Annotated in this window: 53 protein-coding genes (1 of these 53 running past the window's edge); 20 read left to right on the top strand and 33 right to left on the bottom strand. The window is 70.4% G+C overall.

Translation table 11 applies throughout. From position 1 onward, the window contains the following. A protein-coding gene (locus tag OG917_RS02425; RefSeq protein ID WP_328315823.1) for a hypothetical protein crosses the window boundary here: on the bottom strand, positions 1 to 895 show its 5' portion. Its footprint begins 293 nt before the window's first position; the window shows 895 of its 1,188 coding nt (coding positions 1–895); its start codon is at positions 893 to 895; its stop codon lies off the left edge, out of view. 233 nt (positions 896 to 1,128) lie between these two features. Continuing rightward, the gene (locus OG917_RS02420) at positions 1,129 to 1,827 is read right to left on the bottom strand and encodes an esterase/lipase family protein (protein ID WP_328315822.1); all 699 of its coding nucleotides are present in this window, start codon (positions 1,825 to 1,827) and stop codon (positions 1,129 to 1,131) included. A 290-nt stretch (positions 1,828 to 2,117) separates the two neighbouring features. Between OG917_RS02420 and OG917_RS02415 the strand changes: the two genes are divergently transcribed. Further along, positions 2,118 to 4,157, top strand: coding sequence for a phosphocholine-specific phospholipase C (locus OG917_RS02415; RefSeq protein WP_328315821.1), 2,040 nt, complete (start codon positions 2,118 to 2,120; stop codon positions 4,155 to 4,157). A 77-nt stretch (positions 4,158 to 4,234) separates the two neighbouring features. Here OG917_RS02415 and OG917_RS02410 read toward each other — a convergent pair whose 3' ends face one another. Then, positions 4,235 to 4,804: a TetR/AcrR family transcriptional regulator gene (locus tag OG917_RS02410; RefSeq protein WP_328315820.1), complete on the bottom strand. Its 570-nt coding sequence runs from the start codon at positions 4,802 to 4,804 to the stop codon at positions 4,235 to 4,237. Between the two features lie 68 nt (positions 4,805 to 4,872). On the opposite strand from OG917_RS02410, the gene OG917_RS02405 reads away from it, so the two are divergent. Then, complete coding sequence (locus OG917_RS02405; protein WP_328315819.1) at positions 4,873 to 5,370, top strand: FBP domain-containing protein; 498 nt, start codon at positions 4,873 to 4,875, stop codon at positions 5,368 to 5,370. Positions 5,371 to 5,997: 627 nt separating this feature from the next. After that, positions 5,998 to 7,287: an amidohydrolase family protein gene (locus tag OG917_RS02400; RefSeq protein ID WP_328321605.1), complete on the top strand. Its 1,290-nt coding sequence runs from the start codon at positions 5,998 to 6,000 to the stop codon at positions 7,285 to 7,287. 377 nt (positions 7,288 to 7,664) lie between these two features. Here OG917_RS02400 and OG917_RS02395 read toward each other — a convergent pair whose 3' ends face one another. Continuing rightward, positions 7,665 to 8,978, bottom strand: a complete 1,314-nt coding sequence (locus OG917_RS02395; protein WP_328315818.1) for an MFS transporter — start codon at positions 8,976 to 8,978, stop codon at positions 7,665 to 7,667. Next, positions 8,975 to 9,511 (bottom strand): ArsR/SmtB family transcription factor, encoded by a 537-nt coding sequence (locus OG917_RS02390; protein ID WP_328315817.1) that lies wholly within the window; start codon positions 9,509 to 9,511, stop codon positions 8,975 to 8,977. Before OG917_RS02390 ends, OG917_RS02395 begins: the two co-directional genes overlap by 4 nt. 217 nt (positions 9,512 to 9,728) lie before the next feature. Between OG917_RS02390 and OG917_RS02385 the strand changes: the two genes are divergently transcribed. Beyond that, positions 9,729 to 11,126 (top strand): pyridoxal phosphate-dependent decarboxylase family protein, encoded by a 1,398-nt coding sequence (locus OG917_RS02385; RefSeq protein WP_328315816.1) that lies wholly within the window; start codon positions 9,729 to 9,731, stop codon positions 11,124 to 11,126. On the opposite strand, the gene OG917_RS02380 is transcribed toward OG917_RS02385, so the two are convergent. Genes OG917_RS02380 through OG917_RS02360 form a run of 5 tightly spaced genes read right to left on the bottom strand, consistent with a single transcriptional unit; the run spans position 11,107 to position 15,768 of the window. Then, positions 11,107 to 12,147: a LacI family DNA-binding transcriptional regulator gene (locus OG917_RS02380; protein ID WP_328315815.1), complete on the bottom strand. Its 1,041-nt coding sequence runs from the start codon at positions 12,145 to 12,147 to the stop codon at positions 11,107 to 11,109. The two genes, OG917_RS02385 and OG917_RS02380, sit on opposite strands and share 20 nt — an antisense overlap. Before the next feature lie 9 nt (positions 12,148 to 12,156). Further along, the gene (locus tag OG917_RS02375) at positions 12,157 to 12,846 is read right to left on the bottom strand and encodes a nucleoside/nucleotide kinase family protein (RefSeq protein WP_328315814.1); all 690 of its coding nucleotides are present in this window, start codon (positions 12,844 to 12,846) and stop codon (positions 12,157 to 12,159) included. After that, positions 12,843 to 13,739: an ATP-binding cassette domain-containing protein gene (locus OG917_RS02370; RefSeq protein WP_328315813.1), complete on the bottom strand. Its 897-nt coding sequence runs from the start codon at positions 13,737 to 13,739 to the stop codon at positions 12,843 to 12,845. The genes OG917_RS02375 and OG917_RS02370 overlap by 4 nt, the downstream gene beginning before the upstream one ends. Further along, positions 13,736 to 14,752 (bottom strand): ABC transporter permease, encoded by a 1,017-nt coding sequence (locus tag OG917_RS02365; protein ID WP_328315812.1) that lies wholly within the window; start codon positions 14,750 to 14,752, stop codon positions 13,736 to 13,738. The genes OG917_RS02370 and OG917_RS02365 overlap by 4 nt, the downstream gene beginning before the upstream one ends. Next, complete coding sequence (locus tag OG917_RS02360) at positions 14,749 to 15,768, bottom strand: substrate-binding domain-containing protein (RefSeq protein ID WP_328315811.1); 1,020 nt, start codon at positions 15,766 to 15,768, stop codon at positions 14,749 to 14,751. The genes OG917_RS02365 and OG917_RS02360 overlap by 4 nt, the downstream gene beginning before the upstream one ends. 255 nt (positions 15,769 to 16,023) lie before the next feature. On the opposite strand from OG917_RS02360, the gene OG917_RS02355 reads away from it, so the two are divergent. Continuing rightward, the gene (locus OG917_RS02355) at positions 16,024 to 18,024 is read left to right on the top strand and encodes a glycoside hydrolase family 32 protein (protein WP_328315810.1); all 2,001 of its coding nucleotides are present in this window, start codon (positions 16,024 to 16,026) and stop codon (positions 18,022 to 18,024) included. 55 nt (positions 18,025 to 18,079) lie between these two features. Here the strand turns inward: OG917_RS02355 and OG917_RS02350 are convergent, their stop codons facing one another. Continuing rightward, the gene (locus OG917_RS02350; RefSeq protein ID WP_328315809.1) at positions 18,080 to 18,865 is read right to left on the bottom strand and encodes an AraC family transcriptional regulator; all 786 of its coding nucleotides are present in this window, start codon (positions 18,863 to 18,865) and stop codon (positions 18,080 to 18,082) included. 67 nt (positions 18,866 to 18,932) lie between these two features. Continuing rightward, positions 18,933 to 19,946, bottom strand: a complete 1,014-nt coding sequence (locus OG917_RS02345; protein WP_328315808.1) for a helix-turn-helix transcriptional regulator — start codon at positions 19,944 to 19,946, stop codon at positions 18,933 to 18,935. Positions 19,947 to 20,047: 101 nt separating this feature from the next. Here OG917_RS02345 and OG917_RS02340 point away from each other — a divergent pair, with 101 nt between their 5' ends. After that, complete coding sequence (locus OG917_RS02340) at positions 20,048 to 20,449, top strand: VOC family protein (RefSeq protein ID WP_328315807.1); 402 nt, start codon at positions 20,048 to 20,050, stop codon at positions 20,447 to 20,449. A gap of 67 nt (positions 20,450 to 20,516) precedes the next feature. On the opposite strand, the gene OG917_RS02335 is transcribed toward OG917_RS02340, so the two are convergent. Further along, positions 20,517 to 22,016: a SulP family inorganic anion transporter gene (locus OG917_RS02335; protein ID WP_443058898.1), complete on the bottom strand. Its 1,500-nt coding sequence runs from the start codon at positions 22,014 to 22,016 to the stop codon at positions 20,517 to 20,519. A gap of 315 nt (positions 22,017 to 22,331) precedes the next feature. On the opposite strand from OG917_RS02335, the gene OG917_RS02330 reads away from it, so the two are divergent. Together OG917_RS02330 and OG917_RS02325 are read left to right on the top strand one after the other, a co-directional pair. Beyond that, positions 22,332 to 22,754, top strand: coding sequence for a MerR family transcriptional regulator (locus OG917_RS02330; protein WP_328321603.1), 423 nt, complete (start codon positions 22,332 to 22,334; stop codon positions 22,752 to 22,754). Positions 22,755 to 22,966: 212 nt separating this feature from the next. Beyond that, complete coding sequence (locus tag OG917_RS02325) at positions 22,967 to 23,785, top strand: DUF4389 domain-containing protein (RefSeq protein ID WP_328315805.1); 819 nt, start codon at positions 22,967 to 22,969, stop codon at positions 23,783 to 23,785. 8 nt (positions 23,786 to 23,793) lie between these two features. Here OG917_RS02325 and OG917_RS02320 read toward each other — a convergent pair whose 3' ends face one another. From OG917_RS02320 to OG917_RS02310, 3 genes are all read right to left on the bottom strand, one after another. Further along, entirely contained in the window at positions 23,794 to 24,552 is a 759-nt protein-coding gene (locus tag OG917_RS02320) for a hypothetical protein (protein WP_328315804.1), read from the bottom strand. Further along, positions 24,549 to 25,457 (bottom strand): hypothetical protein, encoded by a 909-nt coding sequence (locus OG917_RS02315; protein ID WP_328315803.1) that lies wholly within the window; start codon positions 25,455 to 25,457, stop codon positions 24,549 to 24,551. Before OG917_RS02315 ends, OG917_RS02320 begins: the two co-directional genes overlap by 4 nt. Positions 25,458 to 25,687: 230 nt before the next feature. After that, a complete protein-coding gene (locus OG917_RS02310; RefSeq protein WP_328315802.1) occupies positions 25,688 to 27,220 on the bottom strand; it encodes an FAD-dependent monooxygenase in 1,533 nt (510 codons plus the stop codon). 210 nt (positions 27,221 to 27,430) lie between these two features. Here OG917_RS02310 and OG917_RS02305 point away from each other — a divergent pair, with 210 nt between their 5' ends. The 6 genes from OG917_RS02305 (at position 27,431) to OG917_RS02280 (ending at position 32,725) form a co-directional block, all read left to right on the top strand. Then, on the top strand, positions 27,431 to 27,892 hold the full coding sequence (locus tag OG917_RS02305; protein WP_328315801.1) for a MarR family winged helix-turn-helix transcriptional regulator: 462 nt from the start codon (positions 27,431 to 27,433) through the stop codon (positions 27,890 to 27,892). Between the two features lie 264 nt (positions 27,893 to 28,156). Continuing rightward, the gene (locus OG917_RS02300; RefSeq protein ID WP_328315800.1) at positions 28,157 to 28,696 is read left to right on the top strand and encodes a ferritin-like fold-containing protein; all 540 of its coding nucleotides are present in this window, start codon (positions 28,157 to 28,159) and stop codon (positions 28,694 to 28,696) included. Between the two features lie 145 nt (positions 28,697 to 28,841). After that, a complete protein-coding gene (locus OG917_RS02295) occupies positions 28,842 to 29,921 on the top strand; it encodes a serine/threonine-protein kinase (RefSeq protein ID WP_328315799.1) in 1,080 nt (359 codons plus the stop codon). Between the two features lie 149 nt (positions 29,922 to 30,070). Next, positions 30,071 to 30,853, top strand: coding sequence for a sensor histidine kinase (locus OG917_RS02290; protein ID WP_328315798.1), 783 nt, complete (start codon positions 30,071 to 30,073; stop codon positions 30,851 to 30,853). 119 nt (positions 30,854 to 30,972) lie between these two features. Beyond that, positions 30,973 to 32,352: a ferredoxin reductase family protein gene (locus OG917_RS02285; RefSeq protein WP_328315797.1), complete on the top strand. Its 1,380-nt coding sequence runs from the start codon at positions 30,973 to 30,975 to the stop codon at positions 32,350 to 32,352. Between the two features lie 76 nt (positions 32,353 to 32,428). Then, a complete protein-coding gene (locus tag OG917_RS02280; RefSeq protein ID WP_328315796.1) occupies positions 32,429 to 32,725 on the top strand; it encodes a hypothetical protein in 297 nt (98 codons plus the stop codon). Positions 32,726 to 32,756: 31 nt separating this feature from the next. Here the strand turns inward: OG917_RS02280 and OG917_RS02275 are convergent, their stop codons facing one another. Further along, on the bottom strand, positions 32,757 to 33,407 hold the full coding sequence (locus OG917_RS02275; protein ID WP_328315795.1) for a TetR/AcrR family transcriptional regulator: 651 nt from the start codon (positions 33,405 to 33,407) through the stop codon (positions 32,757 to 32,759). Positions 33,408 to 33,497: 90 nt separating this feature from the next. On the opposite strand from OG917_RS02275, the gene OG917_RS02270 reads away from it, so the two are divergent. Continuing rightward, complete coding sequence (locus tag OG917_RS02270; RefSeq protein WP_328315794.1) at positions 33,498 to 35,018, top strand: FAD-dependent monooxygenase; 1,521 nt, start codon at positions 33,498 to 33,500, stop codon at positions 35,016 to 35,018. Between the two features lie 183 nt (positions 35,019 to 35,201). On the opposite strand, the gene OG917_RS02265 is transcribed toward OG917_RS02270, so the two are convergent. Further along, a complete protein-coding gene (locus OG917_RS02265; RefSeq protein ID WP_328315793.1) occupies positions 35,202 to 36,350 on the bottom strand; it encodes an FAD-dependent oxidoreductase in 1,149 nt (382 codons plus the stop codon). 170 nt (positions 36,351 to 36,520) lie between these two features. Here OG917_RS02265 and OG917_RS02260 point away from each other — a divergent pair, with 170 nt between their 5' ends. Continuing rightward, positions 36,521 to 37,138 carry a TetR/AcrR family transcriptional regulator gene (locus OG917_RS02260; protein WP_328315792.1) on the top strand — a complete coding sequence of 206 codons (618 nt, stop codon included), beginning with the start codon at positions 36,521 to 36,523 and terminating at the stop codon, positions 37,136 to 37,138. Between the two features lie 105 nt (positions 37,139 to 37,243). Here the strand turns inward: OG917_RS02260 and OG917_RS02255 are convergent, their stop codons facing one another. The 4 genes from OG917_RS02255 to OG917_RS02240 form a co-directional block, all read right to left on the bottom strand. Continuing rightward, on the bottom strand, positions 37,244 to 38,623 hold the full coding sequence (locus OG917_RS02255; RefSeq protein ID WP_328315791.1) for an MFS transporter: 1,380 nt from the start codon (positions 38,621 to 38,623) through the stop codon (positions 37,244 to 37,246). After that, positions 38,620 to 39,627, bottom strand: coding sequence for a hypothetical protein (locus tag OG917_RS02250; protein WP_328315790.1), 1,008 nt, complete (start codon positions 39,625 to 39,627; stop codon positions 38,620 to 38,622). Before OG917_RS02250 ends, OG917_RS02255 begins: the two co-directional genes overlap by 4 nt. A 169-nt stretch (positions 39,628 to 39,796) precedes the next feature. After that, on the bottom strand, positions 39,797 to 40,411 hold the full coding sequence (locus OG917_RS02245; RefSeq protein ID WP_328315789.1) for a GNAT family N-acetyltransferase: 615 nt from the start codon (positions 40,409 to 40,411) through the stop codon (positions 39,797 to 39,799). 743 nt (positions 40,412 to 41,154) lie between these two features. Next, positions 41,155 to 42,000, bottom strand: a complete 846-nt coding sequence (locus OG917_RS02240; RefSeq protein WP_328315788.1) for an alpha/beta fold hydrolase — start codon at positions 41,998 to 42,000, stop codon at positions 41,155 to 41,157. 92 nt (positions 42,001 to 42,092) lie between these two features. Here OG917_RS02240 and OG917_RS02235 point away from each other — a divergent pair, with 92 nt between their 5' ends. The 3 genes from OG917_RS02235 to OG917_RS02225 all read left to right on the top strand — a co-directional run bounded on the left by OG917_RS02235 (position 42,093) and on the right by OG917_RS02225 (position 44,127). Continuing rightward, complete coding sequence (locus OG917_RS02235) at positions 42,093 to 43,052, top strand: LysR family transcriptional regulator (protein WP_328315787.1); 960 nt, start codon at positions 42,093 to 42,095, stop codon at positions 43,050 to 43,052. A gap of 57 nt (positions 43,053 to 43,109) precedes the next feature. Then, positions 43,110 to 43,670 (top strand): isochorismatase family protein, encoded by a 561-nt coding sequence (locus tag OG917_RS02230; protein ID WP_328315786.1) that lies wholly within the window; start codon positions 43,110 to 43,112, stop codon positions 43,668 to 43,670. An 82-nt stretch (positions 43,671 to 43,752) separates the two neighbouring features. Further along, complete coding sequence (locus OG917_RS02225; protein ID WP_328315785.1) at positions 43,753 to 44,127, top strand: VOC family protein; 375 nt, start codon at positions 43,753 to 43,755, stop codon at positions 44,125 to 44,127. Positions 44,128 to 44,297: 170 nt separating this feature from the next. Here the strand turns inward: OG917_RS02225 and OG917_RS02220 are convergent, their stop codons facing one another. From OG917_RS02220 to OG917_RS02185, 8 genes are all read right to left on the bottom strand, one after another. Continuing rightward, positions 44,298 to 44,855, bottom strand: a complete 558-nt coding sequence (locus OG917_RS02220) for a cysteine hydrolase family protein (protein WP_328315784.1) — start codon at positions 44,853 to 44,855, stop codon at positions 44,298 to 44,300. A gap of 131 nt (positions 44,856 to 44,986) precedes the next feature. After that, on the bottom strand, positions 44,987 to 45,433 hold the full coding sequence (locus OG917_RS02215; protein ID WP_328315783.1) for a MarR family winged helix-turn-helix transcriptional regulator: 447 nt from the start codon (positions 45,431 to 45,433) through the stop codon (positions 44,987 to 44,989). Positions 45,434 to 45,609: 176 nt separating this feature from the next. Beyond that, entirely contained in the window at positions 45,610 to 46,182 is a 573-nt protein-coding gene (locus OG917_RS02210) for a dihydrofolate reductase family protein (protein ID WP_328315782.1), read from the bottom strand. A 204-nt stretch (positions 46,183 to 46,386) separates the two neighbouring features. Further along, entirely contained in the window at positions 46,387 to 47,121 is a 735-nt protein-coding gene (locus tag OG917_RS02205; RefSeq protein ID WP_328315781.1) for a S1 family peptidase, read from the bottom strand. A 147-nt stretch (positions 47,122 to 47,268) separates the two neighbouring features. After that, entirely contained in the window at positions 47,269 to 48,696 is a 1,428-nt protein-coding gene (locus OG917_RS02200; RefSeq protein ID WP_328315780.1) for a lipase maturation factor family protein, read from the bottom strand. 359 nt (positions 48,697 to 49,055) lie between these two features. Next, on the bottom strand, positions 49,056 to 50,222 hold the full coding sequence (locus OG917_RS02195) for an alanine--tRNA ligase-related protein (RefSeq protein ID WP_328315779.1): 1,167 nt from the start codon (positions 50,220 to 50,222) through the stop codon (positions 49,056 to 49,058). A 318-nt stretch (positions 50,223 to 50,540) separates the two neighbouring features. After that, positions 50,541 to 51,188 carry an FMN-binding negative transcriptional regulator gene (locus tag OG917_RS02190; protein ID WP_328315778.1) on the bottom strand — a complete coding sequence of 216 codons (648 nt, stop codon included), beginning with the start codon at positions 51,186 to 51,188 and terminating at the stop codon, positions 50,541 to 50,543. A 54-nt stretch (positions 51,189 to 51,242) separates the two neighbouring features. Beyond that, positions 51,243 to 52,079 carry an EamA family transporter gene (locus OG917_RS02185; RefSeq protein WP_328315777.1) on the bottom strand — a complete coding sequence of 279 codons (837 nt, stop codon included), beginning with the start codon at positions 52,077 to 52,079 and terminating at the stop codon, positions 51,243 to 51,245. A gap of 130 nt (positions 52,080 to 52,209) precedes the next feature. Between OG917_RS02185 and OG917_RS02180 the strand changes: the two genes are divergently transcribed. Next, positions 52,210 to 52,794: a helix-turn-helix domain-containing protein gene (locus OG917_RS02180; RefSeq protein WP_328315776.1), complete on the top strand. Its 585-nt coding sequence runs from the start codon at positions 52,210 to 52,212 to the stop codon at positions 52,792 to 52,794. A gap of 227 nt (positions 52,795 to 53,021) precedes the next feature. Here the strand turns inward: OG917_RS02180 and OG917_RS02175 are convergent, their stop codons facing one another. The 3 genes from OG917_RS02175 to OG917_RS02165 are packed head-to-tail and all read right to left on the bottom strand — an operon-like array spanning position 53,022 to position 56,332. Then, positions 53,022 to 55,289 carry a glycoside hydrolase family 65 protein gene (locus tag OG917_RS02175; protein ID WP_328315775.1) on the bottom strand — a complete coding sequence of 756 codons (2,268 nt, stop codon included), beginning with the start codon at positions 55,287 to 55,289 and terminating at the stop codon, positions 53,022 to 53,024. A gap of 13 nt (positions 55,290 to 55,302) precedes the next feature. Further along, on the bottom strand, positions 55,303 to 56,025 hold the full coding sequence (locus OG917_RS02170) for an HAD family hydrolase (protein ID WP_328315774.1): 723 nt from the start codon (positions 56,023 to 56,025) through the stop codon (positions 55,303 to 55,305). Between the two features lie 16 nt (positions 56,026 to 56,041). Continuing rightward, on the bottom strand, positions 56,042 to 56,332 hold the full coding sequence (locus OG917_RS02165; protein ID WP_328315773.1) for a putative quinol monooxygenase: 291 nt from the start codon (positions 56,330 to 56,332) through the stop codon (positions 56,042 to 56,044). Positions 56,333 to 56,502 lie beyond the last annotated feature (170 nt).

The following is a 56,502-nucleotide window of genomic DNA, read 5'->3' as shown; positions in this document are numbered from 1 at the left end:
CGGTGGCGGTCAGCGGTCCGGTGCTCGGCGTTCCGGTGAGCACACCCATCTCGTACGCGTTCTGTGCCACCCAGTTGCAGGCCGTGGCGTCGTTGGCGGACGCCTCCCACACGACCGCGCCGTCGGTCTTCGCCTTGAGCTGCTCGATGGTGTAGCCCCAGGTGCTGCCCGACATGGTGGCACCGCCGGGGCTGCCGTCCCAGCTCGGTGAAACATACGGGTAGACGGGCTGACCCGGCGCGAGGGCGTGGTCGTTGGCCACGGACGCGTCGAGGGTGCTTGTCCAGGCGGCATCCGTCTGGGAGCTGCCGCGGTAGGCGCGGGGCGCGAAGAAGTCGAACAGGCCGTTCTGGTGCAACTGCTGGGTAAGGCTGTTGTTGGTGGTCGACGAGTCGTAACCGTACATACCGACCGGGGCGGACGGCGCAGCCTTGTGCGTCCAGGTGACGAGCTGCTTCCAGAGGCCGAAGGCGTTGGTCGCCGCCTTCCCCGAGAGGGCCGTGAGCACGATGTTCTCGAAGTCGAGCACGACCGGTGCGGATGCGCCGCCACCGAACTGGCTCGCGCTCATGTAGTCCTTGACCTTGCTCTCGTAGGCGGCTTCGGACGGCAGCGCCCCGCCGTTCGAATAGCAGCCCTCGGCGTCGCAGGTGAGGGCGAAGTAGTCGTACACGACGGTGGACTTGACTGCGCCGTACTGCTGGAGGCCGGGTGTGCCGGTGCCCCGTTCATTGGTGAAGACGGTGAAGCCGGAGCTCGCGGAAGCCGTCGGTGCGAGCGCCGTCAGTGCGGCGACGGCGGTCGCGAGGGTGACGGCGGCCCAGCCCCGCACTCGTCCGCGGGGGGCGTACCTGACGGTGCGTGGGGCCGAGCGGTTCATTCGTCCGGGGTGCATCCCAAGTCCTCTCGCTGCTGCGGGAATCCGGTGCGGTCCACCTGGACGCCGCTCCCCGCCGGAGGGAGAAAGCGCTTTCCCGAGGGGAAGGTAGGATCGGCCACCGCTCCGGGTCAAGAGGTCCCGGTGTGAGGGGAGTGTGCAGCACTCCCGGGCGGTTGCCGGCCCCCACCCGCACCCGCCCGCCGGCGTCCCCGCTGAAGGGCGGCGGCCGGCCCTCCCGTGACCGGCTGTCAGCCGGCGAGGAAGTCCCGTACTCCCCGGGACACCCCGTCGTCCCCCAGCAGGTCGTTGTGGCTCAGGCATCCCGCATCCGTGTTGGCCGCGCCCTCCAGGGCGACGCTGCTGTCCGGATCGATGACCTCGTCGCACTCCGACCAGAAGGTCGCGTACTTCACGGTGCCCGGTGTCTCGTCTCCCGAGGCCAGCCGGTCCTGTACGTAGGAGCCGGGCGACATGTCCCGGCAGGCCTGGTCCCAGATCACGCACGCCCAGGTGAGGTAGGTGCCGTGGTTGGGTCCGCCCAGCGAGACCCAGTGGTCCACCGTGCCGGTGCCGCCGAGGAACTTGACGTACCAGCGGGTGGTCAGGCTGCCGAAGGAGTGCGCGACCAGATCGACCTTCGACGCCCCCGTGGTGCGGAGCACGTCGCTGACGTAGGCGGCGAACTCCCCTGCCAGCACCTCGTTGACGGACTGGTGGGTGTCGTAACCCCAGCTGAACAACTGGCCGTCCGTGTAGCCGTCGGCCTTGAAGTCACTGATCATTCCGCCCCACACACCCGGATCGGCGTTGTAGCCATGGACGAAGATCACGGGGTTGTGCGCCTTCCGCGGTGTGGCGTGCTGTGCGGCCAGGGATGCGGGGGCTGTGCCCCATATCAGTGCCAGTGCGCCGAGCAGGGAGAGCAGCACGGTGGATCCGCGTCGCATGAGGGTCTCCTGTGTGGTGAGGGGAGCGGGGGTGTGCACGGGAGGCGTCCGGCCGGTGCTGATGCCCTGTCAGGCCGGTGGGGCATCGTAGACCGCCTGCCCGCACATCACCACCGCCCGGGCAGGTTCATCCGCACGACCCCGGACCGGAGGGTGGCGTTCGGCGGATCTTCACAGAGTGCTGGTGGCATGGGTCTAGCTGAGACCCCGGGGAATCCTGCACTCTTGTGCGCGATATAGCGCAGTCGCAATCATGAATGCGCAACTTACTCCTAGGCGAGGGCAGGCGGATGACACCGATCAGTCGAAGAGGCTTTGTGGCGCTCGGTGCGGGGGCGGTCGCGGGGGCCGTCGTTCCGATGGGCGCGGGACACCGCGCCGAGGCGGCGAGCCGTACGGCCGCAGCGACCGGAACAGTCAAGGACGTCAAGCATGTGGTGATCCTGATGCAGGAGAACCGCAGCTTCGACCACTACTTCGGCCGGCTCAAGGGGGTCAGGGGCTTCGACGACCGCAGCGGTATATCGCTCTCCGGCGGCCAGTCCGTCTTCAACCAGGCGAACGGCGCCGGGCGGCAGTACCCGTGGAAGCTCAGCTCCACCCCGGCGGCCGGCGGGGTGGACGGCGAGACGCTCGCCCAGTGCAACGGCGACCTGCCGCACAGCTGGTCGTCGCAGCACTCGGCCTGGAACAAGGGCCGTATGGACAACTGGGTCTCGGGGGTCGGGAACGTCCGTACGCTCGGCTACCTCGACCGCGGCGACATGCCGTTCCACTACGCGCTGGCCGACAACTACACCATCTGCGACGGGTACTTCTCGTCCACCCTCAGCGCCACAGGACCCAACCGCACCTATCTCTGGAGCGGCAAGGTCGACTCGTCCAGCAGCGACGGTGGCGACGAGTCCGGACTCACCTGGGAGACGTATGCGGAGGCGCTGCAGCGCGCCGGGGTGAGCTGGAAGCTCTACCAGAACGCCGATGACAACTTCGGCGACAACGGCCTCGCGTACTTCACGAAGTTCACCGGCGCCAAGCCGGGCGACCCTCTCCACGACCGGGGGATGGGTTCCGTACCCGCCACCACCGGCTCCACCCCGGACGACATCGCCGCGGCCATCAAGGCCGACGTCCTGGCGGGCACACTCCCGCAGGTGTCCTGGGTGGTGCCCAACCAGGCGTTCTCCGAGCACCCCTTCGCCCCGCCCGGCGACGGGGCCCACTTCGTCGACCTGGTCTACCGTGCGCTCGCGGCCGACCCCGACGTGTTCGACTCGACCGTTCTCTTCCTCAACTACGACGAGAACGACGGCTTCTTCGACCACGTGCCCCCGCCCTCACCGCCCGCGAACGAACCGGGTGAGTTCCTGAACGGAGTCCCGTTCGGCCTGGGGTTCCGCGTTCCGATGGTGGTGATGTCGCCATGGACCCGGGGTGGCTGGGTGTCCTCGGAGGTGTTCGACCACACCTCCGTACTGCGCTTCCTCGAAACCTGGACCACCGCCATCGGCACCCCCGCCACCTGCCCGAACATCAGCGCGTGGCGGCGCAGGGTCACCGGAGACCTCACCGGGGTCTTCGACTTCACCGCCCCGGTCTACGGAGTGCCCTCCGGCCTCCCGTCCACGGCGAAGGTGATCGGAATCGACAGCTGTACGTCGCTGCCGAACCCGGCCCCGCAGACCAACGCCCTCCCCGCCCAGGAGAGCGGCACCCGGCAGGCCCGCGCGATCCCCTACCAGCCGAACGCCAATCTGGACCGGCTGGAATTCGGCTCGTCCGGAAAGATCCTCGCCTGGTTCGGGATGTCCAACGCGGGCGCTCCGGCGAAGAGCGCCGCGCACTTCTCCATCCATCCCAACGCCTACCGGACCACCGAACCCTGGCAGTACACCGTCGATCCGGGTGCCACGGCGACCGACTCGTTCAATATCGGCACGGGGTACGGGGCGGGGAAGTACGACTTCACGCTGATGGGTCCGAACCGCTTCCAGCGCCGCTTCACCGGGGACGCGACGAAGGCCGGGAAAGCCGTCGAGGTGGCTGCCAGGTATGCCGTGGCGCCGAACACCGGCAAGCAGGCCATCTGGTTCACGTTCACCAACACCGGTTCGGCGGCGGTCAAGTTCACCGTCCGGTCCACCCATTACCGCTCGGACGGGCCGTGGACGTACACGGTCGCGGCAGGCGGCACGGCCGAGGACTACTTCAACGCGGTGACCGTCGCGCAGGGCTGGTACGACTTCACCGTCACGGCCGACTGCGACACCACCTGGTCCCGCCGGTACACCGGCCACATCGAGACCGGGGCGCCGAGCGTCAGCGGCTGACCGCGGGGCGGAGCTCACGAACGGCGCTGCCCCGGGGGCCGTTCGTGAGCCGGCCCACGCGGTGGTGGGATCGCCGGTCAGGCCGGTGGCCGGTTCCGCAGAGCGAAGTCGATGGTGTCCAGGGTCCAGGCCCACGAGGCGTCGGCACCGCGCGGAGTATGACGGAAGCCACCCGCTCGCTCCAGACTCACGTACCCGTGGAATGTGCCGTGCAGGAAGCGGATCGCGTCGGTCTCGTCGGGCTCCGGCAGGTTGTAGCCGCGCAGGAGCGCCCGCGTCATCTGCGACTGCCGGGGCGCGGCGCTCTTGAAGGCCGTCTCGGTGTCCAGCTCGAACTGGGCCGCGGCGTAGCGGCCGGGATGCGCTTTGGCGTAGTCGCGGTAGGCGTTGGCGAACGCCACCAGCGCGTCCTTGCCGGCGCGCCCGGCCAGGGCGGCGCTCGCCGCGTCGGCCAGTTCCTCAAGGGCCAGCAGTGCCACCCGCACCTTCAGCTCGCCCACGTTGCGGATGTGCGCGTACAGGCTCGGATCCTTGACACCGAGCCTGCGTGCGACCGCCGACAGGGTCAGATGGTCGAAACCGATCTCGTCCGCGAGCTCCGCGGCTGTCGTGGTGAGGCGTTCGGGTGTGATGCCCGGTCGTGCCATGCGTCCTCCGCCGGCTAATGGAATAAAGCGTTTGCCTAAATATATTAGCCCAGCTACCGTCGATGAATGTGAGACACCTCAGTGAGACCGACATCCGTGCATCGTTCGTCAATTGTTCCAAGGGTGAGGCGAAGCGTCTGAACGTCCCCAGGGACCTGGAGGAGCTTCCCTGGGACGACCTGGACTACCTCGGCTGGCGCGACCCCGGGGCGCCCGACCGCGCCTATATCGTCGCCGAGCAGGGCGACCGCCTGCTGGGCCTCGTGCTGCGCGCGCCGACCGCGTCCAGCCGGGGGTTCACCTCGCGCAGTATGTGCTCCCTGTGCGTCACGACGCACACCAGTGGCGGAGTGGCGCTGATGACGGCGCGCCGTCCCGGCGAGGCCGGCCGCCAGGGCAACACGGTCGGTCAGTATCTCTGCACCGACCTGGCCTGCTCGCTCTACATCCGGGGCAAGAAGCAGGCGGGCACCGGCTGGGGCTACGAGGAGACGCTCTCCCTGGAGGAGAAGACCGCCAGGACCCGGAACAACGTGCTTGCTTTCATCCAGATGGTGATCGCGTAACCGTGCCGGGCGACGCCGCCCTATGTTTCCGCGAGGTTACGCCACCTCCGGACCGTTCCCCGGGGCTCTGGCCAGCGGGTGAGTGAAGCGCGCGATGCGCTCCGCCGCCCCCGCTTCGACCGGCCAAATCCCGTATGCCGGAAGGCTTGTTCCGCTTCTTCGCGTGGTTCTAGGGTCGGGCCACCCGGCGCGGTCGACCTCGTACGCCGGTGATTTCCGGCTCCGTCAGCTGTGCGGCACACCCCTGCCGCCCGGGTGCGGAGGCCTCTGGATGAACGGGCAGTCGGGCACGGACGGAAGCAGGCGAGCGGGTTGGCGAACGACGGACAGCGGGATCCCTCCACCGAGGGCCGGTGGGATCCGGTACAGGAACCGTCCGGCGGGCAGGACCGGGACCAGGGACCCGCCGCGCGGCGGGGGCGGTGGCCGGAAGGTGTCGGACGGCGGGGTTTCCTCGCCGGGGTGGGCCTGACCGGCGCGGGCGGACTCCTCGGGGTGGCGGCGCCCCCGGGCGCCGCAGCGGAGGCGCCGCGGTACACGCCCACCGCTGCGCACGCCGCCCCCGCGGCGGATGCGGGGCCCGGCGGCGGGGACACGCTCAGGCCCGGACACTTCTCGGGCGGGCGGATGCTCCTCGTCCCCGAACTGCTGCTGCTGGCCGACGGGCCGGTGCGCGGGCAGGCCGTCCTGGTGGACGGGGGGAAGTTCCGCGAGATAGGTCCCGCCAAGCGGCTCGTGGCCGCGCATGGGGACCTGCGCCCCGTCCGGCTGGACGGTCACCTGCTCATGCCGGGCTTCATCGACGCGCACCACCATCTGACGCAGAGCTTCGGCAAGGCCAAGTCGTTCGGGCAGCCTTCGGAGATCTTCAAGACGATCTGGGAACCCCTGGAGCACGCGCTGGACGAGGAGACCGCCTACCTCTCGGCGAAGCTTGCCGCGCTGGAGGCGCTGCGCGGCGGCTTCACCACCGTCGCCGACGCCGGGACGCGCGCTCCGGTCGATGTCGGCGCGCTGGCGAAGGCCACCGAGGAGGCCGGGATCCGCTGCGTCCTCTCCAAGATCGTCTCCGATGGGAAGGGCGGGCCCGCGCATCTGGGGCGATGGGGCGGTCATCCGCTGATCCACCCGTCCCTGGCCATCGCGGTCCCCGAGGACGCGACGGCCGCGGTCATCAAGAAGACCGCGGATCTGTGCGCGGAGGCCGGGGCGGTGCTCCAGATCCACGTCAACGAACATCTCGCCTCGGTGGAACGCTCGTTGAAGAGCGTGGGCCGGCGTCCCATCGACTATCTCCACCACATCGGCGCGCTCGGCCCGCACGTCCTCGGAGCACACGCCACGCTGACCACCCCCACCGAGATCCGCCTGCTCGCGGACTCCGGCGCGGCCGTCAGCTACAACCCGGTGGCCAGTGCCTGGAAGGGCAACGCCGTCGCGCAGGCCACCATGATGGCCGCGATGGGTGTGCGCTTCGGTACGGGGACCGACGGCACTCGCGGGGACGGATTCCGGCTGGTCGACGCGGCGGAATCCGCCCAGCGGCTGACCTCGGGCCTGGCGACGGGAGACTCGTCGTGCGGCGCCGGACGGCTCTGGATCGACCATGCCACGAGGCTGAGCGCCGACGCCGTGGGACTCGGCCGGGTGACCGGCGAGATCGCCGTCGGCAAGGCAGCCGACTTCCTGGTCGTGGATGTGAACGTCCCGGAGCTCACCCCGTCCTATGACCTCCGCTGGGAGCTGGTCCGCCTCTCCAACCGTGATCAGATCACCGCGGTCGTCGTGGACGGCAGGCTGCGTCTGTGGGACGGCTGGCCGCCGGACTGGGACGGCCCCGCGCTGGTGGCCAGGGCTGCCGAGGTGGGCCCCCGCGTGGTCCGCCGCGCCAAGCTCCAGCGCGTCGAACCCACCTGAGGGCTCTGCCGGAACCCCCGCAGGACACCCGATGACGGCTACGGCGCTCCGGTGCCACCACCTCGTGCGCCACCATCTCCTGCGCCACCACTGCGAGGGGCTGCACGGCAGCCGGTGACACGGGTCTGGTGAACCGGCTGGTCAGGGCTTCGGCGCCGGCGCACGTCCGCGACGCCGACGCGGTGACGGTGGCGATCAGGCACCCGCCCGGCCCGGCCCACTCGGCGCCGGGCCGGAACCGAGGGCGTCGGCGCCGCGCTGTGCACACCGGAGGCACGGGAGAGGGTGCTGGACAGCGTTCCGGCCGGAAGCTTCACCACACCCGGGGGAGGTGGCCGACGCGGCTCTCTTCCTGCTGGAGGAACGGTCGCGCTGCATCACCGGGACGACGATGGTGATCGACGGCGGCCAGTGGCTGGGCCGCCAGGTCCACGGCTGACGTCCGCTGCGCTCCGCCCGGTCCGGGCAGCCCCGCGCAGTGCTGCCTCGACCCGGCGGTTACTGGTCATGGTCGCCGTGACGGCGGTCATGGCGAGGAGGAGGCCGGCGGCGGCGCAGAGCGGGGTGCGGATGTCGTACGTGGTGGCCAGCCAGCCGCCGAGGAAGGCGCCGAACGGTGCGGCGCACATGGCGAGCATGCGGGAGGTCGAGGCAACCCGGCCCATCAGATGGGACGGGACGATCGCCTGACGGAGGGAGGGCCCGAGCACCATGGTGGCGCCCATGCCCGCCCCGCAGACGGCGAGCGCGAGACCGGCCACGTAGGGATTCGGGGCGGCGGCGAGCCCCAGGATGGCCAGTCCCTCGACCGCGGCCGTGCAGGTCAGCGCGGTGCCTGTGCCGAGTCGCCGGCCAAGGAAGGAGGCGGTGCCCGCACCGAGCAGGCCGCCGGTGGCCTCCGCCGTGAGGAGCAGGCCGAAGCCGTAGGTGTCGATGCCGAGGCGGTCGTGCGCGAAGAGGGCGAGGACGGTCTCCACGGCGAGGAAGGCGACGTTCCCGACCGCCGGGCGGAGCGCGAGCCCGAGCAGCAACCGGTCCCGGAAGACGTACGAGGCCCCGGCCCGCGCCTGCCGAAGCAGCGACTCGCGGACCTCGGGCACGGGCCGGGGCAGGGCGGGCAGCGTACGCACGAGCAGTGCGGAGAGCAGGAACGACACCGCGTCGGCGAGCAGCGGAACCGCCCGCCCGAGCGCGAGCAGCGCACTGCCCGCAGGCGGCCCCGCGAAGCCGGACATGGCCGTCTGCGCGCCGCGCAAGCGGGAGTTGGCGCGCTCCAGGAGTGCGGAGTCGCGGCCGAGCAGATCCGCCAGATAGGCCGTGGCGGCCGTATCGAAGAAGAGACCGCCGAGGCCGAGTACGAAGCCGACCGCCGCGAGCAGCGGAATGCTCAGCAAGCCGAGCGCGGCCGCCGCCGCCGGTATCGCGAGCAGCACCGCACGCGCCGCGTCCATGACCCACATCGTGCGCCGGCGGTCCCAGCGGTCCACCAGCGCACCGCCGAGCACCCCGAAGAACAGCCACGGCAGCGTCCCGGCGGCCGTGACCACGGCGAGCGCCATCGGATCCCGCGTCAACGTCAGCGCGAGCAGCGGCAACGCGGCATGCGACACCCCGTCGCCGAGCGAGGACACCGTCTGAGCGGACCACAGCCGTCCGAACCCGGTCGGCAACGCCCTTACCTCTGACGTCACTTGGCGCCCCCTTCGGCCTGATCGCGCGGGGCCGGGTGGAACAGTGCGAAGACGAGCGACGCGTCCGGCAGCGACGGATCGGACAGCTCCTGGAACTCGTCCGCCAGTGCCTGCAACCGCGCCCCCAGCTGCGCGAACTGCTCCCCGGTGAGCCGCAGATGCGCCATCCGTACGTGCCGCCCATCCACCGGCGACGCCTCCAGGTCCGCCACCGCGTGGCGCATCAGCACATCCGGCCCTCCCTCGCCCGGGTCCGGCAGCGCGATCGCCCGCGCGGCCATCGCGTAGTACCGCTCGGTGACACCCCGCACCTTCCGCGTCCGCACCACCTTCACCAGGCCGGCCCGCTCCAGCAGCCTCACGTGATAGCTGGAACTCCCCTTCGCGAGGCCCACCCGCTCGGCGACCTGCGTGATCGTCGCGGGCTCGAAGCGGAGCACGGCCATGATCCGGTGGCGCGTGAGGCTGGAGACGGCGCGCAGCTGCTCGTCAGTGGTGACGTGGAACGTCTCGGGGAGATCGTCGGTAGGCATGCGAGCAATGGTCAACGATTCTTGACCATTGAGCAAGGGGTTTCGTCCGAACGCCCCGAACTCGCTTTCTGCGTGCAGGATTTCGCTGCTGCACGAGGTGGCCGCAACCCGCTTCGCATCGCCGCCGGCCTGGGGCGATTTCCGCCTCCGACCCGTCATCTCCTGGGACTTGGGCAATGCCGAAGGACTTCCGGAGCAGACCGCTTAGGCTGCGTACATGCACCCCCGACTCGCCGCAGACCTGTCCCGACTGCCCGAACTCCTCGCGGAAAGCGCCGCTTTCGCCGCCAGGGAGCTGGGCGGCCTCGCCTCCCGGCCGGTCGCGTGGACGGGGCAGGCGCCGGCGGCGGAGCCGCTGCCCCGCGAAGGGGTGGGCGCGGAAGCGGCGCTCGTCAGATTCGCCGGGCGATGGGCTCCGGGCTTCTCCGGCAGCGCGGGGCCGCGCTACCTCGGATTCGTCACCGGCGGGACCACACCGGCGGCCCTGGTCGGCGACTGGCTCACCGGTGCGTACGACCAGAACGCCATGACCGGCGGGGATTCGTCGGCCACGGCGCTTGAGCGCGAGACCGTCGACTGGCTCCGGGAGTTGTTCGGGCTGGGCGAGGCACACGACGGGGTGTTCGTCACCGGCGCCACGGCCTCCAACACGGTGGGTCTCGCGACGGCCCGTGAGTGGGCGGGGGAGCGGCTCGGCGTCTCCGTCTCCCATGACGGGGCCGCCGCCCTCGGTCCGCTGCCGGTCCTGTCCGGTGCTCCGCACTCCAGTATCGCCAAGGCCCTGTCCGTCCTCGGCCTGGGCCGGTCGGCGCTGGTGCCCGTGCCACTGCTTCCCGGCGGCCGGGAGGCGGTCGACCCTGTCCGCCTTGAGGAGGAACTGCGGGCGCGGGAGGGACGGCCGTCGATCGTCGTGGCCAACGCGGGAACGGTGAACACCGTCGACTTCGACGACCTCGGAGCCATCGCCGAGCTCAGGCAGCGCTACGACTTCTGGCTCCATGTCGACGCCGCCTTCGGCGGCTTCACCGCACTCTCGCCACGCCACGCACATCTGGTGCGACACCTGGACGCGGCCGACTCGGTCTGTGTCGATCTGCACAAGTGGCTCAATGTCCCCTATGACGCAGCGCTCGCCTTCACCCGCCACCGGGAGCTGCAGGTGCGGGTGTACCAGAACACCGCGTCCTATCTGAGCGCGCCCGCCGGCGAGCCGGACTTCCTGCATCTGGTCCCGGACAACTCCCGCAGACTGCGCGCCGTGGCCGCCTGGTTCACCCTGACCGCATACGGGAGCGACGGCTACCGCGAGATCGTCGAGCGGTGCACCGATCTCGCCGCGCGGCTCGCCGCCGGCCTCGGCTCCGTATCCCACCTGCGGCTCGCCGCACCCACCCGGCTGAACGTCGTCTGCTTCACCCTCGCTCACCGGCCCACGTCCGAGCGCGTCCACGCCCTTGCGCGGGCCGTCACGGAGACCGGGGAAACGTTCGTCACCCCCACCACGCTGTTCGGGCAGCCGGTGCTGCGCGCGGCGCTCAGCAACTGGAGCACCACGGAGGCCGACGTCGACCGGGTGGTGCGCGCGGTCTCGGAGGTCAGCCGGGAATTCGCGTGACGGAGGGGCAGCCGCACGACTCGCGGTGGGTGAACACGGGTTTGATGGTGACCTTGCGCGGCGGCATCTTCGGGTCGCGGATCCGGGCGAGGGCCATCTCGACGGCCTGCTCGCCGATGGACAGCGCGGGTTGCGCGATGGCGGTCAGCCGTGGCTGGAAGAGGTCGGCCCACTCGAAGTCGTCGAAGGAGACCAGCGCCATGTCGCCCGGCACACGCAGCCCGGCGTCGCGCAGGGCCTGCATGGCGCCGATGGTCATACGGTTGTTGCCGGCCACGATGGCGGTGGGAGGCCGCTGGAGGGAGAGGAGGCGGCGAACCGCCTGCACCGCCCCTTGCTCGGTGGAGTCTCCGTCCGCTTCGAGGGACGGCTCGGGCCCGAGGCCGGTGCGGGAGAGGCCGGTGCGGTAGCCGGCGAGGCGTTCGGTGGTCGTGGCCAGGCCCGAGCGGCCGGTGAGCATCGCGATCCGGGTGTGCCCGAGCGAGGCGAGGTGCTCGACCAGCGCCGCGGTCGGTTCGACGTTGTCGACGGCTATCTGGTCGACCGGCGCGGGGACGAACCGGTCGATGACGATGATCGGTATATCGACCTGACTCGCGTAGTGGATGGCCGTGGCGCCGTCACCGGATGGGGCCAGGATGATGGCGCTCACACGCCGGCGCAGCAGCTCGCTGACGGCCTTGATCTCCCGGTCGTGCGCGTCGTGCGTGTCGGCGAGGAGCAGGGAGTAACCGGCGGCCGAAGCGTGCCGGTCGATGCCGTGGACGACGTTGCTGAAGTAGGGGTTGGACAGGGCCGACATGGCCAGGCCGATGGTCCCGTAGCCGCTGTTGCCGAGCGCCCTGGCCACCGCGTCCGGGACGTAGCCGGTGTGCGCGACCGCGTCGAGGACGGCGCGGGCGGTGGCGTCGGCGACGGGACGTGTCTTGTTGAGCACGTGCGAGACGGTGGAGACCGAGACGCCCGCGTGGCGGGCGACGTCGGACATCGTCGGTGTCTGACGGGGAGTTCTGCCTGCCATGCCCGCACCCTACCGGGCTTCGGTGAGGGTCAGGTCGGCCCGGTCGGCGCCCCTGCGGATGAGGGCGCTGGTGCTCTCGTCGACGCCGCTGGTCTTGGCATGGGCGGCCTGCGGGGTGAAGCCGTAGCGGATGTAGCGGCGGGCGAGGCGTGCGCGCCGGGCCGCGGGGGCGGCGTCGAGGAACCATGTCTCGGTCAGCAGGTCTTTGACCCGGTGCCAGGGATGCCGGGTGGCCAGCAGGAAGTTCCCCTCGACGATGACGAGCCGGTGCCGGGGAGCGATCTCCAGCGCACCGGCCACGGGCTCCTCCAGGTCGCGCCGGAACTCCGGCCACCAGACGGTGCCCGTCTGCTCCTGGCGGACGCGCTGCAGCGCGGCGAGGAAACCCTCGGCGTCGAAGGTGTCGATGGCTCCCTTCCGGTCGCTGTGCCCACGCGCCTCGACCACACGCTGGGCGAGGTGGAAGCCGTCCATCGACACAGCCGTCGCGCAGTGGGGGCGGCGCTGCTCGATGGCGGCCAGGAGCTGCTCGGCAAGCGTGGACTTGCCCGAGCCGGGCTCTCCCGCGATGCCGAGCAGCGTCCGGCCCGGCGTGCGGGCCAGTCCGACCGCCCGGTCCGCGAGTTGGTGCAGCGACGTGCCTCGGTAGAGCAGCGGGGTGACGGGCTGCCGGCCGGTCTCGTCGCTGATCGGCTTCACTGCACCGCCTTGGTGGCAGCGGGGCCCGCGGGGGTGTCGTGCGGCATGGGATGCCGGGCGTTCTCCGCCAGGGAACCGTCCGGCTGCAGGCTCAGAGCGCCGGTCATGAGGCCCACCACATCGGTCATGGAGCACGCCTGCGGGCTGACCACGGCGACGCGGCGGCCGAGCCGGTGCACATGGATACGGTCGGCGACAGCGAAGACCTGAGGCATGTCGTGGCTGATCAGCACCACGGGCACACCACGCTCCCGGATACGTTCGATCAGGTCGAGTACCTGGCGGGATTCGCGTACGCCCAGTGCCGCCGTCGGCTCGTCCATGATGATGACGCGGGTGCCGAACATGGCGGCGCGGGCGACCGCCACTGCCTGGCGCTGCCCGCCGGAGAGGGTGCCGACGAGCTGGGTGATGTCCTGGACGGTCGCGATGCCGAGCCGGTCCAGCTGCTCGGCGGCGCGGACCCGCATGGCCCGGTGGTCCAGCATGCGCAGCACCGATCCGGGGAGTCCGGGGCGGCGCAGCGGCCGGCCGAGGAAGAGATTGCCCGCGATGTCCAGTTGCGGGGCGACCGCCAGGGTCTGGTAGACGGTTTCGATACCTGCGTCCCGGGCGTCGCCCGGACCTGTGAAGTGCACGGGCCGGCCGCCGAGTTCGACGGTTCCGGCGTCCGGGACGATCGCGCCGGTGAGTGCCTTGATGAGGGTGGATTTCCCGGCGCCGTTGTCACCGACGACGGCGAGGACTTCTCCCGCGCGCAGCTCGAAGTCCGACTCCCGGACAGCGATGACGTTCCCGTACCGCTTGACCAGGCCGGTGGCCCGGAGGACCACCTCGGCTTCGCCCGCGTCGGCCTCGCGGGGGGACGGCTGCCGGGCGGGCTGGGTGTTCATGCGGACCTCCCGCGCACGATGCGGTCGGCGGCGACGGCCACGATGACCAGGATGCCGGTGGCGACCTGCTGGTAGAGACTGTCGATGCCGGCCTGGGTGAGGCCGTTGGCGAGGACTGTGACAACGAGGGCGCCCACGACGGTGCCGGCGATGCTGCCGCGTCCCCCGAAGAGGCTGGTGCCGCCGATCACGACGGCTGTGATGCTTTCGAGGTTGCCGGTCTGGAAGGCGTTGGGGTCGGCGTTGGGGATACGGCCCAGGGCCTGCCAGGCGGCGATCGCGTAGACGAAGCCGGCCAGCATGTACACGCTCAGCAAGGTGCGGCGGATGTGTACACCGGTCAGCCGGGCGGCTTCGGTGTCGTCACCGACGGCGTAGACGTTGCGGCCCCAGGCGGTCTGGGCCAGGGCGAACCACAGCCCCAGCACGAGGAGGAGCATGACCCCCATGCCGTACGTCACTTCGATCCGGCCGAACAGGTAGGAGCGGGTGCCCAGCCACGTCAGGATGCCCGGCGGGACCGTGAAGCTCTCGCCGTCGGCGTACAGCTGGTCGACCGCCGTCAGGACGCTGAGCACCCCCAGCGTCACGATGAACGGCGGCAGCCTCAGGCGGGTCACCAAGGTGCCCGAGAGCGCGCCGACCGCCGTGCACAGGACGATGCCGGCGCACAGCGCCAGACCGGCCGGCATCGTGTCCTGACCGAGCCGGGCGATGACGAGCGTGCCCAGCACCATGGTGGCGGCGTTGGCCAGGTCGATCCCCGCGGTGAGGATGACCAGCGTCTGGCCGAGCGCGAGCGTGCCGATCACCAGGAACTGTTCGACGACCAAGGACGCGTTGTCGAGAGTGAGGAAGGTGTCGGTGGTCAGCGCGAACACGGCCACCGCCACGACCAGCGCTGCCAGCGGCCCGGACGTGGGGGTACGGGCCAGGGCCGCCGCGCCGCGCGACAGGGCAGGCTTCGGCCGGGTGGGCGTGGAAGGAGCCGGCGGGGTGGTTGTCACCGTCATCTCTCCTGACCCCAGCAGTTCTTCAGGCCCCAGGCGGTGTCCTTGGACGCCACCGTCCCGGCCGGTTTGTCAGTGACCAGCTGGGATCCGGTGTCCACGAAGCCCTTCGGCTTCCTGGACCTGTCCTTGGCGTAGCCGGCGACCGCGTCGACGCCCATCCGCGCCATCTTCTCCGGGAACTGCATGACGGTCGCGGCGAACCTGCCGGCCGCCACATTGCGCACGCCGGCGCAGGATCCGTCGATGGAGCCGATCACCACGTTCTTCTTCGAGGCCAGCGCCTGGGCGGCACCGGCCGCCGCGGGTTCGTTGATGGTGTAGACGGCGTTGATGCCCGGTTCGCGCTGCAACAGGTTCTCCATGGCGGTCTGCGCCTTGGTCTGGTCCCCGTTGGTCACCGCCGTACCCCGGATCGCGGAGGCCGGCTCCCCGAATCCCTCAAGGAAGCCCTTGTGCCGCAGGTCGTCCACCGAGGAACCGGGGGTGCCGTCCAGCAGCACGGCCTTGGGCCTGGCACCCTTGAGCGCCGCCCTGACGTAGGTGCCCTGTGTCACGCCGGCTGCCTTGTTGTCGGTGGCGAAGGTGGCGTCGACCGCGCCGGCCGGGTCGGTCGCGGTGTCCAGTGCTACGACGATGACGCCCTTCTGGCGCGCCGCCGCGATCGCGTCGAGGACTCCCCCGGAGCTGCTCGGGGTGATCAGGATCCCCGTGACCTTCTGCGCGACCAGGTTGTTGATCGCGTCGACCTGCCCCTGGTTGTCCCCGTCGAACTTGCCCGCAAGAGCGATCAGCTTCGCCCCGCGCTTGTCCGCCTCGGCCTTGGCGGACTCGCGGAGCTTGACGAAGTAGGGATTGCTGTTCGTCTTCGTCACCAGTCCGACGACCGCCCTGTCGCCGGATCCCGGACCGCTGTCGCCGCCGCCGGTTCTGGTGGAACTGCACCCGGTCCCCAGACAGGCCAGGGCTGCCGCGGCAGCGATCGTCGCCACAAGGGCGGGTGCGCGTACCTGTCCCATGAACTGCTCCTCTCGGTGGCCCGGCCGCCCTCGGCCTGACCGGTGCACGGCAAAGTACCGGTCAGGAACTCGTCTGCATAGCCATTGCGCAAATCTTTGCGCCATATCAAGTGCCGGTGCTGCCAGCGTTGTTGAGGGCCCGTCCGGCGCCGGGTGGCGAAGCTGGGAATTCTTTGCGCAATGCATTGCGCATTCGGGTAGGGCAGGGCAACCATCTGACGCGTCCCGCTCAACAAGGTGTCGGAGGCGATCCCCGTGCAGAACGATTCCCGTACCGAACCCCTGTCGTCAGGTCCGCCTGCGCCGGGCCGTCGAGCTGTCCTCCGCACCGTCCTGGGTGCAGGTGCGGGCGCGGTGTTCTGGTCGGTGCTCGGCGACCGGGCGACAGCGAAGGCAGCCGCCGGGGCGGACAGGTCCGACGTCCTCGTCAACGACTTCGAGAGCCCGGACTGGGGCGACTGGAGCACATCGGGCTCGGCCTTCGGCGACGGACCCGCCATCGGTGCGGGTCTGCTGCGCGAGCTGGAGATCAGCAACTACCGCGGCCTGGGCGTCGCGTCCAGCGAACGGGACGGTGACGGCCCCACGGGCACCCTCGCCTCGCCCGGCTTCCGTATCGAGCGCGACTACATCGCCTTCGGTATCGGCGGCGGCGACTACGAGCGGGTGACCTGCCTCGACCTCGTCGTCGACGGCACGATCGTCCGCAGCGCCACCGGACGCAACAGCGACGCCCTCATGGAGGCCAGCTGGGACGTCAGGCCGTGGGCAGGACGGACCGCACACGTGCAGCTCGTCGACACGGCAGGCGGCGACTGGGGGCACGTCAATGTGGACCAGATCGTCCAGACCGACCGCCCCGGGCGGCTCCCCGTCACCACCCAGCCCCTCTACCAGGAGACATGGCGCCCCCAGTTCCACTTCACCGCCCGTGAGTGGGTGATGGACCGGCTGAACCCGGGGCAGCGGCAGGAGGGCTGGCTCAACGACCTCAACGGACTCGTCTACTACGAGGGCGAGTACCACCTGTTCGCCCAGCGCTGGAACAAGTGCTGGATCCACGCGGTGAGCAAGGATCTGGTGCACTGGACGGAACTCCAGCCCGCCTTCTGGGAGGAGAGCCTGGGGAGCGGGGTGCAGTCGGGCTCGTGTGTGATCGATTACCAGAACACGTCCGGCCTGTCCCCGGACGCCGCCAACCCCCCGATGGCCGCCTTCTGGTCCCGCAACGACAACCGTAGCCACTGCCTGTCCTACAGTCTGGACCACGGGCGCACCTGGACCCACTACGAGAACAACCCCGTACTCGTGGCGCCCGAGCGCGACCCCAAGGTCTTCTGGTACGCCCCCGCGGGCCACTGGGTGATGTTCCTCTACGGGGACGGCCAGTACCACATTCGGACCTCGCCCGACCTCCTGGACTGGACGGACACGGGCCACCCGGTCGACGACAGCTTCGAGTGCCCCGACTTCTTCGAACTTCCCGTGGACGGTGACGCGGGGAACACCAAGTGGGTTCTGGTCCGCGGTGACGGCAAGTACTCCACCGGCTCGTTCGACGGCACCCGGTTCACCGAGGAGACCAGCCAGTACGTCGCTGACTCCGGCCCCAACTTCTATGCCACGCAGACCTGGAACAACACCGACACGGGTGACGGGAGGCGCGTCCAGGCCGCTTGGATGCGCGACGGCTCCTACCCGGATATGCCCTTCAACCAGCAGGTCACCTTCCCCGCCGAGCTCTCGCTGCGCAGCACGGGCGACGGCCTGCGACTCCACCGCAACCCCATCGCCGAGATCGCTCGCCTGCGTACCGGGGGCACCCGGTGGAGCGGCGCCGTCGGCGACGGGCAGAGCGTCACCCTCGCCTCGGACGGCGACACCTTCCAGTGCACCGCCGAGATCTCCGTGCCCGTGGGCGCCACCCTCACCCTCGACGTGCGCGGCGTCCCGGTCGTCCTCGGCCACCGGAGCGTCGACAACGGGAGTGGCGGTCAGCCGCTGTCCGGCCCGCTGAGGACGGTGGAGATCCTCATCGACCGCACGTCCGTCGAAGTCTTCGCCAACGACGGTGAGGTCTCCGTCTCCCGCTGCTGTCTGCCGTCCCGCACCGGCATCACGGCGACCGGCAGCGGCGGCACCACCGATCTCCCCGCCCTCACGCTGTGGGCCCTCGCGGGCACATGGCCCGCCGCGGGAGGGCCGGAACCCGGCCCACGCCCGCGGCTGCGTCACCGCCGGATCGGCCGGTCGTGACCGGGTGGGGCCACCCGGCGGCGCGGCGCCGGGGAGGCTGCCCCGGAGGGCCGGCCTACGGGTGCCCGGCGCCCGGCGGATGGGAGGGTTTCTGGTGGGCCGGGCCGTGGTGTGCCCCGGGGGTGTGTCCGAACGTCCGGTGGAACACATCGATGAAGGCGCTGGCGGACGACCACCCGCACTGATGGGCCGTCGTGGTGACCGGAGTGTCGTTGGCGAGGAGCACGAGGGCGTGGTGGAGGCGCAGTTGGGTGCGCCACTGGGGGAAGGTCATGTGGAGATCGGTACGGAACAACCGGGACAGCGTGCGGTTGCTGGCGCCGATGTGCTGGCCGAGCTGGGTGAGCGTGCGGTTGTCGCCCGGATCCGCCTTCAACAGGTCGCAGAGGTCCTTGAGCTGGGGGGAGGCGGGGGTCGGCAGATGCAGCGGCTGGTGGGGTGAGACCCGGAGCTGATCCAGGAGCACGGCACGCAGCCGGGCGCGCTGGGGGCTGTCGTCGAGGGGCGTCTGCGTGTACGCGAGGATGAGCTCACGCAGCAGAGGCCCGACGGCAAGCACCGTCGGCTTCTCCAGCCCGATCGGGTCGTCCCCCGTCGGCAGGCCCACCAGGTGCATCTCCAGGTCGCCGTGGGCCTGGTGGGCGTGGACCGTACCGGCGGGAATCCAGATGGCGCGTGTGGCGGGCGCGACCCAGGTCCCCGTACTGGCGGTCACGCTCAGCACGCCCCGGCCCGCGTAGACGATCTGGTGGTCGTCGTGCCTGTGCGCGTCGACCTCCGCCCCGGTGGCGAGTCTCTGGGTGCGGGTCGGCGCGATGGGTTCATGGCGGATTCCCGGCATAAGTCGACAGCCTATCGGAGGAGCGACAGGCGTGTGGTGTGTCGCGGAGGGTGCGCCGGCCGGACCTTCAGCCGTTCGGGCCGGCCTCTGCCCCGGTGGTGGCGTGCTGTTCGAGGCGCCGGGCCAGCGCGCGCACGAGGTCGCTGAGGGCAGCGGGGCGTTCGATGACGAACGGCCGGTCGAGAGCGGCGAGTACGGGTGGGATCCAGTCCAGCCGTTCCGCCCGGATCCGGACGCTGACCCACTCCGCCTCGCAGCCGTCGCCGGGCGGGGGAGCGGTCGCGCACGCGGACAGTGTGGCGATATCGGCCGGCAGGTGGCTGCGGATGTGCTCCACGCTGCCGTGGACGCGCAGCGACACATCGTGGGTCCAGGGCGCGAGTGCCAGGCGGTCCAGCACGGTGGCCACCGCGTCGAAACCCGCCGGGACGTCGAACGAGCCGTCCTGCGCGGAGACGGCCGCGATCCGGTCGGCCCTGAAGATGCGTACCTCCCCGTCGGCCGGGTTCGCGGCCGTCAGGTACCAGCGCCCCGAGTGGGCCACGAGACCGTAGGGCAGGACAGTGCGTCCGCTGCTGCGGCCCGCCCGGTCCGTGTACGTGATCGTCACCGGGCGCTGATGCCGGGCGGCCTCGCCGAGTGCCAGCAGTACCTCTGCTTCCGGGGCTGGCAGGGGGCGGGGACGGCCGGTGAACTCCGCCGATTCCTGCAGCGCGTCGAGCCGTCGCCTCAGAGCTGCGGGCAGCACCCGCAGCAGCTTGGCCACGGCGCTCTCGCTGGCGGAGACGGAAGCGATGACGGGCCCGGCCCTGCGGGCGGCCAGCAGACCCAGCAGTACGGCCAGAGCCTCTTCGTCGGTGAGCATCAGCGGCGGCATCCGGTAGCCCGGAGCCAGCCGGTACCCCCCGTAGCGACCACGTACCGAGTCGACGGGTACCCCGAGATCCAGCAGGTGGCCGACGTAGCGGCGCACCGTGCGTTCGTCGACATCGAGCCGGGTCGCCAGTTCGGGGACGGGACGGATGCCGCCGCCCTGAAGGATCTCCAGCAGAGCGAGCACGCGAGCGGTGGATGTGGTCACGCCGGGAAGTCTGCCGGATATACCGGGCGGATCCTGTCCGGTATTGATCCTACTGTTCGAGACAGCACTCCATCCGGAACATTTCTGACAGGAAGCCGCTCATGAACTTCGTCTCGATCCGCGTGATCACGCACGACGTCGCCCGCCTCGTCGGGTTCTACGAACAGGTCACCGCGGTCTCGGCGACATGGTCGACCCCTGAGTTCGCCGAGATCGTGACACCGGCCTGCACGCTGGCCATCGCCGGCAGCCGCACCGTCGCCCTGTTCGGCAGTCCCGACTTGATCCGGCCAGCTGCCAACAGCACGGTGATCACCGAGTTCCGCGTCGACGACGTCGATGCCGAGTACGAGCGCCTGGCGCCGCTCGGCTGCGAGTTCGTCCAGGAGCCGACCACCATGCCCTGGGGAAACCGCTCGCTGCTCTTCCGGGACCCCGACGGGAACCTGGTCAACTTCTTCACCCCGGTCACTGCCGAGGCTGTGCGGCGGCAGGCGCGCTGAAGAGTCCGCCTGCTCCCGGCGGCGCGAGCCCGTCGCCGCAAGCGGGCGGCTGTCCGAGCCGGCGAGGTCAGTGGCTGCCCGTGAGCTCGCCGCTGAGGTTTCCGTGCATCCTGGCGCTCTCCCGGTTGAGACCGATCACCGTCACGGCCTTGCCGCGGGCGGCGTATCTGGTGGTGACCGCGTCGAGCGCGGCCACGGCGGAGGCGTCCCAGACATGGGCGCCGGTGAGGTCGATGACGACGGTCCCGGGGTCTCCCGCGTAGTCGAACCGGCCGGCCAGGTCGTTGGAGGAGGCGAAGAAGAGCTCTCCCGTGACGGCATAGACGACGCTCTCGCCCTCGGGGCCGGGGACAGCCGTGACGTCGGTCAGGTGGGCGACCCGCCGGGCGAAGACGGCCATGGCGGTGAGGGTGCCCACGATGACGCCGATGGACAGGTTTCCCGTGGCTACCACCACGGCGACGGTGATCACCATGACGGCGGTCTCGCCTGCCGGCATCCGCTTGAGGGTGGCGGGCTTGACGGAGTGCCAGTCGAAGGTGCCCACCGAGACCAGGACCATGACGGCGACCAGCGCGGCCATGGGGATGCGGGACACGACCGGCCCCAGGGCGATGCAGAGAATCAGCAGGAAGAACCCGGCGAGAAAAGTCGACAGGCGGGTGCGCGCACCGTTCTTGACGTTGATCATGGTCTGGCCGATCATCGCGCAGCCGCCCATGCCGCCGAAGAAGCCGGTGACGATGTTGGCGACGCCCTGGCCGATCGACTCGCGGGTCTTGTTGGAATGAGTGTCGGTCATCTCGTCCACCAGCTTGGCGGTCATCAGCGTCTCCATCAGCCCCACCAGCGCCATCGCCAGTGCGTAGGGCGCGATGACGGTCAGGGTGTGGACGCTGAACGGCACGTCGGGCAGCCCCGGCAAGGGCAGCGACGAAGGCAGCCTGCCCTTGTCGCCCACGGTGGGCACGGCGATGCCGGCGGCGACGGTGATCACGGTGAGGACCACGATGGACACCAGCGGCGCAGGGACCGCCTTGGTGAGACGGGGGAAGAACACCATGAGGCCCAGACCGGCGGCGACGAGCGGATAGACCGGCCAGGGGACGTCGTGGAGGTTGGGGATCTGCGCGGTGAAGAGAAGGATGCCGAGTGCGTTGACGAAGCCGACCATCACCGGGCGGGGGACGAACCGCATCAGCCTGGCGACCCCGAGAGAGCCGAGAACGATCTGGAACACACCGGCCAGCATGACGGTGGCGATCAGGTACCCCAGCCCGTGCTCACGGGCCACGGGGGCGACGACCAGGGCGACCGCACCCGTGGAGGCGGAGATCATCGCCGGACGCCCGCCGACGAACGCGATGACCATCGCCATGGTGCAGGCGGCGAACAGGCCCACCTTTGGATCGACGCCCGCGATCACGGAGAAGGAGATCGCCTCGGGAATCAGGGCCAGCCCCACGACCAGGCCGGCGAGCACCTCGGTGCGGAACACCTTCGGGGAGAGCCATGAGGGGCGGTGGGGACCGCGCAGCAGCGCGGCCGGGGACAGCGAAGAGGACAAGGGGCCCACCTGTTGGTTCGGCGCACCCTCACCCGTCGGGCGGTGGCGCTGGGGTCGACGCGGCCGGGGCCGGACGGTGCAGCCGCTCGCCCGGACGCGTGGCCGCCGTCGCACATCCGGTGGTGCTCGCGCGGAGTCCGGCCGCCCGGTGCCGGGCGGGGGAGTGCGGCCGGCAGTGAACAATCCGTGTACGGCCCGGAGAGCGGCATGCCGGTCCCGGTGCCGCACCCGGTAACTCTACCCTAACGTTAGGGTAGAGATCGGAGAGGTCGCGTGACCGCTCCGGATCACACCACGAGGAGAGCCGTGGCAGACATGGCGCACATGCAGATCGGCGAGGTCGCCCTGCGCACCGGGCTGTCGCTGCGCACGATCCGCCACTACGAGGAGACGGGCCTGGTCGTACCGTCGGCCCGCTCGCAGGGCGGCTTCCGCCTCTATACCGAGTCCGACGTGTCCCGCCTCATGGTTATCCGGCGGATGAAGCCGCTCGGGTTCACCCTGGACGAGATGCGCGACCTGCTGGAGGCCACCGACCGGCTCGATGGCCTGGACGATCTGCCGGAAGGGGAGCGGGAAGCGCTGCTGGACAGGGTCCGCGGCTACCACGCCACCGCCCTGGAGCGCGTGGCCGACCTGCGCACCCGGCTCGCCCGCGCCGAGGACTTCGCCACCACCCTCACCGAGCGCCTCGCCGCCCACCGGGGCGCCGGCGACACCGGCGCTCCGGTGCCGTGACGGGGGCGCGGCCGGGCGGTGACGCCTCCACGCGGGCTGCGGCCGTGCCGGACCGGGCGCCGGGCGAACGCCGCCCGGCGCAGGACCGGCTTCCGTTCGGACCGGCTTCCACTCCGTCGGCGGACAGCGGGACGGCCGTGCACATGCGGAACCTCTGCGCGGTCGCGAGTCTGGAGACGGCGGATCCGGAGCAGAGGACTGGGGCAACCGAAATGGCGCAGCCGACATGGGACAGCAGACTGCCGTCCGGGGACGACGAGTGGCTGCCCGTGCTCGACGTTCCCGAACCGCGGACACAGCGCCGCCTCACGGTGCTGGTGCGCTGGCTTCTGCTGCTCCCTCAGTTCATCGTGCTGTTGGTCCTGGAGGCCGTGGCGTTCCTCGCCACCGTGATCGGCTGGTTCGCCGCACTCTTCACCGCCCGGCTGCCCGGGCCCATCGCCCGCTGGCTGAGCGGCTTCCTCGCCTACGAAACCCGGGTGCACGCGAGCGCCCTGCTCCTGGTCGACACGTACCCGCCCTTCGCGCTCCGGCCCGTGTCCGGGTACCCGGTCAGGATCGAAGTGCGCCCCGGGCGGCTCAACAGGGTCGCCGTGCTCTTCCGGATCATTCTGCTGATCCCGGCGGCCATCGTGCAGAGCGTCTTCGTCTCGGGCTGGTACGCCGTGTGCTTCCTGAGCTGGCTCGTCGTGCTCGTCCTCGGCCGCATGCCCCGGCCTCTGTTCGAGGCAACCGCAGCCCTGCTCCGGTACACGATGCGCTACCACGCGTATGCGGCCATGCTGACGCCGGCCTACCCGAAGCGACTGTTCGGCGACCGGGACTTCCCGGCCGCACCGGGCAGCGCCGCGCCCGCGTCGGCGACCAGGCCACTGCGGATGAGTACGGCGGGGTCGGTGCTGGTGACGCTGTTCCTGGTGATCGGAGTGATCGTCAACATCTTCGGTGGCACCGCCGCACCGCCAGACAAGGCGGGCAACACGAGCGACACTGCGGCAGTCGGTTCGGCGGGGCAGGATCCCGACGGCTGAGCGCGCCGCTACGTCAGCAGTCCGGCGAGACGCTCGCGGACGGTGTCCTTGCCCGCTGCCGGGTCCGGTACCAGCTTGTCCCGGTCGTCGGGGTCCCGGGTCAGCGCGTGCAGCCGGCCGCCGCTGCGGGTGAGGATCAGATCGCTGCTGGTGCCGGCGATCTCCGCTGACCCCTGCGCCGTGTATTCGGTGACGGTGACCAGCGCGGAACGCTCCGCCGCAGCGAGTACCGCCTCGCTGTCCAGCGCGGAGTCGTGCTCGGCCGCCGAACCCCGCGGCAGCCAGTCGGTGAGCATACGGAGTGTTTCGTCGAGGGTGTGCAGACCGATCTGATGGACGCCGAGCGCATCGATGCGGACCACGAGGCAGATCCGTTCCGGCTGGGGGAGCACCAGGATCCGCCACGGCTCACCCGGCGCCGACCCGGTGGTGCGGGCATCGAGCACCTTGCGGGCCCTCTGCTGGAACGCCACGGCGATACCCAGGTCGCCCTGCACCTGGACCTGTTCACCCGTGGACCCGGCCAGCAGCAGCTGGCGCGCCGCCAGCGAGCGGACGGCCTCGGCGAGCACCTCGTCCGACGGGCGGGCCTCCAGGAAGTCCACGATCGCGTCCACGGCGGTGAGCTCGGCGATGGTGTAGGCGCCGAGCAGTACAGGACCGGTGTGCACGAGATCCACCACGGCCGCGACCAGCCCGGCGGGGACGGACGCCGCGCCCGGATCCGACGGCGTCGCAGCGGGAACGTCGTTGCGGTCGTCGCTCATGTCGGCCTCTCCGTCCGCCGCCAGTCCACCACCGGCGCCTCATGGCTGGTGCGGAGGACCGCGGCGGCGCTGCTGGACGGTGTCTCGGTGACCCACACCTCGGAGCTGCCGAACAGTCCCCGGCCCGCCCGGCCGGACAGCGACCGGCCGAGCTCTCCGGCAGGGTCCGGCCGGTCCGGGGGCGGGAACCGGGCGGCCAGGTCCTGGGAAACGGCGGTGACGTCGTCAGCCGCCTCGATCCGGCGCAGGGCCTGGGTCAGCAGCCGCGCGACCGGAGGTGTCAGGGATGTGGGCACGGCCAGCACCGGCGAGAGATACAGCGGATGCCGCTCGGTCATCCTGGACAGGCCCCAGGGGCCGACATTGCTGCGCGTGAACCGGTACACCACGTAGTCCATGAGGTGCCGGAGGTCGCTCACACTGGGCAGCTTGCGCCCGCCGAAGGCAGCCGGGGTCTTTTCCAGCTGTACCCAGGTGCCTTGCGCCGTGCGTCCGTGCAACTTCTCCCGCACCACATGACCGCGCATCCCGATGTCGGGGTAGACGCTCTTGTCGATGTCCTTGTGGTGGCTGGACAGGCGCGGGTGACTGACCTTGTCGAACCGCCACTCCTCGTACAACTCCGGATCGTCCACCAGCACATGGCCACCGCACAGTACGTCGTGCAGTTGGGGCACCTGCAACCCGTGCCGTTCCAGATCGGACAGGATGGTCGCTTCCTCCGGGCTGAGCCGTTCAGCCGCCGCGACCAGACCTTTCCTGTACTCCCCTGCCCGTGCGGTGATCTCGATCATCAGCCGCACCCGGTTGCGTACCTGCTCGGCCCGCTGGGCGCGCGCGCCCGAGGCCGCCTCGCCGGGCCGCCCGGTGTGCGGGATCAATGGCAGGGTGCGCTTACGCTCCACCCGACCAGTACAGCACGGCGGCCACCCAGGCGCACCGGCTCGGCTCGGCGCACGCGGCGCGGTACGCCGGAGCCGGTGCCGGACTCCGTGACCGAGCCGCGGTACGCGCGGAACCGGAGGCCCGTCCGGCCACCGCACGCCGTTGCCCGCCTCTGCCGGCGCCGGGGTGGCGCGGGAGCACTCCGGCGTCCGGCCCGCCCCGTCCGGCGCCCGTCGGCGGAGCCGGCGTTTCAGAACAGCAGGGACTTCACGGTGTCCAGGGCCTGGCCGGGGTCGTCGCCGATCCAGGCGGTGTGCCCATCCGGCCTGATCAGAGCGGCCGGGGCCGTGGACCAGGCCGTGGCCTGATCCTGGTCCATGGGCGGGTGCGCCCCGGGGGCGGGTGTGACAGCGGCCGTGTCCACCAGACCGTCCAGACCGGCGCCCGCGACCGCCCGCCCCGCGTGGAGGCGGCCGCCGGTGAAGTCGAGCAGGGCGAACCGTCCCGGCCGTGCGGTCTCGAACAGCCGCCGGGGGCCTTCACCGTCCGGTGCCGCAGTGAAGGCCAGGTCGGGGGCGCGGGCGCCGATGCGGGGGTCGCTGTGGTCCGAGCCGTCGAGCGTGCCGTAGCGGACGCCGAGCTGGGACAGCCGGGCCGCGAGATCGTGGTTGAGTGCCGGATGTTCGGCCAGCAGGGTGTCGAAGCGCCGGCGCAGCGTGAAGCCGTCCAGGCCGGCGGCGGTGACCAGGGCGACTTGGGCACGTACGTCGTCGAGTACGGCCGCTCCCACCTGCCGCCGCTCGCGCGAGTAGTCGTCGAGCACCCGGGAGGCGGCGCCCGCGCGCAGGACGGCGGTCAGCCGCCAGGCCATGTTGTGGGCGTCCTGGACACCGAGGTTCATCCCCTGGCCGCCCATCGGATAGTGCATGTGGGCGGCGTCCCCGGCCAGCAGTACCCGCCCGCTGCGGTAGGTCTCCGCGAGCTTTCCCGCGTCCCCCACGGTGGCGGTCCGCCGGGGATCGCGCATGCCGAGATCACTCCCCGCGACCCGCTCCACCGCGGCACGCAGATGGGCGAAGGGCACCGGGGACGGGGGCGTCCGGTGCATGGTCGCGTGGTCGATCACACCGACCATGTGCCGGCCTTCGGGCAACGGGATGGTCAGCAGGACTCCCGCCTCGCAGGACAGGATCGGCGCACCACCCGGTGGCGGGGCGTCGAGGACGACGTCGGCGGTGAGGGTCGTGGTGATCGTCTCGGTGCCGGTGAAGGGAATCCCGGAGGCGGTGCGGACGGTACTGTGCGCGCCGTCGCAGCCGACCACGTAGCGTGCGGTCAACCGGCCGGGCCCGGCGGGGGAGTCGGTCAGCGCCTCCACCCGGCCGGGGAACTGCCGCAGGCCTGTGACCCGGCAGCCGCGGGTGACCTCGCCGCCCAGTGCGAGCAGCCGGCGCTCCATCAACTCCTCCGTACGCACCTGGGGGTTGAGCAGCACGGAGGCGAAGCGGGTCGGCAGCCCGGTGAAGTCGAGCCGGGTCTGCCCCAGGGCGAAGTGCCAGGAGTCCACGCTCTGTCCTGCTGAGAGCAGGGGGTCGGCGAGCCCGCGAGTGTCGAACAGTTCCAGGGTGCGCGGCTGCACGGTGAAGCCGCGTGACCAGGCGGAGCGCTCGGTACGGGCCTCCAGCAAGCGGACACCGACCCCGCCCGCGAGGAGCTCCGCGGCCAGCCATGTCCCCACCGGACCGGCTCCGACTATCAGGACGTCAGTGTCAAAATCCGTCATGGCGCTCCTGGATCGCAGATGTTCGAGGATGCGTGGCTCCTCCCGCGTCCCTGCCCTTGTTCGCCGGCTCCGACGGGCGGGGAGAGATGCTGGAGGGTCGCGCGGTGAGGCTCGCTGCGCCCAGTCGGCTCAGCAGGCCATCCCAGCACGACTCCTGATGAGGCAGCAGGATATTATCAGGTTCCTTATATTCTCCACGAGGGGGCCACGGTGATCGATGATCCGTCCACCCGCGCCGGCTACCTCGCCTGGCAGTTCGGGCAGGCCGTCACCCAGCGCCTGGAGAGGGCCCTGCGGCCGCTCGATCTCAGCCTGGCTCAGCTGGGCTGCCTCACGCAGGTCGGCTCCTCTCCCGGTATCTCCAGCGCCGAGGTCGCCCGCAGGGCCGGGCTCACAGCGCAGTCCATGGGCGCCGCTGTCAGCGGCCTCATCGCCCGCGGCCTCCTCACCCGCAGCCCGCACCCGACGAACCGGCGGGTCCTGGAACTACGGCTCACCGGTACGGGGCTGACCCTTGCCGCCCGTGCTCAACAGCTGGCCGACGAGGTGCAACAGCAGATGTTCGAGGTGCTCTCCACCGGCGAACAGGCCACCGTGCACGCCCTGCTCCACCGTCTGCTCGAACACAACTTCCCCGAAGCGCTGTACCGCTACGGCCCCACCCCCCGCTGACCGCGACCGGCCGGCGCACTCACAGCTCGCTCCCGTAGCCGCCGGTGGCGCCGGGCGGACCGGACGGAATCCGGTCCGGAGAGCGTCACCCGGCCGGGGGTGCCGCCGCGGGGACGGTGTTCCGCCGGGCGGGCGCCCCACTGCGGCGCGCCGAGCGCGTCGGACCTGTGCCCCCGGGCTCCCCGCTTACGCTTTCGCCGCCGCCTCGCGTGCTCACGTACACGCTCCGCCACCGCGTACCAGCCGACCAGATGGGAACTCGCTGTGCCGAACCAGTTCGCCCTCGACCTCGCCAAGATCCGCGAGGAAGCCCGCAACCACCTCAGCAAGGGCCCCGTCACTTCGGCGAACACATCCGACCTGCAACGCCTCATCGATGTGCTCAACGAGGTGGTCGCCACCGAGATGGTCTGCTATCTGCGGTACACGCAGAACGCGATCGTCGCGCAGGGCATCAACCGTGAGCAGGTCGCCGCGCTGTTCCGGGAGCACGCCGGCGAGGAGCTGAACCACTTCCAGCGGGTCTCCGACCGGATCAACCAGCTGGGTGGCACCCCCGACCTGGACCCCGCCACCCTTGTCGCCCGCTCGCACACCGAGTACGAAGCACCCGAGGAGAGCGACCTCCAGGAGATGATCCGGGAGAATTTCGTCGCCGAGCGCATCGCCATCGAGACGTACACCGAGATCGTGCGCTGGATCGGCGAGAGCGATCCGACCACCCGCCGTCTGATGGAAGACCTCCTCAAGGAGGAGGAGGACCACGCGGACGAGCTGAACGACCTGTACGAACCCGCCTCCTGACCGGCAGGGCCGCACGGGCGCGGCCCGGGCCGCGTTGCCGGCTCCCGCGCCTGCCGCGGCCGGCGGAGCGAGCGCGGGTACCTTTCTGCGGAGGCGGGCGGCAGCAGAGCAGCCTGCGGAGCGGAGAAGCGAGGCGGGCGCCCGGATGCGGACGACGGCCGGGGCCCGCGGCGAGGCGCCCGACGCGCGCCTCGCCGCATACAGCAGCGTGTCCACGTCCCTGGCCCTGTGCAGTGACCGGGCTCTGAGCGGGCTGCTCGACACCGCGGCGCCGCTCGGCTCCGGTATCGGAGGGCGGTCGGCGCTGCTGGAGACGGCCGGCACGCCGGTCTTCGTGAAGCGGGTGCCCCTGACGGAGCGGGAGCTCCTTCCGGAGAACGTGCGCTCCACGGCGAACGTGTACCAGCTCCCCGCCTTCTGCCAGTACGGCATCGGGGGGCCGGGCATCGGGGCGTGGCGGGAGGCTGCCGCTCACACCATGACCACGAACTGGGTTCTCGCGGGGGAGTACCCGGGGTTTCCTCTCATGTACCACTGGCGGGTGCTGCCGGACACCGCGCCGGAGCTCCCGGAGGAGCTCGCTGACGTGGACCGGGCGGTCCGCTACTGGGGAGGCGGGCCGCAGGTGCGCCGCCGTATCGAGGCCCTCCAGCAGTCCCGGGCGAGCCTCGTCCTGTTCCTCGAATACATCCCGCAGACCCTCCACGGGTGGCTGACCGGGCAGCTCCGGGCGGGCGACGCGGCCGCCGACCGGGCCGCTTCGCAGGTGGAGAAGGAACTGCGGGCCGGAATCTCCTTCATGAACGCCCGCGGCCTGCTGCACTTCGACGCCCACTTCGAGAACATCCTTACCGACGGCCGGCGGCTCTACTTCACCGACTACGGCCTGGCTCTCTCGTCACGCTTCGAATTGTCACCCGGCGAAGCGGCCTTCTTCGAACGGCACAGGACCCACGACCGTGCCTACACGCTCAGCTACTTGGTGAACTGGCTGATCACTGGCGTGTACGGATACGGCCGGGCGGAACGCGAAGCCCTGATACGCGCGTGCGGCGCAGGGGAGCGACCCCCGCAAGGCCCTCCCGGGGTCACAGCGATCCTCGGCCGTCACGCACCGCTCGCTGCCGTCGTCACGGATTTCTACGGCAGGCTCCAGCGGGAGAGCCGGGAGGTCCCGTACCCGCTGGAGGCGATCCGCCGCGTCCTCGGGGCCGGTCACAGCTGACCGCTCCCGGTGCGACGTCCTCTCCGCCCGCGCCCTCGCGGTCCGGGGCCTCGAAGGGCGAGGTCACCCGGACCGTCAGGTGCCGGTACGAGAGCGGATGGGGTACCAACGGCGCTGTGGGGGAGCGTTGTCGGCGGGGTTCAGGGCGCGTGCAGCGCCGGCGTGGGGGAGAGGCGGGAAGCGGCCGGCTGGAACACCTGGTCACCGCTCAGCGGAGGTTCGCCGCGAACGCCGCACACGAACTGCGCACCCCTCTCACCATTCAGCGTGCCGCGGCCGAGATCGGCCTCGCCGATCCCGACCCGGAGCGCGTGCGCTGGATCCGCAGTGAACTCATCCATGTCGCCGGCCGCAGTGAACACCTCGTCGAGTCGCTCCTGCTGCTCGCGACCGCTCAGCAGGACCTGGACGGCGGGCAGTCCGTACGTCTCGAAGAGACCACGGCGATCATCGCCGCCGACGTGGCCGACGAGGCCGGGCAGCGCGATATCAACGTCACCACCACGCTGGACGCGGTGACCGTCGAGGGCGATCCGGTGCTGCTGACCCTCCTGATCCGCAATCTCGTCGACAACGCACTGCGCTGCAACCACCCCGGCGGCACGATCCGCGTCGTCCTCCACGACCGGACGCTCACGGTCTCCGACACCGGCCCGCTCGTGCCCGCCGAGGACGCACCCCGCCTTTTCGAACCCTTCCGACGCCTCGGTGAACGTACCCACAGTCCCGGCGAGGGCGCCGGCCCGGGGCTGTCCATCGTCGCGTCCATCGCGCACGCGCACGGCGCGGAATTCACCGTCGATGCCCGTCCCGCCGGCGGTCTCACCGTCACGGTGTTCTTCAACGGGGCGAGCCCCGGCCGGCCTGACGACGACCGGCACAAGAGGCCGGCGGAGGCCGACGGGACCCTCGAAGGCCGGCCACGGCATTAACCACCGCTGAGCTCTTCCTTAAGGGCGCCTCAAGACTGATCAGCACTGCCCTGAACTGCGAATTCGGGCGGAGAGAGGCGCATAGCGTGGGTGACCCGACCCCACTGTAGGAGCTCCGGATGACTGTCCGTGTGCCACGAGCGCGACCCCGCCATCGCGTCGACCCGGCGCTGAGCACCGCCCCGCCGCGCCTGTCGCCTCACGCGTGCGGCGTGGGCATCGTGGCGGGCGCCGGGGTGGTCGCCCTGATGTGGGGCGTACAGGCGCGGCCGTCCGCGCGGCTGGACGCCCTGTTCGCCACGGCGGCTCACCTCACGGGGCTGCTCGGCGGTTACGGGGTCGTCGTGATGCTGCTGCTGATGGCACGGATCCCGGCCGTGGAGCACGGCGTCGGAGCGGACCAGCTGGCGCGCTGGCACACCTGGGGCGGGCGTCTGGTGTTCACCGCGATCGCCGCGCACGCGGTGCTCGCGCTGTTCGCGTACGCCGCCTACCGGAGCGTCGACGTCATCACAGCGGGCACGGGGCTGTTCGGATACCCAGGGGTGGCCGCCGCCGTAGTCGGCCTCGTACTGCTGCTGGCTGTCGGCGTGACATCGGCACGCGCCGTACGCCGCCGGATCAGCCACGAGAGCTGGCGCGCGGTGCACCTGGCCACCTACGTCGCAGCCGCGCTGTGCTTCGTCCACCAGCTCGCCGGCCCCGATGTGGCGGGGGGCGGACCGTTCACGCTCTGGTTCTGGTCACTGCTGCATGCCCAGGCCGCGGTGTTGCTGTTCTGGTACCGGGTGGTGGTGCCGATCCGGCGTGCGCTCCGCCACGATCTGCGGGTCGCCCGGGTGCGGGTCGAGGCACCGGGCATCGTCACGATCGAGTTCACCGGGCGTCACCTGGATGAACTGCAGGCGGAATCAGGGCAGTTCTTCCGCTGGCGGTTCCTCACCAGACGGCTGTGGCGCACCGCGCTGCCGTTCTCACTCTCCGCACCGGTCCGGGACGACCTGCTGCGGATCACCGTCAAGGCAGCCGGCGACCACTCCCGGCGAGTACGCCGGATCCGGCCCGGTGTACGCGTGGTGGCAGCCGGGCCGTTCGGCGCTCTCACCGCACACCGGCGAAAACGCCGCAAGGTGCTGCTGCTGGCCGGCGGGGTCGGGATCGCACCCTTGCGGGCGCTCTTCGAGACACTTCCCGGAGAGCCGGGCGACGTGACACTGCTCTACCGTGCGTCCCACCCCGAACTGTTGGTACTGAGCGAGGAGTTGCAGTCCATCGCTCAGCAGCGGGGGGCCGCTCTGCACTATCTGCTCGGCCCCAGCGACGCGGAGGCCGACCCCCTTTCGCGGGACCGGCTGCGTGCGCTGGTGCCGGACCTGGCCGACCACGACGTCTTCCTCTGCGGGCCGCCGGGGATGACGAGGGCTGCCACTCTGGCACTGCAGCAGGCGGGAGTGCCGGTCGAGCGCATCCACTCCGAGGAGTTCGCGATGACGAGCTGAGGGCCCCGCCGAAGGGTGCCGCGGGACCGCCGCATCATCCAGAATCAGCAGTCGACCTGAGAGGAAGGGCGGCACCGTGGCCGCTACGCATCCGCTGTACAGCAGGCTCCCCATCCCCGTGGTGGCCGGCACGACCCGCGAACGCAGGCGCCACCGGGCGCGGCGCTCCCCGACCTTCGTGCACCGCGTGCGCGCCGCCGCGCTGCTGACCATGACGGGTGCGGCAGCGGCGACCCTGCTCTCCGTCACCGTCAGCCCCACCTCCCCGCCTGCCGCGGACCGTTCCCGGCCGCACTCCGCCCCGGACATGGGAGGCGGCCCCGCCGACGCGGGCGGGGGCCACCACCGGCCGGCCGTGCGTGGAGGGGCATGAGACGGACCGCAGGTGCTGATCCGGGACGCCGCTACGGGGTGCTCTCCGCGAGGCCGCACCCCGCGAGGCCACTGCGCAGCAGTGCGAACCCGTGCTCCGCGTCCCGCACCGCGCCCCGATAGCGGGCGTCGGCCGGTTCGCCGTAGGCCAGGCGCTCGGCATTGTCCTGAGCGAGCGCCCACTGTGTCGCCACGATCTGGGCGGCAGCCAGCCGTGCGGTGACCTCGGTGGCATCCGCCGTCTCGTGCAACGCCTGCGCGAGGGTGAGCTCCGCACCGGTCTTGAACTGGGTCATCCGGGCCACGAGCGAGGGTGCCTCGTAAATCATCCGCGTGAGGCTGCGGATCTCCGGGCGGTCGTTGAGACCGGTGATCGGATCACGTGCGCGCAGCCCGGCCAGGAAATGCTCGCGCAGCGCGGCCAGGGGCGTGTCGGGTGCGGGGCGCGCCCGCACCACCCGGGCGGATTCGGTCTCGTGGTCGGCGAGCCGGTGCACGACGAGGTCCTCCTTCGCCGGGAAATAGGCGAAGAGAGTGCGCTTCGACACCTCTGCCGCTTCGGCCACCTCGGCCACCGACACCTGGGTGAAGCCGCGTTCGAGGAAGAGGGTGATCGCCGCGTTGGAGATCGCCGCACGCGTGCGTTCCTTCTTGCGTTCCCGAAGACCTGGCTTGCTCTCCACGCCTCCACCGTATCAGAAATATTGCCCTGGGGATCTTTATGCACCTGGTATACATTTGCACCCGGGTTAAGAGGCGGAAGAGGAGTCGGCATGGCGACGGACACGGACACGGACACGGACACCAGGAACGAGATCGAGGCCGAGGTGGTCATCGCGGGCGGGGGCCCGACCGGACTGATGCTCGCGTGCGAGCTGGCGCTGGCGGGCGTCGACACGTTGGTACTGGAGAAGCTGCCCCGGCGCATCGAGCAGGTGAAGGGCGGCACGATCCAGCCCCGGACCGCCGAACTGCTGGAAATGCGCGGCCTCCTGGAGCCGATGCTGCGCCGGGCGGCACAGCGCGAACCGGTCGGCGGGCACTTCGCGTTGCTGCCGGTGCCGCTGGACTGCACCCCCTGGGAGACCCGGCACCCCTTTCCGCTCGGGGTCCCCCAATGGGTGATCGAGGAGGTGCTGGAGGAGCGGGCGCTCGCGAGCGGCGCACGGGTTCTGCACGGGGCCGGGGTCCTCGGAGTGGAGCAGGGTGACGGAGTGACCGTGGTGACGGACGGTCTGCGGGTGCGGGCGCGCTACCTCGCGGCTTGCGACGGCGGGCACAGCACCGTGCGGAAGCTGCTCGACCGCCCGTTTCCCGGCAGGCCGGGGACCTACCTCGCGGTGCTCGCCGACATCCGGCTCTCCGCCGTCTCATCGCTGGTCCCGAAGCAGTCGGGGCAGGTGAGCGACCTGACCCGAAGCGTCGGCGACTGCTGGGCCATGCTGATCCCCATCGAAGGTGATACGTACCGGCTCACCTACGGCCGTGCCGATCAGGCGGACGTCACGCGCGACAGCCCGGTCACCCACGAGGAGATCGCCGCCCTGCTCCGGGTGGTGTACGGCGACGAGACCGTCCTGGGCGCGGTCCAGAACGCCTCACGGTTCACCGACGCCACCCGGCAGTTGGAGAACTACCGGGCGGGCCATGTCGTGTTCGCGGGCGACGCCGCCCACATCCACCCCCCGCTGGGCGGCCAGGGGGTCAACCTCGGCATACAGGACGCGCTCAACCTGGGCTGGAAACTGGCGGCGGCCGTGCAGGGCCGAGCCCCTGCCGGTCTCCTGGAGAGCTACCAGACGGAACGGCACCCGGTCGGCGCGCGCGTACTGCACCACACATCGGCGCAGCGGGTCCTGGCCGACCCGCGGCCGGCGGCGGATGTGGCCGCCCTGCGCGATGTCGTCATCGACCTGCTGCGCCTGCCGGACGCCAACCGCCATATGGCGGGCCTGATGTCGGGCCTGTCACTCCACTACGAGAGCCCGGGCGGGCACCCCCTCACCGGGCGGCGGGTGCCCGACGCCGACCTGGTCACCGCGGCGGGATCCACCCGTCTCTCGGCGCTGTTCGGCGCAGGACACGCCGTCCTGCTGGACCTGGCGGGAGTGGTGCCCGCGGACTTCAGGCCCGGACAGCGCGTGGACGTCGTCCGTGCGACGTGTACGGAGAAACTGGGCGCCGCCGCCCTGCTCCTGCGTCCTGACGGCTATGTCTGCTGGGCCACGGACGACGCGGCCGACTGCGACAGGACGCTGCTGCCCGCCATCGCCGCGGGGCTGACGACTCGCTGACCCCCCGGGCGCAACCCGACTGCCCCGGGGCCACGGAGCACGCCCGGGGCGCCGATCGGCAGGGGGCGCGGGCGAACCCCCGGATCGGCCGGGCGCGCCCGGTGGAGGTGGGTGCCGAGGGGCGGCGGCTGGGTCATGACGGTCCACGGGAAGTCCGGCGGCGCGCGACCACCCGGCGCGGTGTCAGGATCGGCCGTGGCTGCCCGGCATGTCCTCGCCCGCTTCTGCCACGGAGAGGAGGTTTTCAGCGCCGCCTTCGAGCATCCGGGCGATTTTCGCCGAGCGCGGGAGCATCGTCTCCTCGTAACTGTGTACGGCGTCGTCGATGGTGGAGGAGCGAACGAGCGCGAGGGCGAGTTCGCAGGCGTCGAGCATGGCGAGGTTGACGCCGACGCCGAGCGGCGGCATGAGGTGTGCCGCGTCCCCCAGGAGTGCCACGCTGGGCGAGTGCTGCCAGGTGTGCGGCACGGGCAGGGCGAAGAGCGGGCGGTCGACGTAGGCGCCGTCGTTGTCGGTGATCAGCCGGAGCAACTGCGGTGCCCAGTCCGCGTACGCGCTGAGCAGGTGCGCGCGGAGGCCTTCGGTGTCCTCGGGGCGCAGGCCGTGCGCCGTGATCCAGTCCACCGGAACGGACTGCATGATGTAGACGCGCATGTGGCCACCGCTGTTGCGCTGCGCGAAGAGACCCCGCTTGCCGTCGGCGATGTGGGCACCGCCTCGTCCGACCAGGTGGGAGAGCTCGGGGTGCGCGTTCTCCATGTCGTCGAACCGTGCTTCGAGGAAAGTGACTCCGGTGTACTGCGGCGTCGCGGGCGACACCGCGGGACGGACGCGGGAGGGGGCCCCGTCGGCGCCGATCACGAGATCGGCCTCGACGGATGTCCCGTCGGAGAACGACAGGGTGCGAGGCCCGTCGGACGGTCCGCTCACGGAGGCGAGACCGTGCCCCCACTGGACCGTCCCCGGAGCGAGTGAGCGCAGCAGGAGATCGCGGAGCTGTCCGCGGTCGATCTCCGGGCTCGCGGTCTCGCCCTCGTCCGGCAGGTGGTGGGCGAGAATCCGCCCGGCCGGGTCCATCTGCCGCATTTCCTGCCCGTCGAACCTGGCCAGGGCGAAGAACTCGTCCAGCAGCCCGGCTTCGCGGAGTGCGAGCTGGCCGTCCTCCTCGTGCAGGTCGAGCGAGCCCCCCTGGTTACGGGAGCCTGCCCCCTTGTCGCGGTCGAACACCGTCACCGGGATGCCGTGCTGCTGCAGGATGCGTGCGCAGGTGAGGCCTCCGGGGCCGGCCCCGATGATGCGGATACGTGCGTTTGCGGGTGTCGGAGAGTCCACGGTGGGTTCCTTCTCGTCGGTGGGGCCCGGTACTTCCGTGGCACGGCGAGGACCGGCGCCGCGACCCCGTGGTGCGGCGACCCCTGCGGTGTCCAGGAAAGCAGAAGTGAGTCAATAAGTGCAACCGTTCAAGTTTCTGCTTCATTCCAGCTATGGGGTACAGTGACGGGATGTCCGATTCCCCGGCCGTAGGCCGCCGTGAGCGCAAGAAGGCCGCGACCAGGCAGGCCATCGCCGACGCCGCCCTGGAGCTCTTCCTGGAGCACGGTTTCCAGGCAGTGAGCGTCCGCGACATCGCGGAAAGGGCCGATGTGTCGACGACGACGCTCTTCGCGCACTTCCCGGGCAAAGAGGCGCTGGTCTTCGACCGCGAGGAGAAGGTCGACGCGGAGCTGGCCGCCGCCGTCCGCGAGAGGCCGAAGGGGCAGGGAGTGATCGAGGCCCTCCGCGCTCACGCCCTCAGCTCCTGGGCGACACTCGCGTCGGACCCTCGCCTTGAGCGTTTTTCGGAGCTGGTGGACCGGACGCCGGCGCTCCGCGAGTACGCGGAACGCATGTGGACGAGACATGCGGGCACCCTCGCCGCTGTGATCGCGGAGGACCTCGGCAGGGAGGCGGACGATCTCGCGTGCGCGGCGCTCGCGCGGTTCGTCCTGGAACTGCCGGCCCTGGTCAGGGGGCGTCACGACCCACGCGCGGCCGTGGAGACGGTCTTCGACCTCCTGGTCGACGGCTGGCGGGCACAGCACGATTTCGGGGACGCGGCGACAACCGGCAGCGAGAGCTGACGGCGAGAGCCGGCCCACCTGGGCGGTGGGAACCGGGCGTGGCAGGCAGCCGTGCCGCCGGCTCGACCGCCCGGTCGCACGCCACCCCGTACCTCCGTGCCGCGCTCAGGAATCTGCGGCCAGGTGGCGCGGCGGACGCCGGTGACGGCCCTCGGGGTCCGGCGCGAGCGCGATGCTGACGCGCGGGACGCGCCGTTTGACCATCGACACCGACATCGCGCGGAACACCGTCATCACCACGACGATCGCCGCGACGGCGAGCGTCACCGCAGCACCGCCCCACGCGATCGCCGGACGGGGGCCCCACGTCTGCGCCATCCAGCTCGCGGCCAGGGTGCCGAGGAACCAGCCCGAGCGGTAGACGAGTTGGAAGATCGCCATCACCCGGCCGCGGAACTCCGGCAGCGTCTGGAGCTGTGCCAGGCTGAGCAGCCCCGCCCGCAGGACGAGCGAGACGACTCCCACCGGCAGCAGCACCATGCCGAGGGTCAGCAGGGTCGGCATGGCCGCGGTGACGAGTTCGAGAATCCCGAGCAGGAGAGTGCCCACCAGCACTGTGCCCAGCACGACCTTGGTGCGCCAGGTCAGCCAGGCCCCGATGAGGGAGCCGACGGAGATGACGGCGAGCAGAATGCCGTACGACCCTGCCTGCCCCGCGAGTTCACTGGACGTCAGCAGGAGCAGCATCGAGGGGAGACTCGTACCGAAGAGGCCGACGGTGCCGATGACGAGCAGCAGGAGTGTGAGGCCGGGACTGTGCCGCACATAACCCCAGGCGCCGCGCACCCGGGGGCGCCCCACCGTCCGCCGCGGACGGACGTGGAGCTGCGCCGGGCGGATGAGCAGGAGCGCGGTGAGCATCGTCAGGTACGAGAGCCCGTTCAGCAGGACCACCCCGCCCAGGCCCACCGCCCCCATGAGGGGGCCCGCCACGGCCGAGCCGACGACCAACGACAGGTTGAGGATCACGTTGTTGAGGGTGACCGCCTGCCTGAGCAGGGCATCGCCCGCGACTTCCGAGACGAAGACCTGCTCCGTCGGCAGCCCCATCGCGTTGATACTGCCGACGCAGAGCGCGCTGACCACGAGGTGCCACACCGCGAGCGAGCCACTGTGTGCCAACAGGCCCAGCAGCAGGGCCGCCAGAGCGAGCAGGGTGTGGGTGCAGAGCAGCACCCGGCGTGGCGGGAAGCGGTCGGCAGCCAGACCGCCCACCTGGCTGAACAGCAGCATCGTGAAGATCGGTGCCGCGGTGACGACACCGAGCACGACTGCGTCGTGGCTGAGTCGGTAGGTGAACCACCCCAGCGCCACGAGCTGGGTGTTGGTGCCGGTCTGGGAGACGATCAAGCCGGCGTAGTAGAACCGTGGGTTGCGGGAGGCGAGGAGTCCCCGCGCGCGTACGCCCGGCGCCGCACCGCCCGCACTGCCCGGCGCCGCACCGCCTGTTCCGTACGCCGTCCCGTCCGTTGTCCCGCCCGTCATCCGGCGATCTGTGCGTACAGGCCGGACACACCCTCCATGAAGGCGTCGGCCGACAGCCGCTCCTCCGCCAGTGCCCGCACGTCCCGCCGGTCGCTGTCCAGCGCCTCGCGGATGTCCGCCATGACGAGAGCCGGGTCGCGGTCACTGTGGGCGCCGGTGAGGTTGTACCGCATGAGGGGGCCGATGTTGTCCGCAGTGACGGGGCCGGCGTAGTGGTGCCCCGCGCAGAGGGTCGGGATCCCCGTCGCCATGGCCTCCATCGCACCGCGGCCGAGCGAGATGGCCACGTCCATCTCTCCGAGCAGGTGGGGTATCGACTGGCACGGCAGGTGGTTGATGAGGACGATCTCGCTGCCGAAGCGGTCGCTCACGTCCCAGAACCCGGGGCCGTCGCCCGCCACGTACAGGAGGACCTCCTCGCGGTCGATGTTCTCGATGATCCGGCCGAGGAGAGGCTCGCGCCCGGAGTCCAGCCGGCAGTAGAGCAGGACCCGGGGTCGCCGCGCGCCGCTCCTGGTGAGGACTGCGGGGAAGCGCTCCAGGTCGACACCCTGGTGGAGGAGGACTGCCTGGTCCGGGGGGAGGTAACTCCGCTGCAGTGACAGCGCGTTCTCCGTCATGCAGAGGAAGCGGGTGCAGCGCGAGACGAGGTAGTCGGACGAGTGGCGGCCGGCGTGGTGGACGATCCTGAACGCCGGTATGTGCTCGTCGAAGTCCCTCAGCATCTCGTCGGGAACCTCGTCGACGAGGATCAGGTCGGTCTTGCCGGAGGGATCGGTCTCCTCCGCCACGGTGACGGAGTCCATGCTGCGGAACGTCGAGGTCAGGGCGAAGCTGGAGGGTGCGTCGACGATGAGCCGCACGGTGTGGCCCGCTCTGCTCATGGTCCTGATCAGGTCGAGGACAAAGCTCTGCTGGCCGTAGGTGTGGTATCGCCCGCGCTGGCTGTACTTTCCGTCGTAGAGCGCGTTGCTGCCGGTGGCGAGCAGGTAGGTGATGTGCACGCTTCCTCATCGGGTCGCTGAGTGGGGGGCGCGGGCGGTACCCGGTACCGGACACGCCGGGGCCGCGCCTCCGGTATGGAGGCGCCGCCCGCCCACGGGTGGTGGTGGCAGGTGTCCTGTCGGGGACCGGGCGCCGCCCGCGGTGTGCGGCGCGTGGGCGAAGAGCGCGTCAGACGCCCTTCGGGTACTGCTCGAAGCCGAAGCGCCGGTCGAACTCGTCCTGGCGGTCCTTGTCGAAGAAGCGCACCATCTTGACCATCGGTCCCCAGCGTTCGTCCAGACTCATGCCCTCGATACTGAATCCGTGCTTGAGCTGGAAGATCATCGCCGTGCGGTTGCTCGGGTGGTGCTCGGACGTCACACGCTCGTAGCCGAGTGCCCGCAGGTATTCCAGCAGCTTGACGTAACAGAGAGCGGCGACGCGCTGTGCGCGGTACTCGGGCAGCATTCCGCTCGTGCCCAGGTAGAAGGTGTCGGGGTCCGCCATCCGGCCCTTCAGCCAACCCATCAGATTTCCCTCACCGTCCTCCATGAGGATCCGCTCCTGGTGGAGCGTCCGGTACTGCGTGACCAGCTCCTCCGACTTGGGGCGGTAGGGGTAGGCGTCCCGGTCCGGGAAGACGGACGCGTAGATCTGACCGACCGCTTCCCGGAACGTCACTTCGTCGACGCACCGGCCGACTCCGCTGCCCGCGCCCGGCAGCCGCACGGGAAAGAAGCGTGAGCGTATGTCGTCGATGGTTTCGGCGGTTTCGATGGCGTCGAGGGTGTCGGAAGAAGGCATGGGTTCACCTGAGTTGGTTCGTGTCATGGACGGGCGGCACTGTGGCCGCGGCGGGCAGCGCGGGACTGCGTGGCGCGGTCCGTACAGTGGGAAGGGCGACGCCGGGGTGGTCCCGATCCCCGTACGAGAGGGCCGGGTTGGGGCGCTGGCTGGTGCTGACGGCAGGAGCGCCTGGCTTCCGGAGTGCCGGGGAACTGGCAGGTCACCTGTAGGGATGCCGGAAGCCGGGCGGGGGGAGACCGGGATCGCCGGGTTCCGTCTGGGAGGACGGCAGCCGGGTGGCGATGGTTCCATTGATCAGCCGGTCAGTCGGCCGACAGCGCCGGGCGGGTGTGTCGCGGGGTGTGTTCTCCCGACCGCGTCCGGGCGCACGGCAGCCACTCGCCTCCGCTCCCTGCCCGGGGCCCCCGGCACCCACCGCCCCGCGCCCGCGCCGACTGCCGCACGACGTGTGGAACGGCTCGTCAACTTCTGCTTCCTGGCTCTGGATGACGTCTCCTTGCGTTTTTCGCATCACAGGATCCGATGCCAGAGTCGGCGGAAAAGTTCATCGCCCGGGCCGGCCAGTCCCGTTCCGTCCCACCCGTCGGCCTCGACCGCCCTTCGACATCGGTGTTTTCCAACCGCACACACCGTCAGGGCGAACCCGGGCGGCCTCTGGGGCTCTACCCGACACCAGTTGGTTCACCAGGACCGCGAAACTCGTACTGAGCGCTTCCGGCCCGGCCCACGTCACACGCTGCTCAGGACAGCAGAGCCGCCGCGAGGTCGCTGGGCCGGGCGGCGAACGGGCTGTGACTGCCCGGAAGCGTACGCACGGCGAACCGACGGCCGGGCATGGCCCGGTCCGCTTCCGCGATCATCAGATCCTGCACGGCGGGGGGCAGGGCCCGGTCGGCGGCGCAGCGCACGAAGGTCCGTGGTATCCGGCCCCACCGCGGCGCGGTCACACCGACCGGGGTGGTCGCGATCGCCAGCGGCAGATCTGTGCTCAGTGCCGAGCGCCAGCGGTCGAAGTGGTCCGGTGGAGTGTCGTGGTAGTGGGTCTGCCGCAGTTCCTCGACGTATGCGGGGTCCGTCGAGAGGGGGTTGATCCGTATGGCACCCAGCACCTCGGGGTCACCGACGGCGAGGCTCCCACCGTGTGCGGTGGCGTTCTCGGGTGAGCCGAGGTAGTCGGAGAACCGGGGCCGTCCCGCCGGGACGAAGGCCGTCAGGTAGAGGAGGGCGTCGACAAGCTCGGGCGCCCTCTCGGCGGCCAGGGATGCGGGGCCGCCGCCCGCGCTGTGCGAGACGAGCACGACACGGCGGTACCGGCGGACCTGGCGCAGTGTGTGCACCACATTCTCCGCGCAGTGAGCCATCGTCACCGAGGCGAGCGGGGATTTCTCGGTCAGCAGACCAGGCTGGCCGGGCAGCAGGTACCCACTGGGCAGTGGTGCACCGAAGCCGTGCCCTGGCAGGTCGACGGCCACACTCGCGGCCCCGAGTCCGGCGAGCGCGCGCTGCGTGGCCGCCCACTGTCCGGAGCTGTGCCAGGCCCCGTGGACCAGGACGAATACAGTGTCGGCGGAGGAGAGTTCTGTCATGACCGCATTCCACGTGACCCCGGCCCGGCATTCCAGCGCCAGATCTGGAAAGCTGTCCCGCGATACTCAGGAGATATGGCCGGGAGGCTGACATGGAGGCACGGCACCTTCGGTACGCCCTGGCCCTCGCCGAGCACGAACACTTCGGACGGGCGGCAGGCGCCCTGGGCATCGCGCAGCCGCCGCTGTCCAAACAGATCGCCGACCTCGAACGTGAGGTGGGGTCCCGGCTGTTCGACCGCACCCGCCAGGGTGTGTTCCCGACGGCGGCGGGTGCGGCTTTCCTCGCCCGGGCGCGCAAGGCGCTCGACGAGATGACGGCGGCCCCGGTCGACGCGGCCAGGGCCGCACGTGGCGAGACCGGCCGACTGCGTATGGGGTTCATAGGCTCGGCGCTCCTCGAACCCCTGCCGGACGTGATCGGCCGGTTCGGCCGCGAGCGGCCCGATGTGCGAATGGAGTTGCACGAGATGGCGACCAGCCGCAGTACAGCCGCGCTCGTCGCCGGTGAGCTGGACGTGGCGATCACCCTGGGCCGGCCGCGGGGAGCAGGGGCCGAACATGTGGTGTCGGTGCCGATCGGACACGACCACTTGGTCGCGGTCGTGAGTACCAGGCACCCCTACGCGGGTCAGCCGTCGGTGAGCGCCGACCAGTTGCGTCACCAGCAGCTGATCGTGGCGCCCGGCGAGGACGAGCCGGCCGTCATCGCCTGTCTGCACAAGCTGCTCGGAAAGGACTCACCGGCTCTCTCCGGTGCGGCCGTAGCGAGGGACATCCACACCATCATCGGCCTCGCTGCCTGCGGGTTGGGCGTGGGGCTGGGGCCCTCCGGCATGCTGTCGGCCCCGCGACGCGGCACATGGTTCTGCGAGGTGACTCCGCGTACGGTGCTGCCCGATCTGGTGCTGTCCTTCGGCGTCCGGGACCGTTCCCCCGTGCTGAACGCCTTCCTCGACGTCGTTCGCGCGACCTGTCCGGACGCCGGCGCGGCACTTGACCGCCGGCTCGGCCCACACGGCGAAGGCGGGCCACTGCCGGTTCAGGCGTGAACCGGGTCTGCGGGAAAGCCGCGCGCCACCCTCAGGGGCGGCCACTGCGGTGAGCCCATGCCGCACACTTCCGCAATTCTTGTCGTCGACATGCGGAACGAGCCGGTGGCCATCGCCCACCGGGCCGCTGAGACCGTGGCGGTGATCGCCCGGCTGCGCGAGCGAGCCACGACCGCCCCTGCGCCGGTCATCACGGTTCAGGACCAGGGCGCCGGGACGGGAAGGGGGACCGAGGGCCGGCAGGTCGTGCCGGAACTCGCGCCTGCCGATGACGAGGCTGTCATCCACAGGACCACCCCGGACAGCTTCCTGGACTCCGATCTCGACAAGGTCCTGAAGGCACACGGAGTGACCGAGGTGGTGGTCACCGGATTCGCAACCGAGATCTGTGTCGACACCACGACGCGACAGGCGCTGAGCCACCAGTACGACCTGGTGCTGGTTGCCCACGGGCACACCACATCCGTCCGGCCCGACGGTGACGCGTACGCCTCGCCGGAACGGTCGATCGCGCACCACAACGAGATCTTCCGGCACCTCGACTTCCCGGGACGCAGGATCCGTGTGCTGCCCGCCTCCGCAGTCGACTTCGCGGCGGTTCAGCAGCTCACACGGTAGGGGCGGTGGGGTCAACTGCCGGACGGAGCGATTGCGAGCGGGCGCTCGGGGTACCCATCCCATTCCACCTTGAGGAGGTCGCATGGCCATCGCAGCAATCCGGACTCTCGTCCTTGACTGTCCCGATCCCCACGCACTGGCCGCGTTCTACGCGGGGTTGCTCGGAGGAGAGATCAGGGGCGATACGGACGCCGACTGGGTCGACCTCCACGTCGGCACTGTCCAGCGCCTTTCATTCCAGCGCGCACCGGGATATGTCCCGCCCACGTGGCCGAGCGCCGACCATTCCCAACAGCTTCATCTCGATCTGGACGTGGACGACATGGAGGCACGGGAGGAGGAGGTCCTGGCCCTCGGTGCGAAGGCCCTGGACCTCGATGACGAAGGCGGGCAGCGCAACTTCCGGGTCTACGCGGACCCGGTGGGACACCCGTTCTGCCTCATCCGGCCCGTATGAACCGGTGCCTCCCGCAGAGTTGCTGCGTGAGGGGACCGGCGGCGTGGGCCGCGTCCGTCCGGAGCGCGTCTGCGGGAGGCCCGCGCCGCCCGCAGACGCCCGTCCGATGAGGGGGCGTGGGCCGGTGCCTGTCGGGCCGGGCCGTCACGCGGACACGAGGCTGCGCATGCTCACGAAGGGGCGTCGAGGGCGCGCGCCCACTCCCCGACGGTGGTGACGTCGGCACGCCGGGCGAGGAGGTCGTTCAGAAGAGTGTCGTGCAGTGCGGGGTTGGGGTCTGCGCAGGCATCGGACAGGACAGTGATCCGGTAGTCGAGGTCGGCCGCCTGAAGGGCGGTGGACAGGACGATGCCGCCCGTGGCGATACCGGCCAGGACGAGGTGGTCGATCTCCTGAGCGGCCAGGATCTGCTGGAGGTTGTTACCGGCGAAGGCGCTCACCCGGTTCTTGTGGATGACGATCTCACCCTCGGCGGGCGCGACGTCCGGATGGATGTCGGCGCCGCGGTCGTCTGCCGTGAACAAGTGCGGCGGGAGGGCGCCGAAGGTCTTGTTGCGGGGGTGAGCGTCGATGTGTCCGGGACGCAGCCGCAGTGCCACATGGACGACGGGGACACCGGCGGCGCGGGCCGTCTCGATTGCGTGCACGGCGTGGGGCAGGTAGTCGGCGGGCATGTGGTCGAGGTGGTTGTGCTGAAGGTCCATCGCGAGGAGTGCGGTGCGGGCCATGGTGGGTGCCTTTCGTTCCGCTGTGGTGCCGGTCGGGGACGCGGTGAGGTGAGTGCTCACGGCAACGGCAGGGGCCGTACAGGAGTGAGGAGGCGGGCCGTGAAGGATGCGTCGGCCTCCCGGCTCCCTGATCAGTCGTGGGTCAAGCGCTCCAGTACGGCCATGGTCGCGATCACAGCCCGCCGTTCTTCTTCCGTGCACTTCTCCTGCAACTCACCGGCGAGCCATTCCTGCCGGGCCTGCCGGCCCTCCGCCACACGCCGGTGGCCTTCCGCGGTCAGTGCGATCAGCAGGCGGCGCCCGTCATCGGGGTCGGAGCGCCGTTCGACCAGACCCAGAGCGGTCAGCGAGACGACTGTCGCCGTCATCGACTGGTGACGCACTCCCTCGGCCGAGGCGAGCTCACTGGCCGTGACGCCCTGTTCGCCGGACAGGCGGGTCAGTACCGACGCCTGTCCCAGAGTGATGTCCTCGGTTTCGGCGGCATTCAGGATGCGGCGCCGCAGACGGCTGATGAGCGTACGGATCTCTCGCGAAGCCTGGACTGCTGAGGGCGACGGGCCCGGGTTCTCGTGCACGACCTCCACCGTAGATCCCACAGCCTCAGGTGTACAGTTTTACCTGTACACCTGGGTGGGGTCCGCTCTGGTGCGGCCGGGGAGCCGGGGCCGGGTGCCGGCGGCGCCGCCGCTGCGCAGGGCTGCGGCCAGGTCCTACAGCCGTGGGAGCTGTGCGCCGCGCGACCGGATCTCCGTCAGCGGACGACGTCGAAGACGTTCTTCTGCAGGCCGTTGGAGTAGGCCTCATGTTCGACCAGTCGCAGCTTCTGCGTGTCCTTGTCCGTGGTACTGAACAACCGTTTGCCCGCGCCGAGCAGCAGCGGATGGACGAGCAGGTGGTAGCGGTCGATCAGGCCCGCGTCCGAGAGACCGTGGTTGAGGGAGACGCTGCCGTGGACGATGATCGGGCCGCCCTCGGTCTCCTTCAGGGTGGCGACCTCGTCGAGTGAGCGCAGGATCGTGGTCTCACCCCAGTCCGGGACCAGGTCCGCGTCGGTGAGGGTGGTGGAGACGACGTACTTCGGCATCGTCCTGTAGCCGGCGAACTCCTCCATGCCCGGCCACACCGGGCTGAACGCCTCGTAGCTGACCCGGCCCATGAGGATCGCGGTGGCCTCCTGCTGTTCCCGCCCCTTGATCTCGAATGCCTCGGGGGCGAACTCGACCTCCTTGAACGTCCATCCGGAGTTGCGGTACCCGGGCTCACCGCCAGGGGCCTCCACCACACCGTCGAGCGAGATGAAGGCGGTGCTGATCAGCGTACGCATGAGTCTTCCTTGCCGTGGGGTGTCGGTCTTCGGCTGTTTCCCGCGCTGCCGGTGCTGCGATCCGGGCATCCGGTCGCCGGGCGGGCCGGTGCGGATGGTAGCCGAAGAGCCCGCTCAGCCACCGCTCCCAGACGGCATCTGCGCTCTCCGTGTCCCTCACGAACAGGGGGGACATCAATCGGTCACGGGTGCTCGTGCTGCGCGTTATCGCCGGGTCACCGACCGGATCCAGGCGAGTTGCTGGCGGATCTCCCCGGCCTCGGCGATCTTCTCCCGGTCGGACCCGTCGAAGACGCCGAGGAGGGTCTCGGTCCCGCGTGGGGCGATGCTCATGACCGGGCCGCCGGAGTCGCCGCCTGCAGGAATCCCGGAGACCTTCTCCATGCAGAAGTCCGTGGCGCCCGGGGCGGTGTGGCCGTAGCACCGGGGGTCGTCCGGCCGTACGACCCGCAGTTCCGACTGCTTGAGCACGGGGGACTGGCAGGTGTTCTCGTCCCCGGTGCAGGTGGCGCCCCAGCCGTACTGCCGCAGGATCAGGCCGGGGTGGACATGTGCCGTGGCCAGGCGTGCTGTGCGGACCTTCATCGGCGGGACTTTGATCAGCATCATGTCGGCGTGCGCGCTTCCCGCGCGCCGGCCGGGCAGCGGGCGGACGGTGGTGCCCTTCCGCATGTCGAGGTTGCCGACCCGGAACGAGATCCGCTTGTCGGCGACCGGCTGTGCCTGCTCGAAGAAGCAGTGCGAGGCGCTGATGATCCACTGACGTGTGACCGCCGTCCCGGTGCAGACCGGTTTGCCGTCGACGAGCATGCGCACCGCCCACGGGGCGTAGGTGCTCTTCGAACCGCCGATCACGGCGTAGGCCGGCGCGGACGACACCACTCCTCCCGTCACCAGCAGCAGGGCGGTCAGCAGCAGTGGACGAACCCGGTGCAGCATCCGGATCAGTTCCTCTCATCGGGGCATTCGGTCGTACACGTGGTGAGATGCCCTGTGCGGACGAAAGGTTCCGAACCTGGTCTGCCGGAGTGGGGAGTTGGTGAGGGAGCTGCTTCCTTCGGATGCGGAATGGCCTGCCGGTCGCGGTCAGTCGGCCTTCCTGACCGGGGAGACGTAATCGCCTGCCGGAGTGCGGTGCCACCAGGCCCGGGTCTCCCGCCGTTCCCGCCGGTCGGTGTAGCGGTAGCGGTAGAGACGGGCACGGAGGTACGTGGGCGCCGATGCGGGGAAGGGGTTGGTCCGCAGGAGTTTCAGCACGGCCGGGTCATTGTCGAGGAGCTTGGTGAGGAGTCTCCTGAACCAGGGGTCCGCGTAGGCGGGGGAGATGGCGGCGAACCACATGAGCCAGTCGAGCCGAAGATGGTACGGCGCCACCTGCGGGACCAGACGGCGGACGTCACCGGGTTTGGCCTTGAAACCGTACTCCTTCCACTGCGTGGTGTCGGTGATCGCCCTCTCATCGGTGCCTTCGATCACGATCTCGTGGCGGGTACGGCTGATGTTCCCGAAGGCGCCGTAGGTATTGACCAGGTGGAGAGAGCCGAACGAGTAGTTCATCATCTGATGGCGCGAGAGCAGATTGCGGACCGGCCAGTAACTGAGTACGGCCACCAGGGCGACGACCGCGAGGACGAGGCCCTCGAACCACACGGGCGGAGCGGCGAGGGGTACAGGCCCGTGCAGCGACAGCACGTCGGCGGCCCGCGATCCGTCGATCGCGGTCACGGCGAGGAGGATGGTCAGGAAGTTGAGCCAGGCGAAGTTCCCCGATGCCACGAGCCACAGCTGCGTGAGGAGGATGACGCCGGCAGCCACGCTCGCGACCGGTTGCGGGGCGAACAGCGCCACCGGGGCTCCCAGCTGCGCGAAGTGGTTCGCGGCGGTCTCCATCCGGTGCAGCCTTCTGGGGAGGTTGTGGAAGAACCAGCTGAGCGGGCCCGGCATCGGCTGGGTCTCGTGGTGGTAGTACAGGCAGGTCAGATCACGCCAGCAGGAATCGCCCCGCAGTTTGATCAGGCCGGCGCCGAACTCCAGGCGGAACAACAACCAGCGCAGCAGCCACAGGGTGAGGACCGGCGGCGCCGTCTCCTCATTTCCCAGGAAGACCGCCAGGAATCCTGCCTCCAACAGCAGCGACTCCCACATGAAGCCGTACCACACCTGCCCCACATTCACGATCGACAGATACAGCACCCACAGCAGGGCCCACACCAGCACGGACGCCCACAGGGGAACCCGGTCGCCGGCCCCGGCCACGAGGGCCGCGGAGAGCACCACACCCGACCAGGCGACCATCGCGAAGAAACGGTCGGAGTAATGCAACTGGAAGACGCTGGGTGACTTACGGAACGGCACCGAGGCGATGAAGCGCGGCGCCGGGAGCAGCCCGTGCTCACCGATCAGGGCTCTGAACTGGTTGGCCGAACTCAGGAAGGCCACCAGATACAGCGCGGCCAGGCCCCGTTGGAAGACCAGCCGGCCCAGCCAGTATCCGCTCTCCGTGAACCACTCCACAGCGGCCTCCCGGGGCAGAATCACCTCATGGCTCGGATATGCGCGGGCCCGTGCGGGAACCCGGACGCCACACTTCTCCCCGCTCCTTCGCGCGCCCGATCCGACCGGGATACCTGGTCCCACGGTGCAGCAGTACGGGGGAGTGCGCACCTCACCGCGGCCATGGGGGCGGTCCTGGTACCCACGGAGCGCCCGTGGTCCGGAGGCGATGCGGCCGCCCGGTCAGCCGCGCGATCGCGCCGCCCCCGTACCGGCCGCCACCGTCCCCCTCTCCTCCATCGCCACCCTGGCGGAGGAGAGGCGGACGGGGCCGATCGCTCAGCCCTCGACGCTGATGCGCGTTCGCTCCCCCCGTGTCGTCACTCCTGGCGCAGGCTCATGACCAAGTCGCGCGGCAGGCCGTGGGTGTCGTGGAGGTAGTGGAAGTCCTCCTCTCCCAGAGGGCCTTGGAACCGGGGCCTGGAAAGCACGCGACGGCCGCGTTCGAGGAGCGTCCTGAACCGGTTCTCCTCATCGATCAGGAACCGGCGTACCTCGTCGGAGTCCCGTTCCTGTCGGAAGTGGTCCAGTGTGTGCGAGACCAACTCCTCCGGCAGGTCGCCCAGACCGCGCGACGGGTCGTCCCGCCACAGCACGGTGAGCACCCGTCGCACCAGCCGGCGCAGCACGTAACCCCGTCCGGTGGCGGCCGGGCGCACCCCGTCGCCGAGTACCACGATGGCGGAGCGCAGATGGTCGCAGGCCAGTCGCAGGGACTGTTCGTCGAGTGTCCACAGCGTCGGCACGAGATGGCGCCAGGGGTCGAAGAGGTCGCACTCGTACACGGACGATTTCCCCTGGAGCAGCGAGGCCAGCCGCTCCAGGCCGAGCCCGGTGTCGATGTTGCGCTGCGGCAGCGGGACGAGCGAGCCGTCATCGAGGCGTCGGTAGCGCATCATCACGTGGTTCCACACCTCCACCCAGCGGTCGTCGCGGGTAGGTGTCGACCGCGGTGGTGTGTCGCCGCTCCAGAGGAAGATCTCCGAGTCGGGGCCGCACGGGCCGGTCGGCCCGTTGGACCACCAGTTGTCCTCCACGGTGAGCTCCACGGGAACGCCGAGGTCCTGCCACAGCCGGAGGGAGGCGGTGTCCTCTCCTGTCCGGTCGTCGCCGCCGTGGACAGTGGCGTGCAGCAGCCTCGGATCGATCCCCAGCCCTTCTGTGAGCAGCCGGTACCCCCAGTCCAGACTCGACGGACCCTCGTAGTCACCCAGTGACCAGGTGCCGAGCATCTCGAAGACGGTCAGGTGGGTGGCATCGCCGACCTCCCGCAGGTCCGTGGTGCGCAGACAGCGCTGCACATTGACCAGCCGTCTGCCCAGCGGATGGGGGCTGCCCTCCAGGTACGGCGTGAGGGGATGCATCCCGGACGTGGTGAACAGCACCGGGTCGCCGGGCGGTGGCAGCAGTGTCGAGCCGGAGATCCGGCGATGACCGCGCTCCTCGAAGTACTCGACGAACGTGCGGACGATCTGCTCCGTGTCCATGGTGTGGCTCCTTCGCGTCATAGCGGGGGAGGCACCGGAGAACGGGACCGCGCGAAAATCGCACCGGCGAGAGGAAGGCAGGAGAACGCCTCGTAACCACCGACGGACCGTCTCCGGTCGCCGGTGGGAAAGGAAGGAAGTCAGGCGGCGGCAACCGGCGAGCTGGTCGCTCGCGCGGTCGCGATGATGCTTTGGCCGGTGACGTTCATACGGCGACCGTACCGGTCGCGGCTCCCCGGGGCACACGAATTTCCGCCGGGCGGCCCGACCCGGGCCCGGCACGGGACGGTCCTGGTCGCCCGCAACGCGCCTGCGTGATCAGAGCTTCCAGGGTCCGACCCGGCGCAGGCGCCGGCGCTGCTGGACCGCGGCGGGAACGTCGAGACCCTGACCGCGTTCGGTGAGGCGGTCGGCCGCCGCGGTGCGCAGTTCGACGGGCTTGTGGTCGTCGTACTTGAATTTCGCCCGTACGCCGGTGACGTGCAGGCGCAGGCCGCGGATCCCGGACAGCATCCGGCCGTACGGCGGTTGGCCGACTGCGACGGTGGCGTGATCCCCGTCCGGCTGGAAGTGGGCGAGCTGGCGGCGCAGCAGTTCTGCCTTGGCCTCCGGGGCGTCGACCAGGTGGGCGGTGCAGGTGAACTGCACGGCCGCGTAGTAGCTGGTGGGGACGCCGTCGGTGGGCTCGGTGCCGGGCGCGGCGCGCCAGGGGGCGGGAATGAAGGCGTAGTCGCCGATGATGGTGAAGGTGACGTTCGGGTCGCGCTCGATCGCCTCCCAGACAGGGTTGGGGCGGGCGAGGTGGATCAGCAGATCGCCGCCGTCGCTGCTGAAGTGGGTGGGGACGACGAGGGGCGGCCCGCCCGCCGGGCCGTTGACGCTCAGCTGTCCGAAGTCATGCCCTTCGGCGATCCAGGTCTGCCATTCGGCCTCGTCCAGGCCGGCATCCCAGGGTTGGACGAACATGCTGGTCTCCTAGTGAGTCGGTGCTGGGGACGAGGGTGGCGGGCGAATGGGGTGTCAGGCCAGGGCCAGGAGGCTTACGGCGACGGCGGCGGCTCCCAGACCGACGAGCTGACCGCGGTGGAGACGTTCTCCGAGCACGCTGCGGGCGAGCAGGACGGTGCCGGCCGGGTAGAGGGCCGTGATGACGGCGACGACGGCGAGGTCCCCGCTGCGGGCGGCGAGGAGGAACAGCAGGTTCGCCACCGAGTCCAGCACGCCGGCGGAGGCCGAGAGCGCGTAGGCGGGCTTCTCGGAACCCAGGCGGCGGCGGAACAACGCGGCCGCGGTCAGGGTGACAGCGGATGACACCGTCCGGCCGACGATCAGCGGGCCGACACCGCTGTCGGCGGGTGTCTGGTGCAGGAAGACCAGTTGCAGGGCGATCGCGGCGCCCGCGCCGAGAGCCAGCAGCAGTGCGGTACGCGACGGGCGCGTCGCCCCCGCGCCCTGGCCGGCGCTGACCAGCACGACTGCCACCAGCGCGAGCGGCAGACCCAGCATCCCTGTCAGGCCGAGATGCTCGCCCTGCAGAAGACCCACACCGACCGGCAGCACGGCAGAGACCAGCGCGGTGACCGGGGACAGCACGTTCATCGGGCCGATGGCCAGGGTGCGGTAGAGCATGGCGAACGCGGCGGCCGAGGCAGCACCGGACGCGGCGCCCCAGGTGAGGGTCCGCGCGTCGAAGGAAGCGCCGAGGAACGGCCACAACAGCAACTCGACCGCGAGTGAGGCCGGGGCGGCGATCATCACGGTACGCAGTACGTGGGCCTTGCGGGAGCCGAGGCCGCCGAGGAAGTCGGCGCATCCATAGGTCAGTGAGCTGGCCAGGGCCAATAGCAGAGCGAGCACGGTAATTCCCTCACTCCTCTCCCTCGCTGTCTCGATGGAACGACCAAACAGTACAATGTTCCGACCGGCGCCTGTCAACCAAGCGACCGGACGGTGCAGTGAAGTGTTCCCACGGGAGAAGGGTGGTCGTATGGCCGAGGCCGAAGAGGCGCTGCGGACGCTCGCACGCAACGTCAGGGCTGCCCGCAACCGTGCCGGTCTGTCCCTGGACGAACTCGGACGACGGGCGAAGGTCAGCAAGGGCGCCCTGGTCGGCCTGGAGAGGGCCCGGGGAAATCCGAATTTCGCCACCTTGGTCCGGCTGGCCGACACCCTCGGTGTCTCGGTCTCCGCACTGCTGGAAGGGCGGGCGGCGGAGCGCGTCCGCGTCGTGAGCGCCGACGCCGTCATGCCGCTGTGGACCGGTGAACAGGGCAGTGAGGCCCGGCTCATGCTGACCACCTCGGGGCCGGCCCCGACCGAGGTCTGGCGCTGGCAGCTCCGGCCCGGCGACGAGTATCCCAGCCACCCCCATCAGGCGGGGGTCGTGGAAACCGTCAGCGTCACCGCGGGGCGGATGACACTGGTCGTCGACGGCGACGAGTACGCGGTCGGAGCGGGGCAGACCGCGACCTTCGACGGCGACGCCTCCCACGCGTACCGGGGCACCGGCACCGAAACCTGCCACCTGATCATGACAGTCCACCTCCCACCGGGTCCCGCCCCCGCCTCCTGACTGCGCAGCGCACGGATGGAGTGAGCGCTTCAGAGGCGGCCTCGGCACCACAGCGAAGTGGCCGTTGGCGGCGCGTGATGTCAAACAGCCCAGTGCCGGGAGAAGTTGAGGACGGGAGGGCGGCTGTCCCGTGGAAGGGCGAGACCGCCTGACGGAAGGACCGTCCCCCGCGAGCGCCCAGGCGCGCAGGGCGGTGGATGCCGGGGTGCGCCATCGTGGGCCTGTGCTCATTCCCCGGCTTCTGACCCGTCAACGCCCGGTACCCCGTCGCTGTCCTCTGTGGATGCCGCGAGCTCCAGGGCCGCTGTCATGGCCCCCAGGTGGATGCCGAGCTCCGTCCGGTGGCCCGGGGTGAGGTCGACGGTGAGCGCCTTGGCGTAGAAGTGCGGGGCGGCCGGGTGGTGGATACGGCGCAGCACTGAGGCGTGGACAGCGGCGGAGAGGGTGGAGCCGTGCACCGTGCGTTCGAGGTAGTAGTCCACGGTGCGACGCCATGTCGCGGGGGAGTGGTCATAACCGAGCCGGGCCAGTGTCGCGGTCAACTCTGCGGGGGAGAGGGTGCTGCCGAGCATGAGGGTGTCCGCTTGTTTTGCCACCTGGTAGTTGCGTGGGTGGTCGCCGTCCTTTTCCATCAGGCGGTCCAGGCGCCCCAGATCCGTGTCGTACCGGTCGGCGAGTCGGTCGAGTGCTATCCGGGACAGACTTTCGTAGCCGGCGAACTGCGAGATGACGCCGTCGTGGAAGGGGACGAAAAGACGTCGTGAGAGGTGATCCCAGAAGAGGACCTCGTCGTTGCCGACGGCGACATCCTGAGCGAGCGCGTCCCGGCGGTGTCCGGGCAGGGCGTCCCACAGAGCCACGGCGAGGTGGAGGGTGCTGGCCGCCATGACGTTGGTGTAGGCGTTGTCGTCGATACCGGGCGTCGTGTGCCGGGGGTAGATGTCATGGAACTCGTCCGGCCCGACGACGTGGCGGAGGTGAAAGCGCCCGGTGTGAGGGTCGTGGTCGCTGTACGTGGCGTAGAAGCGGGCGATCTCGAAGATCATCTCTGCGCCTCTGGTGTGCAGGTACGTGATGTCGCCGCTCTGGCGGGCGTACCGGGCGACGCTGTGGGCGAGCGCGGCCCCGACGTGCTGTTGGAGCGCGGTGTGGTCGCGCTGCCAGCGTCCACTGAGCGGGTTCTTGACCCAGGGGACGGTGACTTCGCTGCCGTCATGGCCACTCTGCCAGGGGTATCGGGCACCTTCGGAGTGGTGGGAGCGGGCTTCCCTGCGGGCCGCCGAGAGGCGTCGATGGCGGTAGTCGAGGCAGGCCCGGGCGGCAGTTGGGCAGGTGTGGGAAAGCCAGGCGATGGCACTGGTCTCGTCCCAGAACACGCGCCCGTGATACTCCTCTCCGTGCAGACCGCGGGCCGGAAGGCCTGCGTCGATGCGGGCGGTGTGACTGTTGATCACTTGATGGAGGTGGAAGCAGTACAGGCGCAGGATGTCCGCGCGGTGCTGATCGGCCGGGCGGGGGGTGCTCTGCCAGTGCGCTCGCCATGACCGGGTGTGGGTGGTCAGGAGTTCCTCGACCCGAGGAACATCCGCCAGGTCGGCAAGTACGCGTTCACGGAGGGTATCCGGCGGGGTGGCGTGGCCCGTGCGCAGCGCGGTGACCTTGTGGACGGTCGCCGGACGGTCGGGAGCGACGTGGCATCCCCGGGCCGTGTGCACGTCCCTGCCTCCCGGAACCCCGTCCGGGGGCGTGGCAGGGCTGCTGCGCGGGATCGACACAGCGCAGGCCAGGGCGATGCCGACGAGCGAGCGTGTGGTGTGGCAGGTCAGCCAGACCACGCCGTCATCCGTCGGGTCGGAGAGGGTGAAACCGGTGAGATGCTGGGTGTTGAATCCGTCGTATCGGTCCACCTGTGCGTTGTGCTGGCAGGCGTCGATGCCGGCTTCGACGCGTATCGGGCCGCTCCAGTTCTCCGGCCGCACGGTCAGCTTCTGCACGGCCAGGTGAGGGTGGTCGGCGTGCACGGCCCGCTGTTCGTGCAGGCGGGTGCGGCGTCCGGCAGGGTCTTCGAGATACAGGTGATGGTGCAGTATGCCGTGGTACAGGTCGAGGACGTAGCGCTCGTCGAGGGTCTTGTTCGTGAGGCTGGGAACGAGGGCAGTTTCCTCTCCTCCGGCTGGTGCGGCGTAAAAGCATTGCAGAGGAAGCCAGTTGGGGAGGCGGACCGCCGACTCGACCGTTACGCGTTCGCCCTCGATGACGCAGTCGGTCGCGTTGTAGATACCGGCCGCGTAGGTGCCGGGATAGCCGGCCGAGGCGGGGGGATCGAACGCGGCGGTGCCACGCGTGGCGAAGACTCCGTTGCCCAGGGTGCACAGGGTGGCGAACTGCTCGCGCCGTTCCGGGCCTTCCGAAGCGGGCCGGAACGTCCATTGCCAGGATCCGTCGCTTGTCATGCCGGAGATGTGGCCGGCCGCGCCCGGGTGCACCGGTGCCATGGCGATTTCCTTCTCATGAAAGGAGCTGGGCCAGGTCGTAGACGAGGATGTCCGGCTCTTCGGCGAGCAGGCGGGGCGCCTGTCCGGAGCGGTCGATGGCGATGACCGGGGCGAAGCCGCCCCGGCGGGCCGCACGCAGGCCACTCGGTGCGTCCTCGAATACGGCGCACCGGTCGGGACGGGAACCCAGCAGTGTGACGGCGTGGAGGAAACAGTCAGGTTCGGGCTTCCCGCGCAGGCCCTGCCGCTGTATGTCCGTACCGTCCACGATCACGTCGAAGGTACTCGACAGGCCCGCGCCGAGCAGAACCTGACGGCACGAGGCGCTGGCCGAGACGACCGCGAGAGGTATGCCGCGGTTCTTCAGCCGGCGGAGAAGGTGCAGCGTCCCCGGGTAGGGGTCGGCCCCCTCGCGCGCGAGCATGTCCGCGTACAACTCCCGCTTGCGGGCCACGATGCCGGCTGCTGTGGCCCGGTGCGGGTTGTCATTCGCCTCCCCGTCGGGCAGCAAGCAGCGGCGCCGCGCGGCGAACTCCCTGAGCGCCGGCACGGGCGGCAGCCCGTCCAATTCGTGGTAATCCGCGGGGGTGAACACCCCTTCTCCGAGTGTCGTCCGGATGGCCTCGTGCCAGGCGCGCCGGTGCTGCAGCTCGGTCCTGGTCACGGTGCCGTCGAGGTCGAAGACGCAGCACTCGATGTCATCGAGGAGGTGTGCCGGTATGGCTGGTGTCTGCACGGCGGGTACCTGCGTGTCAGTTCAGCGAGGTGGCGCGCAGTACGAAGTCCGGTCCGCTGCAGTACTGCTGGACCTCGGCGAGGAACTCCTTGGCCGGCGCACCGTCGACGTGGACCCGGAAGGCGTCCTCGTCCGCGTAGGCCTCGTTGATGTAGAAGCGGCTGGGGTTCCACTCGTCGGCGAGGATGTCGAACCGCTCGGTTCCGGGCTCGGTCTTCAGGGATCTCTCGTGCGCCCGGAGTCCAGCTGCGCGGAAGGCGTCGTGCTTGTCCCTGTCGACGATGAAGGAGACAACAACCTCGTACATATGGGGATCCCTTGATGTCGTTTCGCGACAGGCCGGTGTGGACTGCGAACGCACTCAATGCACCATGACGGACCGTGGGTGGGCGAGATTAATGCGCCATGCGGGTGAGCCGCGCGCTGTTGTCACGCAGGGTCATGGCTGCGGTTGGCTCCCCCGGGGATCGCTTCTAG

It is taken from the genome of Streptomyces sp. NBC_00388 (assembly GCF_036061255.1).
Taxonomy (GTDB): domain Bacteria; phylum Actinomycetota; class Actinomycetes; order Streptomycetales; family Streptomycetaceae; genus Streptomyces.
Note: the sequence above shows the minus strand (reverse complement) of the source record. Positions and strands in the feature narration are given on the sequence as shown.

What these genes read in the sequence shown, in the direction of transcription:
- OG917_RS02420 (WP_328315822.1), bottom strand. Translation starts at nt 1,827, where the DNA reads ATGCGACGCGGATCCACCGTGCTGCTCTCCCTGCTCGGCGCACTGGCA.
- OG917_RS02415 (WP_328315821.1), top strand. Translation starts at nt 2,118, where the DNA reads ATGACACCGATCAGTCGAAGAGGCTTTGTGGCGCTCGGTGCGGGGGCG.
- OG917_RS02410 (WP_328315820.1), bottom strand. Translation starts at nt 4,804, where the DNA reads ATGGCACGACCGGGCATCACACCCGAACGCCTCACCACGACAGCCGCG.
- OG917_RS02400 (WP_328321605.1), top strand. Translation starts at nt 5,998, where the DNA reads ATGCTCCTCGTCCCCGAACTGCTGCTGCTGGCCGACGGGCCGGTGCGC.
- OG917_RS02390 (WP_328315817.1), bottom strand. Translation starts at nt 9,511, where the DNA reads ATGCCTACCGACGATCTCCCCGAGACGTTCCACGTCACCACTGACGAG.
- OG917_RS02385 (WP_328315816.1), top strand. Translation starts at nt 9,729, where the DNA reads ATGCACCCCCGACTCGCCGCAGACCTGTCCCGACTGCCCGAACTCCTC.
- OG917_RS02380 (WP_328315815.1), bottom strand. Translation starts at nt 12,147, where the DNA reads ATGGCAGGCAGAACTCCCCGTCAGACACCGACGATGTCCGACGTCGCC.
- OG917_RS02370 (WP_328315813.1), bottom strand. Translation starts at nt 13,739, where the DNA reads ATGAACACCCAGCCCGCCCGGCAGCCGTCCCCCCGCGAGGCCGACGCG.
- OG917_RS02365 (WP_328315812.1), bottom strand. Translation starts at nt 14,752, where the DNA reads ATGACGGTGACAACCACCCCGCCGGCTCCTTCCACGCCCACCCGGCCG.
- OG917_RS02360 (WP_328315811.1), bottom strand. Translation starts at nt 15,768, where the DNA reads ATGGGACAGGTACGCGCACCCGCCCTTGTGGCGACGATCGCTGCCGCG.
- OG917_RS02350 (WP_328315809.1), bottom strand. Translation starts at nt 18,865, where the DNA reads ATGCCGGGAATCCGCCATGAACCCATCGCGCCGACCCGCACCCAGAGA.
- OG917_RS02340 (WP_328315807.1), top strand. Translation starts at nt 20,048, where the DNA reads ATGAACTTCGTCTCGATCCGCGTGATCACGCACGACGTCGCCCGCCTC.
- OG917_RS02330 (WP_328321603.1), top strand. Translation starts at nt 22,332, where the DNA reads ATGGCGCACATGCAGATCGGCGAGGTCGCCCTGCGCACCGGGCTGTCG.
- OG917_RS02325 (WP_328315805.1), top strand. Translation starts at nt 22,967, where the DNA reads ATGGCGCAGCCGACATGGGACAGCAGACTGCCGTCCGGGGACGACGAG.
- OG917_RS02320 (WP_328315804.1), bottom strand. Translation starts at nt 24,552, where the DNA reads ATGAGCGACGACCGCAACGACGTTCCCGCTGCGACGCCGTCGGATCCG.
- OG917_RS02310 (WP_328315802.1), bottom strand. Translation starts at nt 27,220, where the DNA reads ATGACGGATTTTGACACTGACGTCCTGATAGTCGGAGCCGGTCCGGTG.
- OG917_RS02295 (WP_328315799.1), top strand. Translation starts at nt 28,842, where the DNA reads ATGCGGACGACGGCCGGGGCCCGCGGCGAGGCGCCCGACGCGCGCCTC.
- OG917_RS02285 (WP_328315797.1), top strand. Translation starts at nt 30,973, where the DNA reads ATGACTGTCCGTGTGCCACGAGCGCGACCCCGCCATCGCGTCGACCCG.
- OG917_RS02270 (WP_328315794.1), top strand. Translation starts at nt 33,498, where the DNA reads ATGGCGACGGACACGGACACGGACACGGACACCAGGAACGAGATCGAG.
- OG917_RS02260 (WP_328315792.1), top strand. Translation starts at nt 36,521, where the DNA reads ATGTCCGATTCCCCGGCCGTAGGCCGCCGTGAGCGCAAGAAGGCCGCG.
- OG917_RS02255 (WP_328315791.1), bottom strand. Translation starts at nt 38,623, where the DNA reads ATGACGGGCGGGACAACGGACGGGACGGCGTACGGAACAGGCGGTGCG.
- OG917_RS02245 (WP_328315789.1), bottom strand. Translation starts at nt 40,411, where the DNA reads ATGCCTTCTTCCGACACCCTCGACGCCATCGAAACCGCCGAAACCATC.
- OG917_RS02240 (WP_328315788.1), bottom strand. Translation starts at nt 42,000, where the DNA reads ATGACAGAACTCTCCTCCGCCGACACTGTATTCGTCCTGGTCCACGGG.
- OG917_RS02235 (WP_328315787.1), top strand. Translation starts at nt 42,093, where the DNA reads ATGGAGGCACGGCACCTTCGGTACGCCCTGGCCCTCGCCGAGCACGAA.
- OG917_RS02230 (WP_328315786.1), top strand. Translation starts at nt 43,110, where the DNA reads ATGCCGCACACTTCCGCAATTCTTGTCGTCGACATGCGGAACGAGCCG.
- OG917_RS02225 (WP_328315785.1), top strand. Translation starts at nt 43,753, where the DNA reads ATGGCCATCGCAGCAATCCGGACTCTCGTCCTTGACTGTCCCGATCCC.
- OG917_RS02220 (WP_328315784.1), bottom strand. Translation starts at nt 44,855, where the DNA reads ATGGCCCGCACCGCACTCCTCGCGATGGACCTTCAGCACAACCACCTC.
- OG917_RS02210 (WP_328315782.1), bottom strand. Translation starts at nt 46,182, where the DNA reads ATGCGTACGCTGATCAGCACCGCCTTCATCTCGCTCGACGGTGTGGTG.
- OG917_RS02205 (WP_328315781.1), bottom strand. Translation starts at nt 47,121, where the DNA reads ATGCTGCACCGGGTTCGTCCACTGCTGCTGACCGCCCTGCTGCTGGTG.
- OG917_RS02195 (WP_328315779.1), bottom strand. Translation starts at nt 50,222, where the DNA reads ATGGACACGGAGCAGATCGTCCGCACGTTCGTCGAGTACTTCGAGGAG.
- OG917_RS02190 (WP_328315778.1), bottom strand. Translation starts at nt 51,188, where the DNA reads ATGTTCGTCCAACCCTGGGATGCCGGCCTGGACGAGGCCGAATGGCAG.
- OG917_RS02180 (WP_328315776.1), top strand. Translation starts at nt 52,210, where the DNA reads ATGGCCGAGGCCGAAGAGGCGCTGCGGACGCTCGCACGCAACGTCAGG.
- OG917_RS02175 (WP_328315775.1), bottom strand. Translation starts at nt 55,289, where the DNA reads ATGGCACCGGTGCACCCGGGCGCGGCCGGCCACATCTCCGGCATGACA.
- OG917_RS02165 (WP_328315773.1), bottom strand. Translation starts at nt 56,332, where the DNA reads ATGTACGAGGTTGTTGTCTCCTTCATCGTCGACAGGGACAAGCACGAC.